At 41.2% G+C, this 57,671-nt stretch carries 51 protein-coding genes and 1 pseudogene (1 of these 52 running past the window's edge); 17 read left to right on the top strand and 35 right to left on the bottom strand.

Features of this window, described 5'->3' with window-relative positions; genetic code table 11:
* Window positions 1-591: the start of a DUF7601 domain-containing protein gene (locus LKE01_RS01155; protein WP_056980941.1), read on the bottom strand. The gene continues 8,238 nt to the left of window position 1, outside the view; the window shows 591 of its 8,829 coding nt (coding positions 1-591); the start codon lies at window positions 589-591; its stop codon lies off the left edge, out of view.
* 178 nt (window positions 592-769) lie between these two features.
* Window positions 770-1,792: a lipoate--protein ligase gene (lplA, locus tag LKE01_RS01150; protein ID WP_056980942.1), complete on the bottom strand. Its 1,023-nt coding sequence runs from the start codon at window positions 1,790-1,792 to the stop codon at window positions 770-772.
* 85 nt (window positions 1,793-1,877) lie between these two features.
* Here lplA and LKE01_RS01145 point away from each other — a divergent pair, with 85 nt between their 5' ends.
* The gene (locus tag LKE01_RS01145; protein WP_056980943.1) at window positions 1,878-2,255 is read left to right on the top strand and encodes a glycine cleavage system H family protein; all 378 of its coding nucleotides are present in this window, start codon (window positions 1,878-1,880) and stop codon (window positions 2,253-2,255) included.
* 87 nt (window positions 2,256-2,342) lie between these two features.
* Window positions 2,343-2,564 (top strand): P8 family protein, encoded by a 222-nt coding sequence (locus LKE01_RS01140; RefSeq protein WP_020281312.1) that lies wholly within the window; start codon window positions 2,343-2,345, stop codon window positions 2,562-2,564.
* 193 nt (window positions 2,565-2,757) lie between these two features.
* On the opposite strand, the gene LKE01_RS01135 is transcribed toward LKE01_RS01140, so the two are convergent.
* Both LKE01_RS01135 and LKE01_RS01130 read right to left on the bottom strand, forming a co-directional pair.
* Window positions 2,758-3,582, bottom strand: coding sequence for a hypothetical protein (locus tag LKE01_RS01135; protein WP_054768849.1), 825 nt, complete (start codon window positions 3,580-3,582; stop codon window positions 2,758-2,760).
* Window positions 3,583-3,599: 17 nt separating this feature from the next.
* Window positions 3,600-3,914 carry a DUF7671 family protein gene (locus tag LKE01_RS01130; RefSeq protein WP_054768850.1) on the bottom strand — a complete coding sequence of 105 codons (315 nt, stop codon included), beginning with the start codon at window positions 3,912-3,914 and terminating at the stop codon, window positions 3,600-3,602.
* A 137-nt stretch (window positions 3,915-4,051) separates the two neighbouring features.
* Here LKE01_RS01130 and LKE01_RS01125 point away from each other — a divergent pair, with 137 nt between their 5' ends.
* On the top strand, window positions 4,052-4,891 hold the full coding sequence (locus LKE01_RS01125; RefSeq protein WP_056980944.1) for a DegV family protein: 840 nt from the start codon (window positions 4,052-4,054) through the stop codon (window positions 4,889-4,891).
* A gap of 47 nt (window positions 4,892-4,938) precedes the next feature.
* Here LKE01_RS01125 and LKE01_RS01120 read toward each other — a convergent pair whose 3' ends face one another.
* Window positions 4,939-5,946 (bottom strand): LacI family DNA-binding transcriptional regulator, encoded by a 1,008-nt coding sequence (locus LKE01_RS01120; protein ID WP_056980945.1) that lies wholly within the window; start codon window positions 5,944-5,946, stop codon window positions 4,939-4,941.
* 200 nt (window positions 5,947-6,146) lie between these two features.
* Between LKE01_RS01120 and LKE01_RS01115 the strand changes: the two genes are divergently transcribed.
* The 4 genes from LKE01_RS01115 (at window position 6,147) to LKE01_RS01100 (ending at window position 10,274) form a co-directional block, all read left to right on the top strand.
* A complete protein-coding gene (locus LKE01_RS01115) occupies window positions 6,147-7,892 on the top strand; it encodes a phospho-sugar mutase (protein ID WP_056980946.1) in 1,746 nt (581 codons plus the stop codon).
* Between the two features lie 286 nt (window positions 7,893-8,178).
* Entirely contained in the window at window positions 8,179-8,523 is a 345-nt protein-coding gene (locus LKE01_RS01110; protein WP_056980947.1) for a hypothetical protein, read from the top strand.
* Between the two features lie 101 nt (window positions 8,524-8,624).
* Complete coding sequence (locus tag LKE01_RS01105) at window positions 8,625-9,434, top strand: hypothetical protein (RefSeq protein ID WP_056980948.1); 810 nt, start codon at window positions 8,625-8,627, stop codon at window positions 9,432-9,434.
* A 12-nt stretch (window positions 9,435-9,446) separates the two neighbouring features.
* The gene (locus tag LKE01_RS01100) at window positions 9,447-10,274 is read left to right on the top strand and encodes a hypothetical protein (RefSeq protein ID WP_056980949.1); all 828 of its coding nucleotides are present in this window, start codon (window positions 9,447-9,449) and stop codon (window positions 10,272-10,274) included.
* A gap of 56 nt (window positions 10,275-10,330) precedes the next feature.
* Here the strand turns inward: LKE01_RS01100 and LKE01_RS01095 are convergent, their stop codons facing one another.
* Window positions 10,331-11,092: an exodeoxyribonuclease III gene (locus LKE01_RS01095; protein WP_056980950.1), complete on the bottom strand. Its 762-nt coding sequence runs from the start codon at window positions 11,090-11,092 to the stop codon at window positions 10,331-10,333.
* Between the two features lie 185 nt (window positions 11,093-11,277).
* Here LKE01_RS01095 and LKE01_RS01090 point away from each other — a divergent pair.
* From LKE01_RS01090 to gap, 4 genes and pseudogenes are all read left to right on the top strand, one after another.
* Window positions 11,278-12,140, top strand: a pseudogene (locus LKE01_RS01090) (DegV family protein).
* A gap of 112 nt (window positions 12,141-12,252) precedes the next feature.
* Complete coding sequence (locus LKE01_RS12305; RefSeq protein ID WP_243538146.1) at window positions 12,253-13,035, top strand: MFS transporter; 783 nt, start codon at window positions 12,253-12,255, stop codon at window positions 13,033-13,035.
* Window positions 13,032-13,652: an MFS transporter gene (locus LKE01_RS12300; RefSeq protein WP_251908390.1), complete on the top strand. Its 621-nt coding sequence runs from the start codon at window positions 13,032-13,034 to the stop codon at window positions 13,650-13,652. Before LKE01_RS12305 ends, LKE01_RS12300 begins: the two co-directional genes overlap by 4 nt.
* A gap of 203 nt (window positions 13,653-13,855) precedes the next feature.
* The gene (gene gap / locus LKE01_RS01080; RefSeq protein WP_054768852.1) at window positions 13,856-14,872 is read left to right on the top strand and encodes a type I glyceraldehyde-3-phosphate dehydrogenase; all 1,017 of its coding nucleotides are present in this window, start codon (window positions 13,856-13,858) and stop codon (window positions 14,870-14,872) included.
* Window positions 14,873-14,940: 68 nt separating this feature from the next.
* Here gap and LKE01_RS01075 read toward each other — a convergent pair whose 3' ends face one another.
* From LKE01_RS01075 to LKE01_RS12010, 10 genes are all read right to left on the bottom strand, one after another.
* On the bottom strand, window positions 14,941-15,339 hold the full coding sequence (locus tag LKE01_RS01075) for a hypothetical protein (protein WP_054768853.1): 399 nt from the start codon (window positions 15,337-15,339) through the stop codon (window positions 14,941-14,943).
* A 131-nt stretch (window positions 15,340-15,470) separates the two neighbouring features.
* Window positions 15,471-18,368 (bottom strand): MucBP domain-containing protein, encoded by a 2,898-nt coding sequence (locus LKE01_RS01070; protein ID WP_056980951.1) that lies wholly within the window; start codon window positions 18,366-18,368, stop codon window positions 15,471-15,473.
* Window positions 18,369-18,676: 308 nt separating this feature from the next.
* Window positions 18,677-20,302, bottom strand: coding sequence for an ABC-F family ATP-binding cassette domain-containing protein (locus LKE01_RS01065; RefSeq protein WP_056980952.1), 1,626 nt, complete (start codon window positions 20,300-20,302; stop codon window positions 18,677-18,679).
* Window positions 20,303-20,525: 223 nt separating this feature from the next.
* Window positions 20,526-21,185, bottom strand: coding sequence for a histidine phosphatase family protein (locus tag LKE01_RS01060; protein WP_056980953.1), 660 nt, complete (start codon window positions 21,183-21,185; stop codon window positions 20,526-20,528).
* A gap of 154 nt (window positions 21,186-21,339) precedes the next feature.
* A complete protein-coding gene (locus LKE01_RS01055) occupies window positions 21,340-22,197 on the bottom strand; it encodes an aldo/keto reductase (RefSeq protein ID WP_054768855.1) in 858 nt (285 codons plus the stop codon).
* A gap of 14 nt (window positions 22,198-22,211) precedes the next feature.
* Window positions 22,212-22,769, bottom strand: coding sequence for a sugar O-acetyltransferase (locus LKE01_RS01050; protein ID WP_056980954.1), 558 nt, complete (start codon window positions 22,767-22,769; stop codon window positions 22,212-22,214).
* A 167-nt stretch (window positions 22,770-22,936) separates the two neighbouring features.
* A complete protein-coding gene (gene araA / locus LKE01_RS01045) occupies window positions 22,937-24,361 on the bottom strand; it encodes an L-arabinose isomerase (protein WP_054768856.1) in 1,425 nt (474 codons plus the stop codon).
* 59 nt (window positions 24,362-24,420) lie between these two features.
* Window positions 24,421-25,794 carry a sugar porter family MFS transporter gene (locus LKE01_RS01040; RefSeq protein WP_056980955.1) on the bottom strand — a complete coding sequence of 458 codons (1,374 nt, stop codon included), beginning with the start codon at window positions 25,792-25,794 and terminating at the stop codon, window positions 24,421-24,423.
* A 241-nt stretch (window positions 25,795-26,035) separates the two neighbouring features.
* On the bottom strand, window positions 26,036-27,118 hold the full coding sequence (locus tag LKE01_RS01035; protein WP_056980956.1) for a GntR family transcriptional regulator: 1,083 nt from the start codon (window positions 27,116-27,118) through the stop codon (window positions 26,036-26,038).
* A gap of 31 nt (window positions 27,119-27,149) precedes the next feature.
* A complete protein-coding gene (locus tag LKE01_RS12010) occupies window positions 27,150-27,326 on the bottom strand; it encodes a hypothetical protein (protein ID WP_169790305.1) in 177 nt (58 codons plus the stop codon).
* Between the two features lie 184 nt (window positions 27,327-27,510).
* Between LKE01_RS12010 and LKE01_RS01030 the strand changes: the two genes are divergently transcribed.
* Window positions 27,511-28,527 carry an aldose epimerase family protein gene (locus tag LKE01_RS01030; RefSeq protein ID WP_054768857.1) on the top strand — a complete coding sequence of 339 codons (1,017 nt, stop codon included), beginning with the start codon at window positions 27,511-27,513 and terminating at the stop codon, window positions 28,525-28,527.
* A gap of 117 nt (window positions 28,528-28,644) precedes the next feature.
* Here LKE01_RS01030 and LKE01_RS12005 read toward each other — a convergent pair whose 3' ends face one another.
* The 7 genes from LKE01_RS12005 to LKE01_RS01000 all read right to left on the bottom strand — a co-directional run bounded on the left by LKE01_RS12005 (window position 28,645) and on the right by LKE01_RS01000 (window position 37,018).
* On the bottom strand, window positions 28,645-28,806 hold the full coding sequence (locus LKE01_RS12005) for a hypothetical protein (RefSeq protein ID WP_169790306.1): 162 nt from the start codon (window positions 28,804-28,806) through the stop codon (window positions 28,645-28,647).
* A gap of 84 nt (window positions 28,807-28,890) precedes the next feature.
* Window positions 28,891-30,060 (bottom strand): acetate/propionate family kinase, encoded by a 1,170-nt coding sequence (locus LKE01_RS01025; RefSeq protein ID WP_056980957.1) that lies wholly within the window; start codon window positions 30,058-30,060, stop codon window positions 28,891-28,893.
* Between the two features lie 219 nt (window positions 30,061-30,279).
* On the bottom strand, window positions 30,280-31,824 hold the full coding sequence (gene gntK, locus LKE01_RS01020; protein WP_054768858.1) for a gluconokinase: 1,545 nt from the start codon (window positions 31,822-31,824) through the stop codon (window positions 30,280-30,282).
* Window positions 31,825-31,989: 165 nt separating this feature from the next.
* Entirely contained in the window at window positions 31,990-32,982 is a 993-nt protein-coding gene (locus LKE01_RS01015; RefSeq protein WP_056980959.1) for a D-isomer specific 2-hydroxyacid dehydrogenase family protein, read from the bottom strand.
* Window positions 32,983-33,052: 70 nt separating this feature from the next.
* Window positions 33,053-33,934, bottom strand: a complete 882-nt coding sequence (locus tag LKE01_RS01010) for an aldose 1-epimerase family protein (RefSeq protein WP_054768859.1) — start codon at window positions 33,932-33,934, stop codon at window positions 33,053-33,055.
* A 20-nt stretch (window positions 33,935-33,954) separates the two neighbouring features.
* Complete coding sequence (gene uxaC / locus LKE01_RS01005; protein WP_056980961.1) at window positions 33,955-35,379, bottom strand: glucuronate isomerase; 1,425 nt, start codon at window positions 35,377-35,379, stop codon at window positions 33,955-33,957.
* A 16-nt stretch (window positions 35,380-35,395) separates the two neighbouring features.
* Window positions 35,396-37,018: a mannitol dehydrogenase family protein gene (locus LKE01_RS01000; protein WP_056980963.1), complete on the bottom strand. Its 1,623-nt coding sequence runs from the start codon at window positions 37,016-37,018 to the stop codon at window positions 35,396-35,398.
* Between the two features lie 210 nt (window positions 37,019-37,228).
* Between LKE01_RS01000 and LKE01_RS00995 the strand changes: the two genes are divergently transcribed.
* Window positions 37,229-37,891 carry a GntR family transcriptional regulator gene (locus tag LKE01_RS00995; RefSeq protein ID WP_056980965.1) on the top strand — a complete coding sequence of 221 codons (663 nt, stop codon included), beginning with the start codon at window positions 37,229-37,231 and terminating at the stop codon, window positions 37,889-37,891.
* A 327-nt stretch (window positions 37,892-38,218) separates the two neighbouring features.
* Window positions 38,219-39,613 carry a substrate-binding domain-containing protein gene (locus LKE01_RS00990; protein ID WP_056980966.1) on the top strand — a complete coding sequence of 465 codons (1,395 nt, stop codon included), beginning with the start codon at window positions 38,219-38,221 and terminating at the stop codon, window positions 39,611-39,613.
* A gap of 131 nt (window positions 39,614-39,744) precedes the next feature.
* Here LKE01_RS00990 and LKE01_RS00985 read toward each other — a convergent pair whose 3' ends face one another.
* The 7 genes from LKE01_RS00985 to LKE01_RS00955 all read right to left on the bottom strand — a co-directional run bounded on the left by LKE01_RS00985 (window position 39,745) and on the right by LKE01_RS00955 (window position 48,048).
* Entirely contained in the window at window positions 39,745-41,133 is a 1,389-nt protein-coding gene (locus tag LKE01_RS00985; RefSeq protein WP_054768860.1) for a sugar porter family MFS transporter, read from the bottom strand.
* 486 nt (window positions 41,134-41,619) lie between these two features.
* Entirely contained in the window at window positions 41,620-42,438 is an 819-nt protein-coding gene (locus LKE01_RS00980) for a sialate O-acetylesterase (RefSeq protein ID WP_056980968.1), read from the bottom strand.
* Between the two features lie 45 nt (window positions 42,439-42,483).
* Window positions 42,484-44,535, bottom strand: coding sequence for a glycosyl hydrolase 115 family protein (locus tag LKE01_RS00975; RefSeq protein ID WP_056980970.1), 2,052 nt, complete (start codon window positions 44,533-44,535; stop codon window positions 42,484-42,486).
* Window positions 44,536-44,561: 26 nt separating this feature from the next.
* Complete coding sequence (locus LKE01_RS00970) at window positions 44,562-44,930, bottom strand: hypothetical protein (RefSeq protein ID WP_056980988.1); 369 nt, start codon at window positions 44,928-44,930, stop codon at window positions 44,562-44,564.
* Window positions 44,931-45,049: 119 nt separating this feature from the next.
* Entirely contained in the window at window positions 45,050-45,412 is a 363-nt protein-coding gene (locus LKE01_RS00965) for a hypothetical protein (protein WP_056980971.1), read from the bottom strand.
* Window positions 45,413-45,452: 40 nt separating this feature from the next.
* A complete protein-coding gene (locus tag LKE01_RS00960) occupies window positions 45,453-47,048 on the bottom strand; it encodes an MFS transporter (protein WP_054768861.1) in 1,596 nt (531 codons plus the stop codon).
* A 325-nt stretch (window positions 47,049-47,373) separates the two neighbouring features.
* Window positions 47,374-48,048, bottom strand: a complete 675-nt coding sequence (locus LKE01_RS00955) for an SGNH/GDSL hydrolase family protein (protein ID WP_054768867.1) — start codon at window positions 48,046-48,048, stop codon at window positions 47,374-47,376.
* Window positions 48,049-48,270: 222 nt separating this feature from the next.
* Here LKE01_RS00955 and LKE01_RS00950 point away from each other — a divergent pair, with 222 nt between their 5' ends.
* The gene (locus LKE01_RS00950) at window positions 48,271-49,113 is read left to right on the top strand and encodes an AraC family transcriptional regulator (protein ID WP_056980973.1); all 843 of its coding nucleotides are present in this window, start codon (window positions 48,271-48,273) and stop codon (window positions 49,111-49,113) included.
* A gap of 106 nt (window positions 49,114-49,219) precedes the next feature.
* On the opposite strand, the gene LKE01_RS00945 is transcribed toward LKE01_RS00950, so the two are convergent.
* From LKE01_RS00945 to LKE01_RS00925, 5 genes are all read right to left on the bottom strand, one after another.
* Entirely contained in the window at window positions 49,220-49,996 is a 777-nt protein-coding gene (locus LKE01_RS00945) for a DUF2705 family protein (protein ID WP_054768862.1), read from the bottom strand.
* Between the two features lies 1 nt (window position 49,997).
* Complete coding sequence (locus LKE01_RS00940; protein ID WP_054768863.1) at window positions 49,998-50,912, bottom strand: ABC transporter ATP-binding protein; 915 nt, start codon at window positions 50,910-50,912, stop codon at window positions 49,998-50,000.
* Between the two features lie 99 nt (window positions 50,913-51,011).
* A complete protein-coding gene (locus LKE01_RS00935) occupies window positions 51,012-51,482 on the bottom strand; it encodes a helix-turn-helix domain-containing protein (RefSeq protein WP_054768864.1) in 471 nt (156 codons plus the stop codon).
* 561 nt (window positions 51,483-52,043) lie between these two features.
* Window positions 52,044-52,946, bottom strand: coding sequence for a phosphogluconate dehydrogenase (NAD(+)-dependent, decarboxylating) (gene gnd / locus LKE01_RS00930; protein WP_056980976.1), 903 nt, complete (start codon window positions 52,944-52,946; stop codon window positions 52,044-52,046).
* A gap of 229 nt (window positions 52,947-53,175) precedes the next feature.
* Window positions 53,176-55,770, bottom strand: a complete 2,595-nt coding sequence (locus LKE01_RS00925) for a YfhO family protein (protein WP_056980978.1) — start codon at window positions 55,768-55,770, stop codon at window positions 53,176-53,178.
* A 405-nt stretch (window positions 55,771-56,175) separates the two neighbouring features.
* On the opposite strand from LKE01_RS00925, the gene LKE01_RS00920 reads away from it, so the two are divergent.
* Together LKE01_RS00920 and LKE01_RS00915 are read left to right on the top strand one after the other, a co-directional pair.
* On the top strand, window positions 56,176-57,075 hold the full coding sequence (locus LKE01_RS00920; RefSeq protein ID WP_056980980.1) for a DUF5776 domain-containing protein: 900 nt from the start codon (window positions 56,176-56,178) through the stop codon (window positions 57,073-57,075).
* 36 nt (window positions 57,076-57,111) lie between these two features.
* Complete coding sequence (locus LKE01_RS00915) at window positions 57,112-57,603, top strand: C40 family peptidase (RefSeq protein ID WP_056980982.1); 492 nt, start codon at window positions 57,112-57,114, stop codon at window positions 57,601-57,603.
* Window positions 57,604-57,671: the final 68 nt, after the last annotated feature.

Genomic DNA, 57,671 nt, shown 5'->3' with positions numbered 1-57,671 from the left:
CTCATCAGAAGCTTTTTCGTCTGCAAGAGCTTCCTTTAAAATATTGTCGTCAGATAAATCACCGTCCGGCTTTTCGACAGTCGGATCTTGCTTAACCTTCTCGTCTTCATCAAGAACAGTTAGTGTTGGCAGCTTGATTTCCTCGTCATCAACCACCAAATCCAGCTCACGATCATTAACTGTCCGGTTAAATTTCACCGGAAGGATCACTTCCAGATCAGTCTTATCAATCGCGTTTGTCCATGAAATTGTGGAGTCTTCGCCATCAATATCCACAACAACTTTGGTATTACCATTTTTAAATTGGAACTTTTTATCTTTAATTTTGAAATAATCCGCATTGTAGTCAAACTTAACGGTTCCTGCCTGTGAGAGGCCACCAACCGTTAAATCAAACGCCAGGTTTGCGTCTTCATTAAGCTTTGATTGCGTCACCAAAGCCCACTTGTCATCAATGGTTTTTGCATTATCCGCAACAACTTCCTTGGTGGAAATCACATCGGCCAATGCCGTTCCTGCGGTAAAAAAGTTTCCAAGCACCAGGGTTAAAACCCCGACTGCTTGGATTAAAAAGCTTATCCGTTTCTTCATAACTTACATCCTCCATATGCTCAAGTTTTAAAGCATCCTCTTCTTATTGATTTGATAAGCATATCGTACAAATGTTCATAAATTTTGAGGAAAGTGTGAAGATAAATGGATTTTTTTCAATAATAAAAAGGCTGAAAGCAAGATTTTACGTCTTGCTCCAGCCCTATCTAACACGGTTTTATTCACTTTTATCAAAGTTATCCACAAGAAAATCAGTTAAAGCTTCATTATCAATATTTTCTATTTCAGCTTTTTTAACTGCCCGTTTAACGTTCCAACGGCTTGGCTTCTTATCAACCAGACCAGCTTCCACATCTTTCAAATGACCGCTGACTTTAAAGAACGGATTGAATTTAAGATGAACTAATTTGCCATCGTCGATTGTCCAATTAATCCCCAACTTACCTGCACTAAATGTTTGATCGGCATAATCATAATAACCGGGATTATGGCCAAAGTTCCATTCATCAGTTCCATAGGTTTCTGCCAGACGTTTATCCACGTTCTGCCAATCTTTTTCAGACATATGATAAGTTTCAATATCATCCAGCGATTTGACGGCAAATATTTCTTTTAACAAGTATTCACGGAAATCATCCATCGTCATGCCATCAGGAAGAAAGTCTTTCAGGTTAATGATTGGGCTTCTTTTAGAGCGAACTCCCAGACCTTTCTGCTTTTCCATTTGGTCCTCGGTCAAAACCTTTTTAGCATTTTCAATATTTAAATCATACATAATCGTACCGCCGGCGGCCAGACCCTGGCCACTTTTGAACATTGTCATTCCCGACCATTTCTTACCATTCAAAATCAGGTCACTGGAATTTTCCTTCATTTTGACATCAATATTAAGCTTGCGAAGGGCTTTTAAAACTGGTTCGGCAAAATGACCGTAATCACCGAAGTCATCGGCATTATCAGTTAATATATTTTCAAAGATAAAGTTGCCCATGTCATGGTATACCGCGCCACCACCGGAAGTTCGTCGGACAAGTTCAATATCATGTTCGTGTAAATAATTAATATCGACTTCGGCCCAAACGTTCTGATTTCGACCAATAATCACGGACGGCTGATTAATATAGAACATAAATCCGTGGCCTGGCAGCTTCAAATCATTTACGAAATAGTTATCCAACGATTGGTTCACCCGGGCATCAAAACTAGGTTGACCATTTCTGGAAATATCGATTAAATACATCTGACAATCCCCCCCTTGTTCAAATTCTAGTACATCTCCAATTATACGGTATAATTGAGGTAAATAATATTGAGGCGGTGTCATTATGGCGAAAAATTCAATTTGGCAGAAAATTATTAATTTTTTTACTGGCAAAAAAGAACCGGCGTTTTCTGACGTCCAGGTTAAGGATGGCATTTGGTATGCCAAGGATGCAGATGGCAACTACCTGTTGGGTATCGACAAGTCTGTCTATGACCTGATGGGAAAAATTACCTTTGCCGACTTTCCCAACCAACTGGATAATATTCAGACCGACGACGATTTGTTGGATATCGAAGGTGACAAATCCGTGGAAACACTCAAATCACCAATTTCCGGTAAAATTATTGACCGAAACAAGGATATTGGCAAAGACATCGAACGCCTGAATACCCCCGATCCACAAGTGAATTGGATTGCTAAAATTGCCCCGGCAAAATAGAATTCTAAATAAATTAAACAAATATTTAACCACTTTTCAAAAAAGAACTATAATGAAAGTAGATCAAATAGAAGGAGGTAATATTTTATGGCAGAAGAACCAGGTGCAGAATCTCCATTATTGAACAAGAAGATGTCTGAAGCATTTGACTGGAGCGATGATAAATTACCAGTCCGTGATGCTATTTGGGATTACTACATGGAAAAGAACGACCACGATACCCTCAAGACCGAAAAAGATGTTGAACCTTACATGAACATGTCAACTGATGATCTTAAGAGCAAAGCTGAAGAATTATTGAAGAAGTAATTCATCAGTGGCCTAAAAATACCCGCACTCGTTTCGTGCTAGGCATTCAAATGATCTTCAAGCTTTTAGCTTGGAGGTTATTTTTTTACTCAAAAAAGGAGACTGAATTTTCAGTCTCCCAATTACATTTAAATATGAAATTCAAAAATAACCATTCATCGCTTATCTGCAAATATCCATATGGTGAAACAAATTAATTGTCTGCTTCTTCCTCACGAATAAAGAAGAATGGATGGCCACCAACTGTGTAAGTGGTCCACCAGACGGTCCACGCTGAATCTTCATTTCCCCATGACTGAGTTTTATTGACACCTTTTTTAATAGACAAACGATAGTACTTTGAAGAAACTTTCTTTTCCACAAGTCCTTTTACCGGCTTCTTGTAATAAACGTATGATGTCTTGCCAACTGTTTTAAAATGATTGATTTTGACACTTGCCGTCGGCTTTATTTGCCAAAGTGGATTTGCATACTGAGAACCGGATTTTGATTCAAAAATATTTTTAACATCGTAATGCTTTAATCGGGCATTGGAATAATACTGAAGGTAGCCATCCATCGTAATATAAAAGATTGGCTTATAATAGGCCGCTTTGGAGTAAACATACCCTTTGCCACTCTGCATCGGGACATCCCTAACCGGCAGCTTCAACTTATATGGCCGAAAATACTTGGTATTGTAGTGCGGTGTGTTATAAGATGCCGGGTGAGTCGGTTTGTACATGCGCTGCATCTTCTGATAGCTGATTAAGTCATAGCTTAGACTGACCGTGGTGCCAGACATTCCCAGCACCTTCATAATGGTTCCCTTGGGGGTGATAACTCGATGGCCCCTATGACCGTTCACCTTTGTATAATAACCGGTGAACATTGGTCGTTTCAATTGAACATAGTCGATATTTAAGTTATCTCCAAGATTTGTGTATGCTTTAGCGACTCTTGGAGATACCATGATTCCGATCACGATGATACCAGCAATAAGCATCGTGTTTTTAATCACTGATCCGATTCTTTTCATGAAGATACCTCCCCATTTTAACTTTTCAGTTTCTTCTTCCCCGCCTCCAACACATCATCAGATACATATTCACTGGTAAATCGCTGAAGGGGTGTATAATCATGCCGATCTTTAAACGCAACTGGAATCGCTTTGATAATTCCGACCATCAAGTTATTTTCGGTAATGAAGATTTGACCGACTTTTTTAAACTTCCCTTTGGTATGCTTACCAGTACGCCAGCTATGTAATTTAAAGTCGCCGGACTCATCCATCTTAATTGGATAATTTCCTGAATCATCCGTTTCCAGGGGCACCCCGATATATTGGTTGACTTCATATTTACCTTTCATGGGTTTCAGTCCTTTCATGAATAAATTGTGAACAAAGTTAGAATTAAAATCTAATCTTTTCATAAACACAACAATTATACTAACGAATACTATACAATAACAGTGTAGACAAATTTCGAGTACCTGGGGTGAATAATATGAGCAAAATTAAAATTGTAACTGATTCCGCTGCCCACGTGGCAAACGCCGACATCCGAGCATACAATATCTATGTATTGAACCCACCTATTTTGATAGATGGCAGAGTGTTCGGTTACGTTAACAAGATAAGCAGCGAGAAGTTTCTCCAACTATTTGATTCCGGAAAAAATAAACCGGTTATTGGAGATATTTCGGTGGCTGATCTAACCGAAACTTACAACAAATTGGGCGAGGACGGCAGCCAAATCTTATCAATTCATTTGAGTGATAAGATGTCTTCCTCTTACAATAACGCTAAAACAGCTGCCAGCAAATCCACAACTGACGTCACCGTCCTGAATAGTCAGGTGACGGCTGCCGGGTTGGCCTATCAAGTGCTTAAAGCTGCCAAAATGATCAAGGAAGGCAAAATAATCAAAGATATATTGCCTGAATTGGCAAAAGTCCGTGATAACACCCGGATCTTTTTCTCAGTCCGCAACAACCAGCAAATCGTCAACAACCGGATTATCACCAAGCTGCAGGGTTTCCTTGGCAAGCATGCAAATACAGCTTACATGTTGGCTTTCAAAGGTAACGACTTTCGTTTGGTGGCGCATGGATCCAAGGACGAGTCCTTAAACGAGTTCTGGAAAACTCAGATTGCGCACATGCACGATGAATGCATTGTCCAACTCAGCATTCTACATTCCGGCACTTCAACAAGAGCTCAGTTCTTACGAAGCATGCTAACCGAAGAATTCCCGTTTGTGCCGATTTCCGTTGTCCCAACGAATCCTGAAATGACGACATTTATTGGCCGGAATTCAACCGGTGTTACCTATTTACTGGGATAATCAAAATAAAAAATCAAAAGGATTGGTACAAAAATGTGCCAGTCCTTTTATTTTGCTTTTCTAACACTTTCCCGTTCAACCATTTTTGTTGCCACAACCACTTTTTCCGGTGTATGAGCGTCACCATCGGTACTGGCGTCAACCATTTCAAGCAGGCGAACAGCAACTTCACCCATTTTACCGGTATTGACTTTAACTGCAGTTAAAGAAGGAATCACATATTTTGCAACAGCCGTGTCATTGAAGCTAACCAAGCTGACATCTTCAGGAACCTTAACCCCATTTTCATGAAGGGCCTTTAAAGCACCAATCGCCATCGCATCATTGGAAACAAATAATGCATTAGGGAAACTTTCCTTGGAACTTTTCAGTGCCTGGTCAACCAACTGATAACTCGACTGCATTGTATAATCGCCGACAAAGACATTGGCCGGATCATACAATGCGTGCTTCTCCAAATAATGTTTGAAAACGTCAAAGCGATGATCGGTAATTTTCAATTGGTGATCACTACTATATTCAACACCGGAAATCATTCCGATACGCTTCAGCCCGTTTTCGATGAAATAGTTCAATACTGATTTGGTGGAATTATCAAAATCGGTCACAACGCAATCGTGACCCCTTGCCAAAGTATCAAAGTCGACAAAAACAACATTGTCGGTGACCTTGCTCATCTCATCAATCTGTTCGGCACTAAACTTACCGATTGCGACTATGCCTTTTACATCGTCAATTTTTGACAGCGAGTCGTCGGCAAAATACCGTTTAACTTTATAATGGAACCGTTCTGCCTGCTTTTCCACACCCATCCTGATTGATAAATAGTACAAATCGTCCAGTTCCTGCTGCTCGGTATACCACTCAACAACGGCAATGCTGTCCCGAGTCGTACTGGAACGTTTCTTCTTTGTATAATCCAATGCTTCTGCAGCCTGAAAAATCTTCTTGCGAGTCAGGTCACTAACGGATAATGACTTATCATAATTTAATACCCGTGAAACTGTTGTGATCGAAACCCCGGCCTTATGTGCAATATCCTTAATTGTTGCCATGATCTCACCCCTTCGTAAAATAAATCCGTTTTTTATGTATCAAATCGTTTTAGTTAATTTACTAAAATAAATATATGTTCTTTACCTTGATATGTCAAGGATATTCCGTTATATTAACGTTTTTGGCTAGTAAAATTATTGACGGATGCCTAATAAATTTCTATAATTAAGTTGATTTTAAATATAAGGAGGGTCATGTCGTGGACGACAAAATTAAAGACGCTTACCAACAATGGGTCAAACAACCCAATTTACCAGAAAATCTCGTACTTGATTTAAATAAAATGAAAAATGATTCAGATAAAATTACAGATGCATTTGGAACGATCCTTTCATTTGGAACTGCCGGAATGCGTGGTGTGCTTGGTGCTGGAACCAACCGGATGAACATTTACACTGTTCGCCAAGCTGCCGAAGGATTAGCTTCATTTATGGATACTCTCGATGAAGCAACCAGAAAACGTGGAGTCGCAATTAGTTTTGATTCTCGTTACCATTCAAAGGAATTTGCTCATGAGTCCGCAAAGGTATTGGGTTATCACCACATTCCCACCTTTGTCTTCGACGACATTCGACCAACTCCTGAATTATCATTCGCTGTTCGTCACTTAAATACTTATGCCGGCATCATGATTACCGCCAGCCATAATCCAAAGCAATATAACGGATTTAAGATTTATGGCCAAGACGGTGGCCAGATGCCACCAAAGGAATCTGATTTAATCACTTCCTACATTCGTAAAAACAGTGACTTGTTCGCAATCCATGTTACCCCTGAACAAGACTTGCGTGAAGCTAAAATCATGAATCTGATTGGTGAAGCGGTTGATCAAGCCTACCTTGCCAAGGTTAAGACGGTTAACATCGACTTGGACTTAATCAAAAATGTCGGTGCCAACATGAAGTTTGTTTACTCACCACTCCATGGTACCGGTAAAGTGATTGCTCGTCGTGCTTTGGAAGAAGCCGGCTTCAAGAACTACGTTGTTGTTCCGGAACAAACCATTGCTGATCCTGAATTTCCAACTACGCCATTTCCAAATCCAGAGTTTCCACAAGCATTTGATTTGGCAACTAAGCTGGGCAAGAAGATTTCAGCCGATGTCTTAATCGCTTCGGATCCTGATGCCGATCGGCTTGGCTGTGCCGTTCGTCAACCCGACGGCAGTTACCAATTATTAAGCGGTAACCAAATTGCCAGCGTTCTGTTGAACTACATCTTGGCAGCCAAGAAGAAAGCCGGCGACCTGCCAGCTGATGGTACAATTGTTAAGTCAATTGTCTCCACCGATTTAGCTCCTAAGATTGCCGCTTCATACGGTGTTGCCACCAACAATGTTTTGACTGGATTCAAGTTTATCGCTGAAGCCATCCATCATTACGAAACTCAACATGATCACACCTTCCTGTTTGGCTTTGAAGAGAGTTTTGGTTACCTGATCAAGCCATTTGTTCGTGACAAAGATGCCATTCAAACTGTTCTGTTGCTGGCAGAAGTTGCCGCTTACTACAAGAGTCAGAACAAGACGTTGTACGATGGCGTCCAGGAAATGTTCCAGAAGTACGGTTACTACGCTGAAAAGACCATTGCCAAAGAATTTGATGGTCTGGATGGTAAAGACAAAATGGCGCACATCATGTCAGAACTCCGTGACAACCCATTGACTGAATTTAACGGTCACAAGGTATTGAGTCACGCTGACTATCAGTCATCAGAATTAACTGATAAGGATGGCAAGAAGACCGCTATTGATTTGCCTAAGTCCAACGTATTGAAGTACTGGTTGGATGACGAAACCTGGCTGGCCGTTCGTCCTTCAGGAACCGAGCCTAAAGTGAAGTTCTACTTGGAAGTTGACGATAAGAGCCAAGACGCAGCCGACAAGAAGCTAGCCAGTTACGTGGATGCTGTTGATAAAATGATTGATAAATTGATTAATAACTAGATTTTGTTGGAACGAGGCTGAGACAAAAGTGTATGCTTTTGCCTCAACCTCTTTCGTAATACCATATTATTTTTTGAAACGTGCAACAATCGGCTGATCCCGGCCATTTAAGAGCATCAATCAATCATTCCAACACCAGGAATAATCTGATTGATGCTCTTAAATTCCGGGATCAAAACGCCTTTAGTCCCACTCTTTTTTTAAATAAAAGCCGGAAACATATGTACAAAGTCTGATTGACGGAGTACTCTATTGGCAACAAGTCACATCACGTGGAGGATTTGCATTGAAAAAATTTCAGTTAGCAATCAGAACAACCTATCTAATTGTTTTCATCGTTTCTTTCATCCTTTTCTTACTTGCCCCGACAACAATTGCCCTACACTTCAATGGATTTGGACTTAACGGCGCTTTAGTTAACAGTAGAGGCAATCGAATCGCACTCTTTTTTAACCCGATCCTTCTTTTGGTACTTGGTGAATTATTTATCGGAATTGAAAAATTTACCCGTAAGAGACAAGGTACCAGCGATCTGCCTTTAATAACGTTTCCGGAATGGTCATTTATCGCAGGGACAGCCTTCATAAGCATTGTAATGGTTGTTCTCATGTGGCAGCAAATTCACAACTAAATAATTTATCCGCCAGATATTCTTGAAAATTTGGCGGATTTTTTTATCTGCCAATGTTCTCCTACTCTGCTACAATTAAGCTATGTAAGGGGGAGACACACATGCGACTAACATCAAAAATTATGATCGGCACGCTGGCATTATTTGGGGGAGCCTTGCTTCAAGTTCAGCCAGCCCATGCCACGGTCATCAAAAACAGTTTTTTAAAAACCCAACGCAGCATCACTACATATAACAGTAAAAAGCAGGTTAAAGTCACCATACCCAAGGGAACCACGGTTCAAGTGGGCGGCATCAAACACGTCCACGGCAATAAGTACGTTGCCATTAATCTGGAACGTTTAAGCTACAACATCCGAAAGCCACTGCTCAGCCAGAAAAAGCCTGGTGTTTATACCCATTGGCTTCGCGCAAAAGGTTATAACTTTAAGCAAATCCACAAACCGGTTTACCTGAGCTACTTTGCCGTGCAGTCAGATGGAAAGAAATCACGCAATAAAATTAAGACCGAAACCGGCAATCTTTGGAAAGGCGATCGCTTGCCAGCCAACTACACCACCGCTTCCGGTACCCGATTCCGAGTCACCAGCAATGGGTACTTGGAATATTACGCAAAATCTCCGTTTACTTTCAAGGTTTCTCCAAAACCGACTGCCAGCTTAAAGGTTGTGAAAGCCAGCCATCCACTTGCCAGCGGTGAAACCATTTTGGCTTTTAAATCAAAGATCAGCGGTCTGTCCTTCGTCAAAAAATCCCATCATGATTATCATTTGACAATTAATAGTACCGGCAACGGCACCATCACGGTTATTCCAAGCACCACCAACGTCAAAAAGATTCTGACCAACTGGGTTTATAGAATTGGCAAGGTTGACTGGTACGAAAATAACAGCGTCACAAATTTTAAATAGGGAGGATTTACAATGACTTTAACCAGAATTAAGAAGGCATTCATCCTTGTGACTATGGCTTTCCTGACGCTTGTAATCCTTACTGTCACGGCGAATGCCAGCAGTAAGTATCTGACCAAGCTCGCCAAGAACCAGTATTTGGAAACCAGGCGGACCATTCATACCACTAACAGTCACTATAAGAACGTGAAGATTACGATCCCCAAAGGCACCGTGTTTAAATCCGGCAGTCTTGGTAAAAGCGCCAAGTCACATAAGACATACATCACCATTAATATGAACAATTTAAGTTGGCATTTGCGGAAAGGGATCGTTCAATCCAAACATAACGTCACCGTCACCAAAGGTATCTGGGCGAAGACTTCATACTTTAAAAAGGTCCATGCACCAAAATACCAGTCATACTTCAAGCAGCCATATACTGGTAATCTTGGCGGTCTGGTTTGGCAAGGCAATAAGTCTTTCCCACTCCGACAACAATTCAAAATTGAGAACTGCTTTCGGGTAACCGAGGACGGTTATTTGGAATATTTCACCGGTTACAACTACTGGGTTACCAAAATGCCACGTCCCTATTCTTACGCCAAAATTCATAAGACCATCAAGAAAGGCAGCTCCTTGTATGTCTACACCAAATCCAAAGTATGTGGATTTCCCATGTATCACGTCCACAAAAAGGGCAATGACCGATACCGCTTAAAGATCAGGAAAACAAATCAGCATCTCGCAACAATCAATCCTGACCAAAATAAAAAGTACGATGATAGTGTCACCATTTCCATCCGATATTATGTCGGCGGAAAGAAATTCTACGTGAATAGTCAGCGAATTTATCCATAACATTAAAAATGAAAGCCACCAAATTAAATTGGTGACTTTCATTTTTGAATATTCAGTTACGATATTTCTCCTGTATCCAACTCAACCAGGCAATGATCCGATCCAAATACATCGGTCAATATTTTGGAATCTTTAATGTTATCAGCCAAGCGATCACTGGCCACAAAATAATCAATCCGCCAACCGGCATTCCGATCACGAGAGTGGAATCGATAACTCCACCATGAATAGATGTCCTTTTGATCGGGATAAAAATGTCTGAACGTATCCATGAAGCCTTCGCTTAACAACTTGGTGAACGATTCTCGTTCTTCGTCCGTAAAGCCGGCGTTGTGATGATTGGATTGAGGATTTTTCAAATCAATTTCCTTGTGAGCAACGTTTAAGTCACCACATAAAATAACCGGCTTTTTCTCATCCAGCTTATTTAAGTACTGGTGAAAAGCTTTATCCCAGCCCATCCGGAAATCCAACCGTTTCAAACCTGCCCCAGAATTAGGCACATAGCTGGTCACCAGATAGTAGTTGGGGTATTCAAGGGTAATTGCCCGTCCTTCATGATCAAATTCATCGCTTTCGATGCCATACATCACATTGAGTGGCTCGTGCTTGGTAAAGATCGCCGTTCCAGAATAACCCTTTCGCTCAGCGTAATTAAAATATTGGTGATAGCCGGGCAATTCCAGCTTCAACTGGCCTTCCTGCATTTTGGTTTCCTGCACACAGAAAAAGTCGGCATTTAATTGCTTGAATGTGTCTTCAAACCCATGTTTAACAACTGCTCGAAGACCATTCACATTCCAAGAGATGAATTTCATGTAATCCCATCCTTTTGTTTGTTTACGTCAATTATAACGTAAATAATCCTTTTGCAATCACTTGGAGATGCCCGAAACGCAGAGAATCCTAATATATTGATCTCGTTTATTCTTATATACATCCTTTGTTTTAACTCAAAATAAGGGTTAAAATACACTTACAACCCCGAAAAGAGGATATTAAAATGAAAACAGCCGTAATTACCGATAGTGCCAGTTACCTTGATCCAGTGGTGGCTGCTAAATACAACATCACCGTGTTGCCGATTACCGTTATCTTTGGCAGCCAGGAATACCATGATGGTGTTGACATCAGCTCACAGGAATTTCTGAAAAAATTGGCAGAAACCGAAAAATTACCAACTACCGCCCAAGTCACCATGGGCCAGATGCAGGAAGCTTTTGATACCTTGAGTGACAAAGGTTATGATGAAGCAATTTGTGTCAATTTGTCATCAGGAATTACCACTTTCTACCAAAATTTGGTGGCATACAGTCATGAAGTAACAAACATTAAAGTCTATCCATTCGACTCAAAAATTGCCAGCGCCGGCGAAGCTGACTTATGTCTGTTAGCAGCAAAGATGGCTGAAAATGGTGCCAATGCCGATACCATCATCCCCAAGCTTGAACAACTCCGTGATTCAATTCATGTTTCACTGGTTGTTGACAGCTTGGATCATCTGCAGCGAACCGGACGAATTTCCAACACATCGGCATTCTTTGGCAACCTGTTGAAGATCAAACCGATCCTAACTTTTGATAAGAATGGTAAGATCGTTCCTGAAGCCAAAGAAAGAACCATGAAGCAGGCCCTTCAACATATTACCGACAACATTAATAAGACTAAATTCGACCAACCAATGAGAATTTCAGTCGTTGATGCCAATAATCCGGAACTCAGTCAGTCATGGGTGATTGCCTTCCGCGAACATTTCCCACAAGCAAGCATTAGTACTTACCAAATCAGCCCGGCAATCACCGTTCACACTGGTGATAAAGCCATGGGCGTCTTTGGGATTTGGACTGGGATCAATTTAGCAAGTAGCTTGAACAAGAGTGAGTGAATTGCCACTCGCTTTTTTGTTGCAATCAGATATGTAAAATTCAATCAAAGATTTTGCCATTATTAAATAATCAAAAACGAAAGAGATGGGATTATGTCACAAACTAACCAAAAAATCACCCGGCAGACTTATCTGGGCCTGTTGGCCGCTGCGCTGCTCTCATTCACCGGAATTCTTACAGAAACATCAATGAACGTCACCTTTCCAGAATTAACCAAGGTCTTTAACGTCACCTTGGATACGGTTCAGTGGATTACCACCGGCTACCTGCTGATGGTCACCATTGTTATGGCAACCACTGCTTTTCTGCTTAAAAAATTTAAGTCTCAAACAATTCATTTATTTGCCGCGATCGCCTTTGTGGTTGGCGACGTTATGTGTGCTCTTTCACCAAGCTTTCCAATTCTCATGAGCGGTCGGCTGATTCAAGCCATTGCGACCGGGCTCTCGACTCCACTCATGTTTCATATTATCTTCAGCCGAATTCCGGCTGATCGGATTGGTTCAATGACTGGCCTTGCCGGCATGGTTATTTCATTAGCACCAGCTTTGGGGTCGACTTATGGTGGCACAATTTCTTCAACCATGTCCTGGCGAATGATTTTCTGGTTAATCCTCCCAATCATCGTTGTCAGCTGGTGGCTTGGCTCCCACTATATCCGCATTGATCCGGTAGGTACCGGTTCCTTTGATGTTTTAAGCCTCGGCTTGCTGGCTGCCACATTATTCTCGTTTGTCTTTGCAGTTAGTAAAGCCGGCAAATATGCGGTCTTGAGTTCACAGGTTCTCATCCCATTTGTGGTTGGTTTAATTGCTCTGGGCTTATTTATTCCGACACCCATGGTCATTCGCAATTGTTGGACATCAAAGTCTTGAAGTGGCTTTCAACTTCGCTATCGGCTTTTACCTACTTTGTCCTTCAATTTGTTAATATTGGCGTTTCATTTCTAATTCCAGTCTATTGCCAGTATGTTCTGCACAATTCGCCATTTATCGCCGGATTGGTCTTACTTCCCGGTTCACTGGTTGGGGCTGCAGTTTCCCCATTTGCCGGTCATCTTGCCGATCTTAAAGGCTATGCGCTTCCCATTTACATTGGGTTGTGCTCAATGACCCTTGGTGGATTAATCTTCTTTGGCATTCAGGAGTTCTTGACTGCCCTGATCATTTTATTTGTCTATTCCTTCCTACGATTCGGCTTCAACATGGGCTTCTCAAATTCCATCTCCAATGCGATGTTGAACGTTCCCCAGAAATTTCGAACCGACATCAACTCTCTGTTTAGCATGCTCCAACAATTTGCGGGGTCAATTGGAGTTGGAATTATGGCTGCCGTCATGGCAATTAACCAGAACAACGGAACTGGCAATTTAGCCGCCCGTTCGTTTGTGGGTGGTCGATACGACTTTCTTCTGGCAACGTGTCTGAGTGCAGCTGCTTTGATTGCAGCAATCATTAATTTTAGAATTCAAAAACAAAAAAATAGTCATTAATCTCTATGGATAATCACTTTCCGCAGGATCATCAAAATTTTGGTGATCCTGTTTTTTGCCCAATCGGAGCCTCATTCCATGAAGTCGTTTTAATTGAAATTCCATTAAAATGCGCATAAAATGACTGCGATGGTTGAGAATGATTGTACACAACTTAGCCGTCATGCTTACTGTTACCCAGAATTCAAAGGGGGATTCCACTTATGGTAAAGATTGGAATTAATGGTTTTGGTAGAATTGGTCGTTTACTTTTACGTCGAATTTTGGAAGTGAAGGATCCTGAGTTGGAAGTTGTCGCAATTAATGATTTGACGAGCCCATCAATGCTGGCTTACCTTTTCAAATACGATTCAACTCACGGAATATTGCCCCACGAAGTTTCTTCGACCGACGACTCATTAGTTGTGGACGGCAAAAGCTACCGTGTATATGCCGAAAAAGACGCCAGTAAGATTCCTTGGGTAAAGGAAAATGGCGTAGATTTGGTTCTCGAATGTACCGGATTTTACACCTCAAAGGAAAAGTCTCAAGCACATCTGGATGCGGGCGTTAAGAAAGTTTTAATCTCAGCTCCTGCCGGTGCGATGAAGACGATTGTGTTTAATGTAAATGACGACACTTTAGATGCCGATGACCAGATCATTTCTGCTGGATCATGCACGACCAACGCATTGGCACCAATGGCTTACTTCCTGAACAAAGAGTTTGGCGTTGAAGTTGGTACCATGACTGCAATTCATGCATTTACCAGTTCTCAAATGATTCTTGATGGCCCTAAAGGCAAGAAGTTCCGTCCAAACCGTACCGCTTCAGCTAACACCATTCCTCACTCAACCGGTGCTGCCAAAGCAATTGGTCTGGTTATTCCCGAGTTGGATGGCCATCTTCAGGGACATGCTCAAAGAGTACCTGTCGTTGATGGTTCTGTCTGTGAATTAGTATCAGCCCTCAAAACCAAGGTAACTGCAGATCAGGTAAACGAAGCAATCAAGCCTCACACGGTTGATAACCCGGCATTTGGTTGGAATGAAGACCAAATCGTTTCATCTGACATTATCGGTGATACCCACGGGGCGGTTTTCGACCCAACTTTGACTGAGGTTACCACCAACGGTGATTTCCAGACTGTTAAGACCGCAACTTGGTTCGACAACGAATACGGCTTTGTTTCCAACATGGTTCGAACCGCTAAGAAATTTGCCCAAGTATCCAACCTGTAATATAACGGATTTATAAAACAAATAATCGCCACTTTTCGATCTTAACGATGATCAAAAGTGACGATTTTTTATTTTGCTCTGGTTAAACTAACGGTCAGCACATTATCTTTAGTGGTATTGTAACTGGCTAGAATGCCGTTCACCGCATCAGACGCCGGTCCATGGCTGGCAGTCGACCGATGATACGTATTGATCCATGTTCCAAGGGCTTCCATTCCAAACTCAAACCCTTCAAATACCCGCATGTAGGCCAATGACTGTGGCTTAGGCGTCACAATCGTAATTTTCTCAACCCGTTGATCTTTGATATCCATTGTTAAGTGAATTTCTGCAGTATCGAAGAATACTTGGTTGCCATCGTTAGTGTTCGTTGGCAGTTTATATTCCGGCAATTGAATATTAGCATTGTACACCCGCGATACATATTCATAAGTCCCCAAATCATCTTTGCCAAGTTCGCGTGTCAAATTAGTCCCCTCCTGAATGTGACCAGTAACTTAATAGTTCATAAGATGATTATATATTGATTTAGCCAGACGTGGTGGAAATTAGCTTTCAAAAAAGACGACTCTCAAATAGAGAATCGTCTTAATTCATTTTAATATTTAACAACTTTAACGAACTTGTTATTAGCGGTAATGTAGCCGCCTTTTACGACGTAACGTTTGGTACCAGATTTGGTAATTGACCCTTCATGGCTGAAAGTATAACGTTTGATGGTTAACTTCTGCCCTTTCTTGAAGTGGCCGTTCCGCTGGGTCAGGTTGGCAGTCTTGTATCGGTTGATGTGCTTTTTGACAACCAATTGTTTTGCCTGCTTGTGTTTGCCCATCTGAACCAACTTCCGGTTACCGGTAATGTAGTGACCGTTACTTAATAGATAACGAGTGGTTAAATTATGGGTCACAAACCCTTTCACTTTGAGAATCGTGCCTTGCTTATAGTTCTTCACTTTGCCGGTCAGGTTAACCTTCGTGTACTCATTGACACCTCGTGGATTAATCACCGTCAAAGTTGAATGCTTGCTTTGGTAGTAAACTGGACGGACATATTCATAATTTGTCGTAATGTAACCTGTCCAACCATCGGTTTTACTCAAATGGTTGACGTCACGAACTTTATAACGCAGTCGTCCTTCATCGGAACGGGCGTAATCCGTAACCACAAACATTGGTCTGAACACCCGCGGCTTCTTAACATAACCGGATTTCCGTTCAGCTTTCTTGAAGGTTGGATTCTGATACAGATAAATCTTCTTCAAGGAGTATACGGCCATCCCTTTTTTGGCAATTTTACCTGGTTCCACGTCGGTTCCATCAGGTTCCGGAGTTGGAGTGACCGGCGTAACTGGTGTCACTGGGGTTACCGGAGTGACTGGAACGACAGGAACAACTGGAATGACTGGGGTTGTCTTCTTGTTGTAGTAGTAATTAACGGGATCGTTTTTAGCCGCAAACGTGCCTTTGGTATTAGCCGGGAGACGACCTTTGTTTAGCTGATAAGTCACCCCATCAACAGTAATTGTCTCCAAGTGATACTTGGCACCAACTTCATACGGATCACCGATTTTCCCATCAATTGAATCGGTTTTAAGGGTCTTGCCGCCATCTTCGTTAATATAGTTAATCGGCAAGGAGGCTTTTTCAATCGGTGTGCTTGACTTCTTGTAGTAATAATTGACTGGTTCGTTGGTCTTGCTGAAAGTTCCTTTGGTATTAGTTGGCAGCTTATCTTTAATCAAATCATAGGTAACGCCATCAACAGTCAGTGTATCAAGTTGGTATTTGGCATCCACCTGGTATTCATCGCCAACATTTCCCTTAATGGCATCAGTTTTGAGGACTTGCTGATTTTCCTCATTAATATACTTGATGGGAACTGACGCTTCCTCAACTGGTGCTGCTTTCTTCTTGTAGTAATATTTCACATCTTCATTGGTTTTGGCAAATTTGCCGGTCGCATTCTTTGGCAGGTTGGTCTTATTCAACTCATAGGTGACACCATCTTCGGTGATCGTGTCCAGTTGATACTTGCCGCCTGCGTCATAGTCTTCGCCAACTTTTCCTTCGACTTTGTCTGTCTTAATCGTCTTTTGACTGTCTTCATCAATATATTGGATGTTAACCAAAGCATCTTCAACCGGTGGAACATCCTTTTTAGAATAATAAACACTAATGGTTGAATCGGCATTTAAAACACCTTTCACCGTTGGTTTATCAGCGTTATATCCGGAAATAACAGGAGAATCAATTTCATAAGTTCCGGCCCCATCAGCTTTATATGGGTCGGCCATTACTTTGTCAGTTCCTTGCTCCAGATAATTAATCGTCAAGTGATATTCGGTAATCGGTTCGTAAACAAAGACCAGCGGATTTCCAACTGGAGTAGGCATTGAGGCTGTCGAGTATGCTTGAGCTATCCCTGATGTAAAGTCAGCTGCAATCATGCCGCCCTGAGTCGCCTTAACTGTCACAACATCACTCTTCTTTGTGCCTGACATTCCAGCACCGGTGATCTTGCTATAATCAAATACCATATACATTTGTCGGGTATTATTAGTATCAATCACTTTTTGATAAAGGGTTGTATACCGATTGATCTGTGAGGAAGTCCACTTATCCGAAGGAGTTGTAGCAGTCGTATTATTAATTAAAAATTTGTGCTCATTGTTCATATATGGCACTCTAATAATCCGATATCCTGAAATAGTTGGGTAGTCCACTTCTACATACGTGCCGGAATGCCCAGAAATTGTTTGTGATGGTGCCAGTTCATTTCCTTTGGCATCCACAAATTTTGCAGGAACCCCCGTCAGAAATTCCAAGGAACCTGCGGTGCTTGAAAATTGGGAAGAGCCCCGATTGTAGGATAATTGGATTTTGTCTCCCAACCAGGAGAAAGTCATGCCACCAGCATGATATTCCCAGTTGGCATTAAATTCCGTGGACCCTGGAGCGGGAACCGAGACTGTGTTGATTAATTTCCGGGATTCATCCACTTGATGAATATAGGCAGTCTGATTGTCTTTGGACCAGCCGACCATAAAGGCAGTGCTCCCACTGTAATAGCCGTAATTGATGACCTCACCTGGAACTTGTGGGTCAATAAAGTCATTCTCATTAATACTCCCTGAGACACTAGAAATTGTTTGGGAGCCAACTTTTGCGTTTTTTCCCATTGGATTAGCTAATTTTCCATCAACATAAATTGGTGCCTGATGGTAGGTGCTTCCGCTATAGAAGTTTGTGTTTGCCGCATCCGTGTGCTGTTTAGGATCAATTGTCGGATTATTGGTCTTGTCGGCAGGGTCGGGTGCCTTAACAATTTTGGTTGGTGTAACAATTGTGCCATCAGCGTCGGCGGTAACATCATTAGTAGACGCAGCTTGAACCACAGATGTCACCATTTGAACATTCCTGCTTTGGTTCATCGTCATTATTCCCATTATGGATGTCATCCCCAAAACGAACATCCCCAAGTATTTAGCGATTTTCAACTAATCTCCCCCTTTTGGATGATATTTCATCCGTCAAACACGTGACATATTAATAGCTTGTTTTTATTGATGATTGCGCTTACATTTTTTAAAATGGCAATAATTTGGATTTATCATTGAACCACCTCTGTTAGAATAAGTCCCAATTAATTAGTGGAACAGTTATAGAAACTATTACCTATTCCTACATCTTTATTTTACAGGAATTGACAACATTTGTGGGGTATTTTGACTCGGTTCTTACCTGTTAATTTCGATCAAAAAAAGTCCGCTCTCAAAATTTTGAGAGTGGACTTTATAACTGCTGATTAACTATAAAGATCACTTAACTTTTTCTGAACATCCGGATGATTAATGAACTCATCATAACTGATATCAGCCTTATCGATAACGCCGTTATTGGACACTTCGATAATGTGATTGGCAATTGTCTGAATGAACTCATGATCATGGGAAGTGAAAATGATGGAGCCTGGGAATCCAACCAAAGCTTCGTTCAAAGCAGTGATTGATTCCAAATCCAAATGGTTGGTTGGATCATCCATGAGTAATGTATTACCCTTTTGGAGCATCATCTTGGATAACACACACCGAACTTTTTCGCCACCGGATAAGACGTTAACCTCTTTGTTCACGTCATCCCCAGAGAATAACATTCTCCCAAGAAATCCGCGCAGGAAGGCATCATCGTCGCTCCCCTTTTCGGCAAATTGGCGCAGCCAGTCAATAATCCGCTGGTCGTTATGATTGAACTCCGAAGCAAAGTCTTTCATCAATGAAGATATTTCAACAGTTTGGCCCCATTTAATTTCACCTGTATCAGGCTTAATTACCCCAGCCAAAATCTGCATCAAAGTTGTGGTTGCCAAGTCATTTCGGCTGACCAAAGCAGTTTTATCTCCTGGTCTTAACGTAAATGTGACGTTGTCTAAAATCTTAACCCCGTCAATTGATTTGGAAACATTATCCACCCGCAACAAGTCGTTCCCCAAAGGCCGGTTCTCTTCAAATTTAATGAATGGATACTTTCTTGAAGATGGCTTAATGTCATCCAGTGAAATCTTTTCGAGTTGCTTCTTACGGGAAGTGGCCTGCTTTGACTTGGAAGCGTTGGCGCTGAATCGATCCACAAAGGCTTGGAGTTCTTTAATCTTGTCTTCCTTCTTGGCGTTTGAATCTGCCTTCATTTTGGCAGCCAATTGGCTGGACTGAAGCCAGAAATCATAGTTTCCAACGTACATCCGAATTTCACCAAAGTCGACATCACACATCATCGTACAAGTCTGGTTCAGGAAATGACGGTCATGAGAGACAATAATCGTAATCTTGGAATAGTCAGCCAGAAAGTTTTCCAGCCATTCAATACTATAAACATCAAGTCCGTTGGTTGGCTCATCCAACAACAAAATGTCGGGTTCACCAAACAAAGCTCGGGCCAAAAGTACTTTAACTTTTTGGCCTTCGGTTAATTCGCTCATCAGCTCTTGATGTAGTTCTTCTGGAATATCCAGTGACTGTAATAACTGCGACGCATCGGATTCGGCGTTCCAGCCATCCAGTTCAGCAAATTCCGCTTCCAAATTGGCAGCTTGAATGCCATCTTCATCAGAAAAGTCAGCCTTGGCATACAAGGCATCCTTTGCTTCCATGACATCGGCCAAATGTTTATAGCCTTGAATCACGGTCTGCATGACGGTCTGATCTTCAAAGCCATAATGGTCCTGGCTCAAGCTTGAGATCCGCTCGTTCTTATCTACGTGAATTTCACCCGTTGAAGGGGCCAAATCACCTCGAAGCAACTTCAAGAAAGTTGATTTACCGGCACCATTTGCGCCGATTACGCCATAACAGTTGCCTTGGGTGAACTTTAAATTCACATCGTCATAAAGTTTTTTACCTGAGAGTTGTAATCCCATGTTTTGAATTGTAATCATTAAATGTATTCCTCACTGTTCTGCTGAAACGTGTTCACCAAGCCAGCTTCTTCCGCTTAGTCCAATAACGGTCTTCAACGCAAACCCGGCGTTAAAAACCGTTATTACACTAATGCTCGGAAGCTAAACGGCTTGATTCACACTCTACCAAAAAAGCCAGGGCTTCTTTCGTCCTGACCAACACAAGTCTCATAAATATATCATATTAAGGGACTATAAACAACTAGACTTCGCCCAGATTGTTGAAATATTCAACCTTAATATCATCATCAGTAATAATGAGTTTGGTGACACTGCCGTTTTTGGTTGCAACACCCAGATCCAGCTTAGGCGCATATCGATCAACAATTGAACGGATCGTCATACCATGTGACACAATTAAGATATCTTCACCATCATGGGTATTTTGACGAATCTTATCAAAGCCATGATCCAAGCGCTCCCAAAACATTGCGTTATTTTCAGCATTATTATACAGATCGGCGCGGTGAATTAAATCACGGGCACGTTCAAGGCCAAAGTTCTGTAAAACTTCTTTTTCAGTCGTTTCTTGAACCTGGGCACCAACAAACTGCCACATTTGATTAAGATCGTTTCCTTCAAAATAACCGTGAAATTGTTCTCGTAATTCGGGATATTGGTAACTGACTATGTTCATGTTGTGCGGATTGGCCTTCATAATAATCTTGCCGGTATCAATTGCCCGACCTGAATCACTGGTAAATGAAGCAGCAAAGTTAATCTTGGAGAGTCGTTCCCCAGCACTTTTGGCATCTTGAATTCCCTTTTCAGTGAGTGGAGAATCAATCCATCCCTGAACTTTATTATATAAATTCAAGTAAGTTTGTCCGTGCCGAACCATGTAAGCAGTAACCTTTGTCAAAAAATCATCCCATTTCTCAAAAATTTGCTTTCACATACCCTCAGTATAGCGGATCGAGTATCGTTTAGCATTAAAAGAAACTTCGAATTTAAAAAGGCCTCGTAATGAACTCATACTCCTGTAAGTCCACCAACGAAACCTTTTAATTTATATATTAATGATGCGGATACTGATGCCCAATCTCATACACCATTTCAGGTTCCTGGCTGATCCGGGTATTCCGGTTCAAACCATCGACCTGCTTCATTTCATCTGCACTCAACTCAAAGTCATAAATGTCAGCGTTCTGCTTAATCCGTTCTGGATGCACTGACTTGGGAATAAAGGCATCCCCACGTTGGAAGTGCCATCTCAAAATGACTTGAGCGGCTGACTTGCCATGTTTGGCAGCAATCCCGGTAATCACGGGATCATCAAAGATCCGACCGCGACCAAGTGGTGCCCAAGCCTGAGTAACTATGTGATTTTCACGGTCAAAGTCAATCATGGCTTTCTGTGACAAGTACGGGTGAACTTCCAATTGGTTAACAACCGGCATTTCATTCGCTTTGGTGGCCAAATACTGCAGGTGCAGCATGCCATAGTTGCTGGTTGCAATCGACTTGACCAAGCCCTGTTCTTTGAGGCTCTCAAATGCCCGCCAAGTTTCAAAGAAATGGGTGTGGATTGGCCAGTGGACCATTAACATGTCAACGTAGTCCAACTGTAATTTCTTCAATGATTCTTCAAATGAAGACATAACCTTGTCATATCCTTGGTTGTCTTCGGCAATCTTAGTGGTAATAAAGACATCATCACGAGGAACATCAAGCTCTTTGATTGCTTTACCAACCGCTGCTTCATTACCATACATCTGAGCGGTGTCAAACAGCCGATAGCCATCAGAATAAGCTGATTTGACCGACTTAATCAACTCATCTTCATCGGTCATCCGGTAAACACCAAGACCTTCTTGGGGCATTGTATGGCCATCTGCTAATTTAATTCTGCTGCTAATATTTTCTTTACTCATCAAAATCCTCCACGTTATTTTAAATTTTTAATGACTCTGGCAGGATTTCCGCCAATCAAAACGTTATCACCAAAAGACTTGGTGACAACAGCGCCTGCTGCAATTATAACATTATCTCCTAAAGTGACGCCGGGCACAATAATGGCACCGCCACCGGCCCAAAAGTTATCGCCAATTGTCACGTCCGCAGGATACTCGTACCCCGCCTTGCGATCATCCACATCAAGCGGATGATTAACTGAGAAGATTTGAACATTTGGCCCCAGCAAAGCGTTGTCACCAATCGTAATCTTACCAACATCAATGAAGGTACAGCCATAATTGGCAAAAAAGTTCTCACCAACAGAAACCGTATAACCATAATCACACTGAAACGGAGATTGGATATCAACTTTTTTACCGGTGTGTTTAAACATCTTTTTAATAATCTGACTGCCTTGCTTCGGATCCTCTCGAGCAACCCGGTTAAATTGATCCACAAGCAATCGATTGGTTCGACGATCCTCAGCCAGTTCATCACTAATGTTCAGGTACTTCTCCCCAGCCAACATTTTCTCTTTTTCAGTGCGCATTATCGATTTTCCTCCTATATAAACAGCTATGTACAAAATGAGGTCGAGGCAAAAGCAAATTTGTCTCAACCTCATTTTAATTTTGATTAAGTTCCATTATAACTCTCTCGGAACTTGATTATTGGAACTTTGTGGTGAGTAATCTCTCAGGGTTACTCGAACATCAATTACTTGATGTCGTTAAATGTCAATCCAAACATAGTAGCTAAGTCTTGGATTTGAGTTTCGTTAGCAGCAAATGTCAAGACAGTGTGGTGTCCACCACCATCATGAATCCATTGAGTAGCACCATGCTTCAAGCCCATCTTTGGAGTCCACATTTGTTTTGCAACTGGAAGATGTGGAGTTGGCTTTGGAGCTTTGTGTCCTTCAACAGCATATCCGATCATACGGTATTCAGTACCGAAGTCAGAAATGGTGATGTCCATTGCGTCGCCTTCACGACCAGTAAATACCAGACGTGCAGGATCAGCTTTACCACCGATGTCCAATGGGTGAACTTCAACACGAGGCTTGTCACTGGCAATACCAGGGTCAACTTCAAGCATGTGTGATCCAAGGATAGCTTCCTTACCCTTTTGTAATTCAAGAGTGTAGTCTTCCATGAATGCAGTAGCTTGATTATGAGTCAAGATCTTAACTAAGCGGTCAAGAGCGGCTGTCTTCCAGTCACCTTCGGCACCGAAACCATAACCTTCGTCCATAAGCAATTGAGCTGCAAGACCAGGTAATTGTTCCAAACCATAAAGGTCTTCGAAGTTGGTAGTGAATGCTGAGTAGTTACCTTTGTCCAAGAAGTTCTTGATTCCGAAGTATTCACGGATTTGGTAACGAACTGAATGTTCGTACTTGTCTTTGTCATTGTCGCCTTGTACAAATTCATACTTGTCTTGTAATTCTTTGTACTTCTTGTCAATGTCACTTTCAGAAACAGCGTTAACTGATTCTACCAAGTCACCAAGTGCGAAGTAATCAACGGTCCAGCCAAATTGGATTTGAGCTTCAACTTTGTCACCTTCAGTAACAGCAACGTTACGCATGTTATCACCGAAACGAGCAACCTTGATCTTGAAGCTTTCGTCATAAGCAACTGCGACATCTTCCCAGTCAGCAATTTCGTCTTGGACTTCTGGATCTCCCCACCAGCCGTAAACGATCTTGTTGTGTTTTTGAAGACGAGCATTGATAAAGCCGTATTCACGGTCACCATGAGCACTTTGGTTAAGGTTCATGTAGTCAAAGTCGATAGTGTCATATGGAATGTGATCCAAGTATTGAGTTGCCAAGTGAAGTAATGGCTTTTGCAATAACTTAGTACCACGGATCCAGTTTTTAGCTGGTGAGAATGTGTGCATCCAAGTAATAACACCGGCTACTTTATCATTGTAGTTAACATCTTTCATTAACTGAGTGATGCTGTCAGCAGTGGTGGCAACCATCTTGAACACGATTGGGTAAGGAAGCTTCTTTGAAGCATTCAACTTATCAACCATGTCTCGGGCATCTTTTTCAACGGACTTTAATTGTTCTTCTCCGTAAAGATGTTGACTACCAGTAACAAACCAAAATTCATAATCAGGTACTTGTAACATAGTTTTCTCTCCTCTTGATGATTTATTAATTTTTAGACGAATGGTCTAAAATTGGTTAACTATTTTGTAGCATCTGTCGAAACACTTTCTCCAGAAGCTTTGTGCAAGTCAAGTTCGATCTCTTCAAGTGATTTACCACGAGTTTCAAGGAACTTGCTGTGGCATACCCAAATGGCAATTCCACAGATTACTGCGTAGAACAGGAAGGCATTGTCCAATCCCCATGAGCTAAGCATCATTGGGAATGTTAATGAAACAACCATGTCGGCCAACCAGTTGGTTGCTGAACAAAGTGATGTTCCCAACCCACGAATGTTCAATGGGAAGACTTCACCAATCAGAACCCAGGTAACTGGTGCCCAAGTTGTTGCATAGAAGGCAATGTAAACAGTAAGTGCAAGAGCACTCACGATAGCGGCAGTGTGTGATCCGTTATCAAACTTAAGAACGGTGTACATAACGATCAATGAAAGACCCATTCCTGCAGCACCAAACTCAAGCATCTTCTTACGATCAACTTTATCCATAAGCAGCATAGCAACAACAGTAACAGCAACGTTAACAACACCAATTCCGATATGGGCAAGTAATGCGGCGATAACTCCCCAGCCAACATCGGTAAAGATTGTTGGTGCATAGAAGATAACACTGTTACTACCAATAACTTGCTGGAAGATGGCAACGCCAAGTCCGGTAATCAATGCTGGACGAACGCCCTTACCAAATAATTCTTTCCAGCCGCCAACTGGTGCCTTGGCAGTTTCTTCAATTTCGCTAAGTGCAGTGTCAACAGCTTTGGTATCATGTTTGTTGGTGTCCATCAGAACTTCGCGGGCTTCATCAGTATGACCAATCTTAACTAAGAATCGAGGACTTTCCGGAAGGAAAAGGGCTCCGACGAAAAGAATGAAAGCAGGTAAAGCAGCGAATCCTAACATCCAACGCCAGCCAGTGTACATATGAGCAAATGAGTAGTTCAAAATGTAGGCTAACAAAATACCAATCATGATCATCAACTGAAACATTGTTGCAACGGCACCATGCATGCTCTTAGGAGCAAGTTCGTGCAGATAAGCAGGAATCAATGCTGATGTAATACCAACACCAATACCTAAGACAACACGCGTTCCAACTAAGATTTCAAAGTTAGGCGCAAATCCTGAAGTGATAGCTCCAATAAAGAAGATAATTGAAGCCCAAATCAACAACTTACGACGTCCGTAAGTATCCAAAAACTTACTAGTTGCCAGCGCACCAATAATCGCACCGATTAAAACTGAACTAACAACCCAACCTTGTTCCCATGGTCCTAAGTGAAGTTGTTTTTCAATAAACAGAATTGCACCAGAAACTGACGCAATATCGTAACCAAAAAGCAAACCACCTAAGGCACCAAATGTATAGATAAAGCCATTATTTGTGACCTTTTTCAAAACGAGCACCCCATTCGTAAATTTTATATTAAAAAATGTATTGCAAAAACTCCGTGCGCACTGTAAACGGTTTCTGACATCGCTTACAAAAAGAGCATAAAATATTTATACGCATAAATCAAGATATATTTGATTTGTTAGCACAAAATTTTTACGGAAAATAAAACACGGATGGGATAGTCCGCGGTGTGTCACCCCCTTTCATGGGAAATGAACATACTAAATTATTGTGTGACGTATGTTAAATACTTTTTGTTGATCCTCTGACAACCAATTTGGAGTCCAAAATTTTTGAACCGCCATCCTTGCCGTCAAGCATATCCAAGAGTAGTTGAGCAGCAGTATGACCCATTTTACGTTTGGGATGAATCATCGTTGTCAATGTCGGATCTATATACTGTGAAATTTGATAATCATCAAATCCGGCAACTGAAATCTGATCGGGAACTGCAATGCCTTCCTTACTTAACATGCCAATCACTTCAATGGCAAGCTGATCGTTATAACAAACGATCGCAGTTGGCAATGCGTTCATCTCTACTTTAACCCGGGTCTTAATCTTCTCCAGCACATCATTAATGTCGTCGCTGGAACGATACATCATAATGTCGCCGGAAGTTGAAACGTTCGGATGCGTTTGATAAGACTTGATAAATCCGTTCATTCGGTGAACACCTTGAAGATCATCAACTTGGAAGACACCTAAAACTCGTTCGTGTCCGTGATCCAGTAAGTAGTCAACCAGTGTCTTTTCAGCTTCGGTATCATTGGTCTCCACATATGGGAAACTCAACTGCGGATAATGCGCGTTGATAAAGACGGCCGGTTTCCCCGAATCAACGATCATTTGATAGACGTCCAGGTTCGGGTTGTCCAACGTACTTCTGGTTGGTTCTATAATAAATCCTACGACGTCATTATCCAACATATTTAATAAATTATGACGTTCTTTTTCATATTCATCATGGGTATTACCAATCAAGATCGAGAGTCCCTCGTCGGAAATGACCTGATCAATCCCACTAATGATGCTTGGAAAAATATAATTTGCAATGTGGGTCGTGACAACGCCTACATTTTGGTTCGAGCGATCAGACGAAACTTTCTTGTTAATCCAATCATTGACGTACATCCCACCGCCTTGAACCCGGTAAATATATCCTTCATGTTCCAAATCGCCAACGGCTCGGCGAATGGTGTATCGGCTGACTTTGTACTTTGCCATCAATTCGGACTCGGTAGGGATCTTATCGTTAATTTTATATTTGCCGTTGATAATGTTCGACTTAATATTCTTTTTAACCATCACATACTTCGTTTCCATGACACTAATCCCCCTCGCTCAAATTTTGGTACTATTCAGTCAACATTAACAATCCATATGTAATGAACACGCATACAATTGCCCAGACAATAAAATGATGGTTAGGCTTTGATTGATCTTTACGGGCAAATTCATACATTCCCATGAAAATAAAAACAATAATCAATAAATCTGTAATTCCTGATAAAACATACAATAAAGTTTTCATTAGAGACCCTTTCGCAATTCGATAAACAACTCCAGTAATAAAAATATCATACTTTGCTGAAAATTAATATAGAATTATACGGATAAATTAAATAATTGGTATTGCATCACCGTACAAAAACATATTATAATACATATAAAAGCGGTTTCAAACCACAATTTATTTTTACGAGGAGATTTAATATATGAATACCAAGAAAGAATTGTTCGATAAATTAGATGGACAAGACATTGAAAAGTTCACGATTACCAATGATCACAACGTTTCTGTTTCAGCAATCACCTACGGTGCAACCTTGGAAGAATTCAACATTCCAGGTCCCGACGGCAAGCCAACAAATATTTTGGTCAGTGCCCCAAGCAGTAAAGAATTACAGGATAACCAATACTTCTGCCAAGCTATTGGAAGAACTGCCGGCCGAATTACTAATGGAACTTTCAAGATCAAAGGCAAAGAATATCACGTTGATTCAAACGAAGGAACAACCACATTGCATGGTGGCCCTCACGGATTCAACACCCAGATTTGGGATGGATCATTCGACGGTGACACAATTGTCTTCACCAAACACATCGACTCTTCTGAGGATTCATTCCCCGGCAACATTGACGTTAAGATTACATTCTCACTTAACAATGACAATGAATTAACCGCAACTTACAGCGCCAAGAGTGACGCCGACACCTTGTTCAACCCAACTCAACACACATACTTCAACTTAAGTGAAGGAAACAGTATCAACGGCCAATCACTTCAAATCAATGCGGATCACTATTTGGAATTGAACAAAGACAAGACCCCCACTGGCAAGAAAGTTGCTGTTGACGATACACCGTACGACTTCCGTGACAACGAGAACTTGAAGGTTGGAATTGCCGACATGAAGGCTGAAGTTGGTCACAGTTACGATGAAGTCTTTGAAATCAATGATCATAAAGAAGACGAACCAATTGCCAAATTGTCAGATCCAGAAACCGGCCGCAGCGTTGCGATCAGCTCAGCACGAAATGCACTGGTTGTCTTCACTCCTGATGATTTAACCGGTACCAACTATCTCCGTGGCCAAGGCGGTCCTTACATGGCAGTTGCTTTGGAAGCTCAAAACCTTCCGGACACTCCTAACCATGAAGGCTTTGGTGATGTAACATTGCCAGCTGGTGAAGAGAAGACTTATTCAATTAAATACAAAGTCGAATTTTAATTAATTCGTTCGCATAAGATAAACCAAAAGAACCTAATAATGAGCAATACCCCCAAAGTTAAAGTAACAGCTTCGGGGGTATTGCTCATTTTGCATAAAAAGTGTTTTTACTTTTATCTAGGCATCGTCGATCTGTCTTTGAAGACTTGCTTCTTGTCGATGTAAATCTTTAATGGTATCTTGGATCTCTTCCAAAGTTTCGCCACTATTGCTGTATCCTTTGTACATTGCCGTCATGTAATCGACGTCCTCATACTGCTCAGAAGTCCATCTCTTCACAACTCATGAACATATTTCTCGATAATTTTGCCGAAAAAATGGCCGATCAACTCAAAAAGTCGACCGGCCATTTTCAAATCAAAATTAAAGTTCTTTTGCCACATCCCGTACCATTGCCAATTCCTCATTAGCTGGAATCAACAAGATCCGTGCGGATGAATCTTTCATGCCCAGATCACCGGGCTTTTCTGCTTCATTTAACTTGCCATCCAACTTGATTCCAAAGATCTCAAGTTTCTGGCAGACCTGCTCACGAACCCACTGGTCATGCTCACCAATACCACCAGAGAAGACAATGGCATCAACGCCACCCAATTCGGTGATGTAGCTGGCAGCATACTTTACAGTGCGGTTAACGAACATATCCAGGGCTAATTTAGCCCGATCAGCATCCGAATCCTCCAAATCACGCATATCAGAGGAGACCCCGGAAACGCCCAGCATGCCTGAACGCTTGTTGAACATGTCAATGACTTCATCAGCGCTGGCACCCATCTCTTTCATAAAGAATGGTACCAGGGCTGGATCGATATCTCCCGAACGTGTCCCCATAACGAGCCCGTTCATCGGTGTAAAGCCCATTGAGGTATCGTAACACTTGCCAGCCTTTTCAGCAGCCACAGAAGCTCCTGAGCCCAAATGCAGGGTGACTAATTTGGCTTTTTTGTTGCCAAGGATTTCCTGTGCTCGCTGGGTGAGAAAGCCATGATTAATACCGTGTTCACCATAACGGCGGATATTAAATTTCTCTGTCAATTCATATGGAATTCCATAAATTGCATTAACTTCCGGAACATCCTTAAAGAAGGCACTGTCAAAGATTGCATACTGATCTGTGTCAGGAAGAATTCGACGAAGAATCTCGATATACTCAGCTTCTACCGGATTGTGAATTGGGGCAATGTCACCCAACTCAACGATTTTTGATAAGCTGTCATCATCAATCTTGGCAACTTTATCAAAGATATTACTTCCGGCAACGACTCGATTACCGATCGCATCGATATCTCTTAAACGATCAATGATACCTAAATCTTTCAGGCTATTCCGCATAATTCCTGCCGAATGTTCATAATTAATCTTGTCTTCTTCACGTTTGTATACCTTGCCATCACCATACTTGATTTTTACCTTTGATCCTGCCATGTTCAGACGCTCAACTTCACCGTCTGCAAGCACCTCTTCCGCCGGCATTTCAAATAACTTAAACTTCAGTGATGAACTTCCTGCATTTACAATCAGAACTTTGGACATTATCAGTACCTCCGTTGTTTTAATTGGATATTTTTCATCAAAATGAAAACGTAACCACAACTAAAAGTATACTATTTGTTTGGAGTTTGTGACAACTTTAGCTATTTTAATTACCAAAAGTTAATCCAATCAAAATGACGCCAGTGGCTTTTATTCCAAATAAAAAAGTTCCAACCTGCATTGCCCCAATTGACATCACAGGTTGAAACTCCTTTTTAGTTATTTATCAATATCCGTAAATTCACGTTGATAGTCCGCAATCCCTTCATATTCCTTTGAAAGGTCACGACTCAACCGCAGATAAATCGGCATTAAGGTTCGGTACCGTTTGAAAACTTCTTCATTTGGCTTATAAACAGTTTCTTTACCCATGTATTTCTTAATGTCTTCAAGGTTGTCTTCCATCCCCAAAGCCATCTTGGCAAGAAACATTGCGGCCAAACTACCGCTTTCATATGATTCGGGAATCACGATATTGTGTTCGAAAATATCTGCCATCATCTGTGTCCAAAGAGTTGACCGGGCAAAACCACCGGCAGCCAAAACCGCCTTGGGTTCGCCGGTAACTTCTTTAAGGGCCAATGTAACAGAATACAGATTGTACATGATCCCTTCCATGACGGCACGAATCATGTGGGCCCGGGTATGCTTGCGGTTAAGGCCAAAGAATGACCCCCGCGCATTGGCATCCCATAATGGTGCCCGTTCACCGCCAAGATATGGATGGAAAATCAAGCCATCTGATCCAGCCGGAACAGTGGCAGCAATCTTCGAAAGCATATCGTACGAATCAATGTTAAGCAGTTTAGCTGCTTCAACTTCACCGCCAAATAATGAGTCATGTGCCCAGTTCAAGACAATTCCACCATTATTGATAGGACCGCCGACCAGGTACTTGCCCTTCATAACCGGGTAGCAGTACAAACGCCCTTTGGGATCAACCCGCGGCTTGTCAACAAAGGTTCTGACAGCTGCTGACGTTCCGATATTAATTGCCAGGACACCAGTTTGAATAGCGCCGACACCAATGGTTGATAAGGCACCATCGGTGGCACCCATGACAAAGTAAACGTCTTTATCAATTCCGATGACTTTGGCATATTCTGATTTGATTCCTTGAAATTTATCAGTCGTTTCGACTAATTCAGGAAGTTGCTTTTCGTTTACGCCGGTTTCTTTGAGGGCTTCTTCATCCCACTGACGAGTTTTCATATTCAGCAAGCCAGTTGCGGCAGCCATTGAAATCTCTTCCTTCAAGACGCCAGTATACTTCCAGATAATATATTCCTTGATTCCAACCCAGTAAGCGGCTTGATCAAAGATCTTTGACTGTTCATTCTTGAAATAAAGCAGCTTGTAGAATGGACCCATTGGATGAACCGGTAACCCGGTCCGTTTGTACATTTCCATTCCACGACCGTTTTGCTTGTACTCAGCAGCGTACTTTTGTGAACGGTTATCTGCCCATGTAAGTGAGCGGGTAAGCGGCTTAAAGTCTTTGTCCAGTGCAATTAAACTGTGTTGCTGTGCCGACCAGGAAATCGCAATTACTTTACCGTCGGTAATATTGGCTTTGGCGACGACTTCCTGCATTGCAGAAACTGTCGCGTTAAAGATCTCATCCGGATCTTCTTCAGCCATGTCAGGTGTGTCCTGATAGAGCGGATAACCTTTATTGGCCTTGCCGTATATTTTTCCATCGGTATCGTAAATCAACGCCTTTGTACTGGTGGTACCAACGTCAATTCCAATAATATAATCCATCATTCATTCTCCGTTTCAGGTTCGTTTCGGACTTGCATATTGCCTAACCGAAACATTTTCGACGGGCCAAACGCCAAACATTCAAGCCCAAAATGATTGAAACCCAAGTTCTGGATTCCAATCATTTTTGACTTACGCAACGTGTTACCCGAGTTTCATTACAATTTAGTCTTCCAAATCGTGAGTTAATTCACGGCCAGGACGTTTGCCGGCAACAATTGCCTTAACATCGCTGACACATTTTTCACCCATGCCGTGAAGGCATTCGTATGTGTAAGCTGAAGTATGTGGTGTTACCAAGATACGGTCGTTCTTCAAGAATGGATGGTCGGCCTTAACAGGTTCAACTTCCATTGCATCGGCTGCGTAACCTGATAATTGACCAGATTTGATAGCAGCACTGATAGCATCTTCTTCAACCAGAGCACCACGGGCGTTATTACAGATGTAAGCACCCTTCTTAAGGTTCTTGATCGTCTTTGAATTGATCATATGAAGACTGGTGTCATCAAGTGATGCATTCAATGAAATGTAGTCACAACGGCTTAACAAAGTTTCCAAGTCAACGCGTTCAACGTTGTGGTTGGTAAACCATTCTGGTTCAGTTGCAGGATGTGGATCGTTAACCAAAACTGGACCGCCAAAAATGCTGAACAATTCAGCTACTCGGCTACCAATGTTTCCACAGCCGATAACACCAAATGTCTTACCACTGAGTTGGTTACCCATGAATTGGGCACGGTCTTCATAACGGCCGGCACGTTCACGTTCTGATGAAGGAACAACCTGACGAACCAATGCCATTAAGTTGGCAAGTTCATTTTCAGCAACTGAGTTTCTTTCAACCTTTTGTGGAACGATTGCAACTTGAGTGCCATGCTTCTTGGCAGCTTCAAGGTCAACGTTGTTAAAACCAATTCCGTGACGTGAGATTAATAAAAGATCATCTTTGTTATCAAAGAATTCTTTGTTAAAGAATGGGGTAACACTGGCAATGATGACGTTAAAGCCATGAAGCTTTTCAGCTAATGACTTACCATCAATATCGGTAGGAAGCATGAAACGTTTAACAGTTCCAATCTTTTCCAATTCTTTCCAATGTTCAGTGAAGACCTGTCCAAAACTATTTGAGTTAACAACTGCAATATTGTATTCCATGATATGTTCTCCTTAATGTTTTTATATTATTAATATGCTGATATATCAGTTAAATGGTCCATCAATCTGATTAACGCAAATTGATATTGCACTGGTAAGCCTTAGACTCCCCAGCACCAACATGCTGATTTCCTTCTTTGTTACTTAATTCAACCAGGCTGCCATAGACATCAGGCAGACCGTTGAATGGTTCGATGCATAGGAACGGCGCATCCGCACCTTCTTTAGTCCACAGTGTGACGTGGTCGAAATCAGACACATCAACCGTCACCGAATGTTGGCTATCTGCTGAATACAGCTTAACGGTTTGGATACCCTTGTTCTTAATGATGATCAAGCCTTTTTCAAACATGTTGTGGTCAAGTTCAACAATGCCATTTTGATAGTTAACCAGCTTGGCCATCTTACCTGAACGGTATGGATTTGGCTTCTTGACGATTTCATACGTGTCCAAAGATTCTTCTTTTGGTTCGAGATCCAACCGGTAATCATTAAACTGCCCTTCACCATTGATTGGAACGTTGAAGGCTGGATGATAACCAAGTGAATATGAAAGATCACTGGTACTTTGATTTTCAACTTTGAAAGAGACGTTGAGGCCATTGTCATTCACAGTAAAAGTAACGGTGAACTCAAAGTCAAACGGATAACACTGCTTGGTTGAGTCATCGGATTTCATCAACAGCTTAACTGAATCGTCCTTGTGGCTGACAACTTCAAAGTCGTAGTCACCGGCAAACCCATGTTGCGGCATCTCGTATCGCTTTCCGTTGACAAGATAGGCATCTTCATTTGACCTGCCAATAGCCGGAAATAGAATGGGTGCATGCTTTGGCCATAAATCATTATTCCAAATATAGTCAAAACCAGCCGCCCGATTATAAAGATGAGTTAACTGGGCACCGTGCTCATCTATTTCAGCCTTAAAATCTTTGTTCTGAATTGTTTGCATTTGACCACACCCCTGGTTGCTTAGTCTTTGTCAAAGAAGTGGAACTGATCATGAGCATTGTTGTACGAAATATCTTCGACAATCTTGCCCAGATAATCCTCGTCATCAGGTGCCTGACCACGTTCAGCCCATTCACCAATAACGTTGCACAATACTCTTCTGAAGTACTCGTGACGCGGATATGAAAGGAAGCTTCGTGAATCAGTCAGCATGCCGACAAAGTTAGGCAGCAGGCTTTGTTCAGCCATGATTGTCAACTGACGCTTCATGCCGTCAAAGGTATCATTGAACCACCAAGCAGCACCTAATTGAAGCTTTTGAACACCATCTTGTTGGAAGTCACCCATTCCGGTAGCGAGTTGCATCCAGTCATTTGGATTCAATGAATAGATGATCATCTTTGGAATTTGGTCCTGCTCTTGGGAATCCATCAATAACTTCATAAATTCTTGTGCCAAATCAGGTTGAGTTCCCATTGAATCAAATCCACCATCGGGACCAAAGCTCTTAAACATTGGCTTGTTGGCGTTTCTGATAACATTCATGTGGAACTGCATGGTCCAGTTAAATTCTTTGTTCAAATGCATCAAGGCTTCAACCAACATTGTCTGATATTGGTCAATTTTAGTCTTGGTGAGCTTCTTATTGTTACGAGCTTTGTCGATAATATCGTTCATTTCATCGTCTGAAGCTTTAACAAAGTGGAAGAAGTTCAAGCCGTGGTCGGAAAGCCGGCCACCCAAGCTTGCAAAATATTCGAACCGTTGACGAAGAGCGCCAACCAGGCTCTTAAATGATGTAATCTTCTTGCCGGAAACTTTGGCAAGTTGGTCAAGGTAATCGCCGTAGCTGTCTGCAGTTAGGTTGAATGCCTTATCTGGACGCATAGCAGGCAATACTTTGAAGCCGTTTTGGTCTTCTTCTTTTTTGAGTAACTTATGATATTTCAAGTCGGATGCCGGATCATCTGTCGTGCAGACAACCTGAACATTTGAACGCTTGATTAAGTTGCGTGGCTTGAAATCATCAGTTGCTAATAATTTGTTGGCCTTTTCCCAGATAGCCGGAGCTGTCTTGGTGTTGAAAACATCATTGATGCCAAAGAAGCGGCGTAGTTCAAGGTGAGTCCACTCAAACAGCGGATTCCCCAAAGCCTTTTCAATGGTACCAGCCCATGCGAGGAACTTTTTATAATCATCACCGTCACCGGTAATCAGGTCTTCCGGAACACCGTTGGCCCGCATTAAGCGCCACTTGTAGTGGTCACCAAAGTTGCCTTCGTTAATCCAGATTCGGGTGAGATTTTTATAATTCTTATTTTCGTAAATTTCCTTTGGATCCAAGTGACAATGGAAATCGATGATCGGCATTTTTTCAGCATGATCATGGAACAATTTTTTGGCCATTGGGGTGGTCAAAAGGAAATCATCATTAAGTAATGACATGTGTCTGTCTCCTTAGTTAAATTTGTTTAGCATACTTTGATAAGGTATCTTCAAGCGTCTTGCGAACAGCACCAACGCCACTGATTTGTGATGCAAAGTATCCTTCAACAACGTCACCAAGGCCAATTTCATATAAGTCATAGCCAAAGATCTTCTTGTTGGACAAGATGTCTTTCAGATGTGCATGAACATCAGTCTTTTCACCGAGTTTAATGTCGGCAACTTTTGGCTGAAGTTCTGACAACATTGGATCTCTGCTTGGTTCAAATGGCTTGCCTTGATCATCAATTGCCATAAGGTAACGGCACCAAGTTGCAAGAACCAATGGAATGAAGTGAAGATCTTTAGGGTCACGTTTAGGATCATCAATGTAATGTTGAATTGTGACGCCGTAACGAACTGACAGCTTCTGAGAAGTATCGGCAGCAATTCGCTGTGGCATATCTGGGCTGTATGGGTTTGGAAGACGTTTGTTAACCAATTGGTCGATAAACTTCTTTGGATTGATAACCTTAGGGTCGGTTACAACCGGCAAGCCTTCAACATAGCCGATTTGTTTGATGAGGTTAAGCATATCAGGATCACTAACCTCTTTAGCAATTGAATTAAATCCAAGCAGGCTTCCGTTAACAGCCAAAGCCGTGTGAAGTGGATTCAAGCAGGTTGTTACTTTCATTTCATCGGCATCATTAACCGTATCGCGGTTGGTTAAGATAACCCCTGCTTTATCCAATGCTGGTCGGCCGTTTGGAAAGTCGTCTTCAACAACCAGGTAATGCACTTCTTCAGTATTGGTGAATGCAGCGATGTTGGTGTGACCTGGTGTGTGGAAGATTTGATAATCTTCAAAGCCATCTGCCTTAAGCTTGTCAGATACAGTCTCTGAAGGATTTGGCGTAATTCGGTCAATCATTGAGAGTGGGAAGCTGACCTTCTTGTCATCTTGTAAGTAATCAACAAATTCTGAAGGAACCAGGCCATTCTTCTCCCAGCCTTTGGCAATGGTCAAAACGCTCTTTTCCAACTTCTCACCATTTTGTGAAAAGTTATCGGTACTGAGCAAAGCCATTGGATACTTGCCGGCTTTGAAACGGGCAAACATCAATGAAGTAAGAGAAGCCATGTTATTCTTAGGTGCTTCAGGGCCATTCTTAATATCATCTTCAATAGCTGGCAGCAAGTTTCCTTGACTGTCCCAAAGGTTATAACCTTTTTCGGTAATTGAGAAAGTGGCTAATTGAAGGGCTGGATTCTCAAATATTTTGAATAATTTCTTCCAACCGTCGGGATTACTTTGATCAAAGTACAAAGCATCTGAAACGGAAGCAAATAATTCTTTTTCAAAGTTACCATCTTCATGGGTGATAACTCGTAATATTCTATCGTTAAATTTTTTGTAGGCATCGGTTACGACGTCTTTATCATGAGTTTCGGCAACAACAATACCGGCGTCCAAGTCGCCTGATTCAAGCAGACGATCAGCAATTGCGGCATGAAAAGCTCGGAACAAGTTTCCGCCACCAAAGTGAACCCATTTTGTGGCACCATTTTTCTTCTTGATATCATAGGTTGGAACTTTGATTCCGGCATCCGTGAATTCTTTCTTGTTGTTCAGGTAATCATCAGTAATTTTTACCATTAATTAAACCTCCCGTATTGCACTAATTAAGCCAAACATGAAGGTGTGCCCATCAAATTGGTTCAAACTGATACACCAGTCTTCTGGATACGCTTTCGTTTTCATTATATTCTGATATATCAGATTGTCAATACCCCAGTTTTTTCAAGGGTCTACGTTAACTTTTTCACCAAATTATGCTAATATGATGTTATCTAAAGGAGAACGATTATGCTAGATAATATGCGCAGTGATGCTTACAACGAAATTAAATATCGAATCATCCACTTTGACTATATTCCGGGCCAAAAGATTTCCGAAAAGCTGATCTCACAAGAGTTAAGCCTCGGTCGAACACCAGTTAGAGAAGCCATTATCCGGATTGAACGTGAAGGCTTAATCGAAGTCATCCCCCAAAGTGGGACCTACATTACCAAAATTGATATGGCAGATGCTAAGAACGCCCGCTTTGTCCGCAATTGCATTGAACCAAAAATTATGGTCGATGCGGCGGTGAACATTTCTAGCGATGATATTGCAAAGATCCAGAAAAATTTGGACCAGCAACAGCAAACCGCTTCAAGAAGCGAACCTGATAACTTTTTCGATTTGGATCAGGATTTCCACCACGCCTTTTATTCAGTCGTTGGCAAAGATACGGTTTGGAACTGGCTGCAGATAAACAATACCCAATTGAATCGTTTTCGTCGCTTACGATTGAAAGAATCTGAACTTGATTGGGACACGCTGACCAATCAGCATGAAGCTATTTTTAGGGCAGTCAAAAGCAAAGATATTGATGATCTCAGCTTCTTGGTTACTCAACATTTGCACCTGATGCTTTTGGAAAAGCAAAAAGTTGTGAATGCTTATCCGGATTATTTTGAGAATTAAAATATAAATCCTATAAACGTTAAAGGATCTCCACCAACAAGAATATGGATTGTTGGTGGAGATCTTTTATTGTGTCGCCATTGAGATTTGCTAAAGCAGAAGTAGCAATCAGTTATAATTGGTTAGTTATCAAATTGATTCCTTAATATATTTTTAATGATTCCATATTGTCGTCCTATGCTTGAGTTTCCAGGTATTAAGCCTATGGCCACAACTAAACATGCCCTATTATTACTATCACATAATCGATAGAATGAATATGCTTAAAATTTTATATTTTATGGGGGATGCTTTATTATCGCAAAAGACAAATCGTATCGTAAGAAAATGAAATGGCTCTTATTCCGCTGCTTGGTTGTTTCACCACTCATTGTGGGTTCAGCCGGAGCTTTTGGGCTTGGTTGGTGGTGGGCAATGATCCCGGCTTTATTGTTGAACTGCCTTTATTGGTATCGCTACAACAGTAATTTCGCCATTTCTGATTTTTCAACGGAAATTCGAGCTCTTATCATTGGTTTCATCTATTACTTTGGTATTTTTTCGATTATTTTGATCGTAAACCGCTATAATCTTTATCAGATTTCGATCTACTACCCATTTTTGATTATTCCTTATAACATTTCAACGATCGCTGCTGGTGGCTTTATGATGTACCACAATTTAGGCTGGATGTTCATTGCAACGTTTTGGTCATCAATCATGGGGATGGTGATCTATCAGATTAAAACGCACAGGCTGCCCAAATTAGACAAGAGAAAAAGTGGTGGCTTACTCATTTTAGTTCTCGTAAGTTTGTTACCCTTCTATCAGCATTTTGCGACAAACCTGCGATTTACTCAGGATTATGGGATGTCCAGTGAACTTAGTCTTCGACAATATCGGCCATTTATGAAAAATAAGGCTCTGGCTCGATTAAAGACGCCTGCCACGCTTCGGATTACCCACAACTACCCACGGTTAAACGGTGCGACTGCACTTTATCCAATCTATTCTGCAGCTGCCCAGGCAACGTATTCTGGAATGAATGCCAAGCAGGCTGCTAAGATGATTCGGGTAGATACAACCCCAAAGGCATTTAACAGTTTGATTCAGCACAAATCAGATATTACCTTTATGGCGCAACCTTCGCCTGCTCAATATAAGGCTGCCAAAAAAGCCCATATTCACTTACGACTGACTAAACTTGGTACCGAAGCTTTTGTTTTCTTCGTGAACAAGAAAAATCCAGTCAATAATTTAACGATTTCTCAGATTCAATCGATCTACCAACGAAAAACCATCTTTTGGTCAAATGTTGGTGGTAAATTCAGCCCTATTCAACCTTTCCAAAGAGCAGAAGGATCTGGAAGCCAGACTGCAATGGAACAACTAGTCATGAAAGATAAAAAGCTAGTGAAGCCTTTGAGATATCAAGCGACGGATGGCATGGGATTTTTAATTGACGAAATTGCCGGTTATAATAATCATTCAAATGCAATTGGTTACTCATTCAGATTTTACGCAACTCAAATGAAGCATAACAAAAAGATTAAGCTCATCAAGATTAATGGGGTTACCCCAACTGCCGCAAATATCCGCAACGGAAAATATCCACTGGTTGGCCACTTTTACGCGATTACACGGGACAATCCAAGTCAAAACAGTACTAAATTGATTCACTGGCTACAAACCAATCAGGGACAAAGATTGATTGATAAGACTGGCTATGTGGGATTAAAGTAAGTGGTAATTGGCTGAGATGCTGAATACTTAAAATTATGAAGCACTAAAATTGATCGTTCCAAAGCAAATTAAAAGGATGCCTAATTCAAAAGGCATCCTTTTTGTTGTGTTCATATTTAATGAAATCGTCGTTAATTTTGAGAATCTTCTTGAATTTGTTCCAATGATTTTCCAGCAGTTTCCTTGAAGAATATTTGAATGAACAGTCCCATGGCTACACAGAACAGGCCAAAGATAAAGAATGTCCAAACACTGCCAAGTCCATCCAACATCATTGGGAAGAATTGAGTTACGGCATAGGTAGCAGCCCACAATGCACATGAAGCAATGGATGAAGCACGGCCACGGATTTTATTTGGAAACATTTCGGAAATAAGGATCCAAGTACCGCCACCCCAAGAGATTTCAAATAAACTTGTGTGAGAAATAATCAAAATGATAATTAGGATATTAAAGCCAAGTGTAATTGGATCTTGGTTGAAACTGAATGACAGTAGGAACATGCAGGCAGCCATTCCATAACCGCCCCATTTTAGGAGGCGTTTTCGACCCAATTTATCAACCAGTCCCATGAAGAAGGCAACGAAGATTACTTTGACCAAGCCAATGAGAATCGTTTCAATCATTGCGGCATCTGTTCCGGCACCCGCATTCTTAAAGATAAACGGTGCGTAGTATCCAACGGCATTAACACCGGTTAATTGTTGGAATACGGAACACATAATGGCGATGAATAATGCCATTCGAGTACCCTTTTTTAAAAGCTCACCTATGAAGCCTTTACCGTTATTTTCCTCTTTAACAGTTTTTTGAATGGTGCCGATTTCATCATCAATTGCGTCAGCATCACTAAAAGTGACTTTTTTAAGAATTTTGCTGCCTTTGTCTGCCTGTCCATGACTGATCAAATAACGGGGACTTTCAGGAATAACGAATAGGAGTACGAAGAAAAGGAGTCCCGGAATAATTCCAGCCAAGAACATCATTCTCCAGCCAACGTCTTGATTCCATTCAAGCGTATGCGTATTGGCAATCAACGCATTGATGATATAAACAACAAAGATTCCAATAGCAACGGCCAACTGATATCCACCAACCATTTTTCCACGGACCTGTTTAGGTGAAATTTCAGCTATATAAAGTGGTACCAAAGTTGAAACCATTCCGATTCCCAGTCCGCCGAGAAGCCGTGCTGTAATCAGGATCCCTACGGAAGGTGCAACCGCACATCCAAGGCTTGAAAGCGCAAACAAAATTGCCGATACAAACATCATGATTTTTCGTCCGATACGATCCGCAAGCCATCCGGCAACCAAGCATCCAACCATGGCTCCTAATGGAATACAACCCGAAATAAAACCTAAAAGGCCACTCGACATTTTAAACGTATGGCCGATGAAATTAATCGCCCCAGCCATTACACCTTGATCATATCCAAACAGCAATCCTCCAAGGGCAGCAATTACAACTACAATCAATAAAAAGCGGGGGTATTCCTGCTTCTTAACTTTCTTCTCCATGGTAATCTCTCCTTATTCATAACTTGAAAACCCCAAGTGATACTTTTGGGAATATCAAGCTACGTAATATATATCAGTTCATGAATAATTAGCCCTTTATTCACCTCTAAAGGAATATTTATAAGTAATAATAATTGCGGAAAATATGCTTAATCAATCAACAAACGCCTATTCAACAGCGTTCAGACAAATACATATATTCACAATAGAGGGAAAGTAAGGGTAAAAAGTTGAACAATCTGATATATCACTGTCAATATACTACCACCACAGGTTTGCATTTGCAATCGTTTTCAAGAATTTTGACTGGATATTGCACTTTTTTCACAAATAATGAACATCCCCTTCTTCTTTACAATCACTTGATCAGGGCCTTCTGATCTGCTCAAAAAATTCATTTCATTGCATACATCCAAAAATGAACCAAAAAAGGATGCCGCAGTTGGCATCCTTTTAATACATAAGTCAAACATTTTTAATTGTCAATTAATATACTCGATACTCACCAATATCAACACGTGGTCCTTCAATCACATGCTTATCGATCATTGCATCATAAATGGCTTTTCCAAAGTACATGCTGGACTTAGGATCAAAATGGAATTGGTCAAGCAATGTGCCTTTTTGCATATCGATAACATGGACATTTGGATCTTCCTTGGCAATCTTGAGCAATCCGGCTTCAACTTTTGGATCGTATTGCTCGGAATTGTGACTTACTGTTCCACAGAAAATTGGCAAATCAGGCTTATTGACGTAGCCTCTGCATGTTTCAAATACTGCCTTAAGGTTCTGGTAGTAGTTATCAGCTGCTTCTTGTGAGAAGGAAGCTCGGTCGCCTTCACCTTGATGCCAAACCATGGCTTGAACATCGAGATTGTGCTTAGCGTTTTTCTCGCAGGCTTCAATAATTTGCTTGAATTGAAGCAGTAGTGAGTTGCTTGGACTATCCAATTTGTCGATTTCAGTGGTCCAGTGGTTGTGGCCTTGGTGGCCGCCTTCACCGGTAGGAGCAACTGAAGTTCCACCCTCAGAACACTTCATCACATACAAATCATATTTTGCTAAATGAGTCAGGTAATAGTAGGTTACTAAGTCAAATCCCCAGCGATTATCAGACAAGTCACTGACTTTAATGGAATCTTGAAAGACTCCATCCTCATGATTTGGTGTGTAATTACTGCAGTAATGGCAGTTAGCTAATGGTAATGAAATTGGCTTTGGCAGTTCCGCAATTGGAACTCGACCATCAATATTCGATTGACCAGCTGAAATGATTGTTAGTGGTTTCCGTTCAGTTTCCATTTTCTTCTCCTCTCTCATTTTGACAGTTTATCGTGATTCAACACGTTAAAGCTTGTCAATTAAACGTTCACGTAATTTCTTTGCAAGATCATCATCCGATAATTCTCGTGCGGTTGTCCACAGTGTCATGACACGAGCCTCACCGGGTGCTTTAATAAAGCGACGCTCCCAGTCATCCTCATCGGCAGTGTCACCAAGGGTTCTTAAGTAATGACGTAAGAATCGAAGCTTGATTGCCGTAAGAGGCATGTCATCATAACCATCATTCTTGTAGAAGTCGTACCACTTCGTTGACTTGTGATGACTTTGAGCAAAGTTAATTTCATCCATTGTGTGATAGGCTTCATCAGCAAGCAGGAATGGCTTCAAATAGTCGTCATCCTTCTTGGCAGCCATTGATAATTCATAAGCTTGAATAACCAGGTGTAAGGCTTTGAGGCCATCAGCCTGATAAAGGGTGCTCAGATACAAATCACCATAGAGTGTCTTGGCATCTTGTTGATTGAGATTCAGCATCAATTTCTTAAGATTGAGCACTAATTCTTCCCAACCAGGAAGCTTTGGTGTGATCATCCCATCAATCTTTTTAACACCGTCAGCCAATGAATCATCGCCAACAATCCAACCTGCATCAGGGAGCTTGTCCTTGCCGCCCAACCAGGTCTTGATAATTCTTCTAATCAAGAATGGTGAAAGTTCATCACCGGCAGTTTCATCTGAATGGGTACCGTATTGAACAACGGATTTCCAATAATCTTCGTACAATGAAACAATCTCTTTTTGATGTTCGGAATAGTAATTATTAACGTAGTCATCAAGGATCTCATCGTTACTACGAGCAGTGTATCCCTTGACCCAAGTTTTGGCAACTTCACGCAAATAAAGAACGTGTGGCTTGATGTTTCCGGTATTAACCAATTCAAGCGTATCAAGCCCTTTACTTCGAGCCTTCATTAATTCTGATGAGACAAATTCTGGGCTGTTTGAAAGTAAACCTAAGAAGTTTGAAGCTTGCAAATCATGGAAGGCAACGTGATAGTAAAGGCCACGCTTACGATGATGTGGATTTGGAATATCCAATAATGGTGAACGTGGATTATCCAAACCTTGTCTTCTTGAAACCATCTTGCCATATCCACTGTCGGCCCAGATTTCAATCAAATCGTCCGGAACATCAACCAAGCCTTTTTTGTAAAGGCCGGCCAATTCGCCATAGACGTTGAGGGCCATAGGAGCACCCGGATCCAATTCTTTAATCATGTCATACTGTTCTTTGATGACACCGTTGACGACATCGGCAATTGCCTTGTCATCCCATGTTCTGCTGGTATCATCTTCCCAGAACGGCTTGTCTCCTTGGCCACGGAATCCCAAGCTGTAAATGGTTGGAGTTCCTTTTTGTTCGTTGATTGCGTCACGCCAAAGTTTTCTGAATAAATCAGGATACTTTAAGAATGATGCTTCAAGTTCAGGATATTCACGGGCAAACATCTTGGCACCAAGTGGTTCCGCATGATGTTGGGCAATCATTAAGCCAAACTCTTTAGCTGGATTACGGTTAATCTGTGATTGAACATCGGTACCGGGAACAATCACATTGCATCCCACACGCAAGGCGGTTTCAAAGACTCGCTGCCAAATAAAACGTTGAGAATCATGATCTTTCCAACCACGAATAAGCAACTCATCATTGACAAACCAGCCACGATATTCGGTTTGATAATTCGGAATATGCATGTCAAAGTTGGTCATCTGAATCGTCTTTTGAACGGTTGGAACAGTGTCCATCCAGTACCAAAAGTCATCAATTTTAAGGACATCTCGAGAAATCGCCAATGCACCATACATGACACCAAGCGAAGTCCTTGAGGAAACAGTTACTTTATCAGGAGACGAAAGTGTGATTTGATAATCATCACCGTCGACAGGTGCTTGAGGATCAACAGTTAAATAAATTGTATTGTCGGCATCTTTTTCAGTGGTAACTCGGTTAATATCGCGTTGCAGAATCTCGCAGGCATACTTCAAAACCGTGTTACGAAAATCTTGGGCATCAACTTTTGTCCCCTGTGAAATTGTAAATTCTTTATTAGACAATGTTTTCTTCCTTTCCTGGCAGCTGGTTATTTAGAATTATCATCGTTGGTGCTTTGAACTCCGGCAACTGTTTGAAAGACATCTGCCAATGACATATTCTGATCGGCAAACTTCTTGTTCAAAATCAGTGTTCGGAAATCTTCAATCGTCATCTTTTCCTTTTCCTTCATTGGAAGTGGGATCGATACGTTGTCACCTGATTGATTCATTCCGGTCGTTAAAGTAATGATGAGCTTCTCATGTTTATCCAACTTAACAACATAATGTTCATAATATGATGGGATATCATAAGATCCAGTCAATTCTTGATGTTCCTTAAAATAATTAATAATGAAATCATGAAATGTCTCTTTTGATTTCAAAGCTTTTTTCCAATCACTATTTGTATCTGCCATCATTTCAACTTCTTTCATATTTAACAAATGTTTCAAAAACAACAAGGCGGCTATGCAAGGTATTTGCCTCGTTATAGCCGCCTCGCCGAGCTATGAATCAGTTTTCATAACACGATAATTTATTTGCTGTCTGAATCTGGAACTCCTGCCACCGTCTGGAATACATCAGCAAGTGACATATTCTGATCGGCAAACTTTTTGTGGAGAATCAAGTTTCGGAAGTCTTCAATGCTCATCGTTTCCTTTTGCTTAAATGGAAGCGCAGAAGCAGCACTCTCGCCTACTTGATTGACTCCGGTAACAAGTGTGATGACAATGCCATCATGACTGTCCAGATGAACAGTATAATGCTCGTAATATGATGGAATATCATATGAATCCGTTAATTCTTTGTTCTTTTTAAAGTAATCAGTGATAAAGTCGGCAAAGGCATCTTTTGATTTAAGTGCCTCTTTCCAGCTTGAGTCATTATTATCAGCCATACTAATATCTCCCCTCTAATAGAAGCTTAATCATTCAAAATTAGTTTTTAACACTTGGTTTTGCTTGATCATTCTTCTTCCAGAAATCAATTGAATCATATTTCACACCAGTTAAGTCTTCACAAACGGCCTTAGTGTGTGGGTCAACATCTTTCATGCTGCCACCCTTTTGGAGACGACCCAATTCTTGGGCAAGAACTTTAAATGTCTTCTTGCTTAAGTGGAAACGTGCGGCGAAGAACATAGCCAATAAGATCATGAATCCAACACCACCGGAAACAATGAAGATAATCATGTTGGTAGCACTGGCAGGCTGTGATACGGCACCACTAGCTGATTGACGGAAGTGTGCAAAGTCAAGTAAGTATCCGGCAACAACTGATGCCAAACCTTGACTGATTTGGTTGATAAAGGTCATAACTGAGGCGAATAATCCGGCACGGTTTTTACCCGTAACCAAAGTATCCAAATCAGGAATGAATGGGAAGACGTTCCATGGAGCGAAGTACAAGATGTACAGACCAACTTCATAGAATGACATACCAACAATTAACCAAACCATCATGTGGGCTGGACGAGTTAAGGCAACGAATGCCCAGTTGGCGGCACTAATCAAGATCAATGAGTAGCCGAACAGGTAAAGTGAACGGTAAGTGAACTTGGTAACCGCGAACCCAGCGATAATGGTAACTGGGATAGATACAATACTCAATGATTGTAAGAATCCTGAAGTACTAGTTGACATCTTTAATACATAAACAATGTAGTAAACAAACACAGTTGAGAAAAGAATTGTTGCGAAGTATGAACTTAAGTAAATACCCATGTGAAGACGGAATGTCTTGATCTTGAAGGTTGAGAAGTAATTCTTTAACTCTGACTTCAAGTTTGGTTTTTGACCATTGTTATCTGCAAGGGCTTCTGCTTCAAGCTTCTTAGCTTCTGCTTTGGTAACAAAATGTTCCCAAGTTGTATGGTAAGTAACTAATACTAAGAAGAATGTGGCAACAGAGAAGATAACCTGCATTAAAATATATGGTTCTGGTGAAGTCTTAGGGAAGAACTTGAATAATTGTGCTGGAACGAATTGGGTTAACATTCCACCTAATCCGGCAAGAACCATTTGAGTAGTTGACATCTTGGTACGTTCGTTAAAGTCTTTAGTCATTTCGTTTGGAAGAGTTTCCCAAGGAATTTGAAGTGTTGACATCAAGACAGTAACGATAAGGTAAGTAACCAAGTAGTACCAGAAGCTCATCCCGGCAACCCACATTGTGATCGCAACTAATACTGATGGAGCCGCAATCAAAATGAAGATGTGTCGACGACCAAACATCCGGCCAAGCTTGTACTTGTAAATGTTATCCGAAATATTACCCATGACCAGTGAAACAATGGCATCAGCCACACGACCGATCAGGAAGATAGTAGCACCTTGTCCAGCTGTTAAGCCGGCAAATGTGGTGTAGAAGAACATCAACCAAGCACCAACTAAACCTTGCATTGAAATACTAAAGAATGAGAAGACACCGAAACCTAATGATCTCCAAATTCCAATTGGCTCACGACTTTGATAAATTCTCTTGTTGGCATATTCATCCCAACCGTCGTGAACAACTTGCTTTTGATTGTCCATTTTGTAACCTCCCATGATTACGTAAATATTTTGTATCCGTTTACAATTTGGTTCAAAAAGTTAGGACAGACACAACAGTATCCATCCACCAAATGTTGTGCAGGTAATCGTCCTTTGATCCTCGGAACTCAAATTCCAAGTATCGAAACAATAATTGCTAAAACTGGACAAATCACTTGTACAACATTCAACCTTGACCACAACTTAAATTGTAAACGCTTTATAAAGCATATTCTTTGCAAATTTTGACATAAACATTGCAAAAACGTAGGTAGTATATCAGAAACAACTTTCATAACTGATCTTGTGGCGTTCCAATTTGACTCTAAATTAAGTACCTGAACAGCTCGCCCACGATACGATGAGCTAACTTTTCGTATCCCAGCGGACTGTAATGGGTGCCATCCGGCATATAACGTTCACTATTCGCCAAGAATGGTGAAATCCCACTTATATTAAACAAATCAATTACCGGAATACTATAGTGATGACAAATCTCAATCATCGCGGAGGCATAATCACCCTGGGTATGGCCGGCTTGATTTTTCTGAAACGAATTGGGATAAGGTTCCTTCGAATGGGCAAAGGAAGTCTTGGTAGGTGTCATAAAGACTAATGTCGCGTTTGGATACTGATCGTTTAATCCATTAATAATGGTATCAAGTGCCCCAAGGAACGTGTGCGGATCATTTTTATCGATACTTCCCAGCGGGACATTATTGACGAAATCATTAACGCCACCAAACACAACAATATAGTCGGCGTCTTTATCCATATCCAAATACCGTTCAACAAAACTATCCTCACGGTCCGAACAGACAGCAATCCGGGAACCTTTTTTGCCAAAGTTGTTAACCTTTTTGAACGGAATCAGTTCCTGTAAATGAGACGTCCAGGAAATACCGTTTCCGCCGCCTCCTGTGCTGTCATCGCCCCAAGTGGTTGAATCACTAAAACAATTAATCACTTTGTCACTAAAGTAATCATTATCAAACAACATGCAGTTTCCCCCTTTGACTTTTATCTGGTTAGTCAAAACAGCAGTATCGATTCCATCATATTTCATCCACTATCTTGACAAATAGCCAAATCTCCTGCCAGCAAACAGCGCATTCCGTTTACTTAGCTTCAATATTTCTGTACAATTGGAATTGTAAACGCTTAATAAAGCACATTCTTTGCGTAGTTTGACATAAACATTGCAAAAAGGCAGGTGCGCTAAATGATTATTGATTTACCATTGGACGGAACGCTTCCAACAGATATTGTTTGTTCCCATAATCGAAGCCGTCATCACGACAGTCCCTTTCATCAACATACAAACCATATTGAACTCATTTTATTCATCTCAGGTGATGTAACTTTCTACACCCCTCATAAAGCATTCCCCATCAAGCCCGGCTACCTGATCGCAATTCCAAATGGTGTCTGGCATCGGGTGGTTACAAAAAGTTCGGCCCCATACGAAAGAATTTTCTTAAACATCAAAGTCGACTTAATCAACCAACTTTCCACCCCAAAGACCGATTTATTTGACTGTTTTAAAACCCAGGATAATAAAGATGTTAATATTTTGAATCTTAATCAAGATTTCATTGACGACTATATTGCATTTTGCGACCAGCTCATCCCAACCCTTGATAAAACTGAATATGGCAGTGACGTCAGAGCCCGAATTCTACTTTCACAAATTTTACTCATTGCCAACGAAGTTCATCCCGTAAAAGATCAGCCTAAAAATATCATGCCGCCGTTCTTGGAAAAAGTCACTTCCTTCATTGATGACAACTTAGCCGGTGATCTAAGCTTGTCGGCATTTGCGGACGAATTCTTCATGAACCCCAATTACCTGGATCGATCCTTCAAGAAGTACACCGGATTGTCGATTCATCGGTATGTCATCGAGAAGCGGATCGAACTCGCAAAGCAGCTTTTGCGCGAAGGTCACACTGTCACAATGGTTTGCGAAGCTTCCGGATTTGGAATTTATAGTAATTTTATTCGGACGTTTAATACCCTTGTTGGCCTTTCACCTGGTAAATATAAGAAGAAATATCAAAAATAGTTTCAGTTGGGATCATTTAAAAACAACGAGCACTTAACAAATAAAGTCCCACTTGAGTAACGAGGCAACCTTTACGCCAGGTTATTCAAGTGGGACTTTTTGTTTTCTAAACGCTTCTTCGCTTAAAAACGATATAGCTCAATACCAGCGAAATGATCGTATACCCAAGGCATGCGCCGACCATTTCCGGAGTTGATAATAATGTGACCTTGTCGGCATTTGGTTCGGTCAACTGCAATGGCAAATTCAAGATGTTTAACGGATTCCATTTCAGCCATTCCCACCGATTCATGATCTTAATCATCATTCCTTCTATAATGTACAAGCCAAAATACCCCACAATTCCGATGGAAATTGCAGTAGCTGTGCTTCGGAAGACATTTGCCAGTAACAAAACCAAGCTCAGAATCATCCAAAGGACCAGGAACGATCCGATGATGATCAAAATATTCGCATGGATAATGGTCAGCTGGTTATTGTATTGATCGCTTAACTTAAACGTATCGTTGAATAACACAGCTTTGATCACTAACGACCATGCCAAGGAAACAGAAAAGAAATAAACCGAATAAAGGAACATGGTGATCCATTTGCTGATTAAAATTTGGCCGCGATAATATTTACGATACAGTAATTCCTTAATAGTCCCGTATTGAAATTCCATGGCAATAATGGAACTGCAGGCCGCAATCATAAACAATGGAATCCAATAAATCCCTGCAAATAATTGGACAAACTGGATTTCCGGTTTGCCCCAGGAACCTGGGTAATATTTACTTAAAAATCCAAGGGCGGTCATCAATAGTAATAAAGTAGCCGAGGAGATGTAAGTGCTGCTTTTATGAAGTAATTTGAAGCACTCTTGTTTAACTAAAGTTATCATTTTATTTCGACCCCTTTACTTGATCATCCTTAAGCAGATTAAGCAGGATGGTCTCCAAGTCATTGTGAACATGCTGAACATCTTCAATATTGATGCCGTTGCCTGTCAGTAAATTAATCATGTCAGCCATCTGGTTTTGCCCATTTTCGATAACCGAAACGCCACCACTTTTATCAAGCTGATATCCATGTTGAGCTAAAATATGACTTGCCTTTACGTCATCCGAAGTTTTGAAAGCCAACAGCTTTTTACTGCCACTTTCAAGGGTGACCATACTTTGGGTATAAACAATTTGTCCTTGATCAATCACAACGATATCGTCAATTAACTTCTCCAGTTCACTTAAAATATGGCTGGATATCAGAAATGTGGTTCCACTTCTTGCATAACTGAGAATGAGATTGCGCAAATCTTTATTGGATTGAGGATCTAATCCGTTCATGGGTTCATCTAAAATGACAAGTCTGGGATTGTTGACGAGTGCCAAAGCAATGCCCAGCTTTTGTTTCATCCCTAAAGAGTAAGTCTTAGCCTTGCGATTAATATAAGCATCCATCCGCAGTTTGCGGACAATGTCCATTACCTGAGTGTCTGAGGTTGTCTTTTTTGAAAACAGGTGTAGGTGTTGATAACCGGTTAAAAATGGGTATATTCCTGGATATTCAATTAAAGCACCCACCTCATCCATTGATTGATGACTGGTCGGTGAAACCACTTCACCATCAACCATTATTTTTCCTTCAGGATAGTTAAATAAGCCAAGAATTGCCTTCATGATAGTGGATTTACCAGCACCATTAGGACCCACCAAGCCAATAATGTGTCCCGCCTGAACCCCGAATGAAACATCTTTCAAAACCTGCTTGTGACCGAAGCTTTTACTAAGGTGTTCGATATCTAAAATTGAGGTTGTCATATGATCCTCCCGCTGAACTAATCAGCTTTTAAACCAAGCCATTGTTAATCATAGAAAGACAAATTACCGGCAAACAAATGAACAGACTACCAAAACGACTCATTTATCATGGTCATCGGCCTTGGGTTGACTAGCAACATCTGAATATGCCCGTGCTCGATCAAGAAAAGTATCACTTTTTACAAGTGCAATTCCGGGTAGTTCGCCGGTCGTGTCGCCCAAAACAACAAGACTGGTTCCTTTATTAAAGCCAAACACGTCCCGAGCTTTTTTGGGAATGACAATCTGTCCCCGTTCACCAACGGTTACAGTTCCATATAGGGACTTCCCCTTTGGTGGAATTCCCACTTTGTTGGATTCAATGCTGTAATGAATTAAATTATCTAAAGTGATGCCATAAAGATTAGCTAACAAATCGGCATGGGAAATGTCGGGAGCTGACTCACCACTCTCCCATTTAGCAATTGCCTGCCGTGAAACGTGGACTTTTTCAGCAACCTGTTCCAATGTATAGCCGTGATGATTACGTTGATCACGTAAGTTCTGGGCAATATTCGAATTTTCTGTCATGCTGATTTATCCTCCTTATCATTTAATTCATACCTTATGTTACCAGCCTATATGCGCCAAACAACCAACTCCGCCTGACTGATTATGTTACGATTGGTTGCCAAAAGTTGGTGATCATTAGTTGGACGCGAATGATGTTAACCGCTGCGCGCAAAAAAAGCCAACGATGGGCAAACTTACGCCCATCATTGGCTTCCTTCTCTTATAAACCGAACCATGTATTCCTGCTATCTAGCAGAAATGCGTTCCAACGGCCGGCGGGAACGCCTGCCTAGCCTACTGGCGACGACCATGGACCCAGCTTTACTGTTACTTAGCTGAAACGTGCGCTTGCAACCCAACCCCGGTGTATAAGAAAAGAAGACCAACGATGAACAAGTTCATCATTGGTCTTCTTCCCTTATACACCAAATCGCGTATTCCTGCTATCTAGCAGAAATGCGTTCCGACGACCCTGGGCCTTACACGTAAATAAAAAGTGTGTATCAATGGACAAAGCACGTCCATTGATACACACTTTTCACTTACGCACCAGGCCCAAGGCGGGTCTCGTCACGCTCTTTACTTTTTCATATCCATTGCATGGCCACCGAATCCGTGACGCAATGCTGATACAACTTTACCTGTAAATGTATCTTGTTCCATTGAACGGTTACGTGCGAACAATGAATCAGTGATAACTGGAACTGGAATGCCTTGTTTGAGGGCTTCTTGAACAGTCCACTTACCTTCACCTGATGAGAACATCTTGCCTGAAATTTGATCCAAGTTAGCATCGTTAGCAAATGCTTCTTGAGCCAATTCCATGAGCCAGCCACGGATAACTGATCCGTTTACCCAAACTTTGGCAACAGCTTCGTTGTCGTAGTCATATGGGCTGTGGTCCAAAACATCGTAACCTTCACCGATGGCTTCCATCATACCGTATTCAATACCGTTATGAACCATCTTCAAGTAGTGACCTGAACCTGGCTTACCAGTGTAAAGGTAACCATCTTTTTGTGAAATTCCTTCGAATAATGGTTTGATGTGTTCAAATGCTTCGGCACTAGTACCACCAATCATGAAGTTACCACCATTGAGAGCACCGTTCTTACCACCTGAAGTACCACAATCGAAGAAGTTAATATCTTTTTCTTCAGCAATCTTACCATGACGAATTGAGTCTTGATAGAATGAGTTACCACCATCGATCAGGTAGTCACCCTTTGAAAGAAGGCCAACCAGTTCAGTAACAGTTGAGTCAGTTGGCTTGCCTGCTGGAACCATAATCCATACAGTGCGTGGTGCGTCCAACTTGCTTACAAGATCAGCATTGCTTGAAGCGGGAGTTGCACCTGCTTCTTGAGCTAATTTAATGTTTGCTTCGTCCAAATCAAATGCAACAACTTCGTTACCGTTACGGATCATGTTCTTAACAAGATTAAGACCCATTTTTCCGAGACCAATCATACCAATTTGCATAAGTAATGTACCTCTTTCGTCTTATATATTAGTTAGTTTCTTGTCTACGAGAACATTATATATTTTGAAAAGAATTTTCGCAAGGGTTATTGATAATTATTTTCAAAAAAGTTCATCTTTTATGAAAATAATTTAAAATGAGTTCCAGTAACGCTGATATGACGGCATTATTAATAACAAAAGGGTTAACAAAATCTTTCCGCTCTATTTAACGAGGAGTGTAAATGTTTTACACTTTCCGCCTATAATACCGCCAAATGGCTGTACAGCATAGGCTAACCAGCCCCAGAAGGGTTACGCCAACCCCTGCCAACAAGCCTCTAATATGATAGTTAAAGGCAATGTGGTGGCTGCCTTTCGACAATGGAATGCCAACCAACCCGCCGGCAACTCGCTTGACGGCTTGTTGCTGGCCATCTACTTTAACCTGCCAGCCTTGATCAAACGGAATCGTAATCACCAGAGTTCTTGCTTTGTTGCCAACGTTAACGGTTCCTTTAAAGTGCCCACCATGCTCATTCAATCGACTTGGATTCTGCAGCTTGAACAGATGCTTATTTTGATCCTTCACAACTTGTTTGAGATTCCGCATATTTATTCCGCCAATGTCTCGCGGAATTTTGGGCAACTCTTTATTGGAATGAATCGTGACGGTGGAAATCTGGCCTTTTTGCATATAACCCAACGGAACCATTTCCGTCCCCAACCCACTATATAGGTTGGAAAGTTTTTGACCATTGACATAAATTGAAACGCCAATCAGCCGAACTCTTGGAACATAGAGGTATTGTGGCCCCGTCGTATTTGCATAGAACTGGGCTTTATACCCAAAGTAATCTCGGGTGACATAATGGGCATTGCTGACAATCGTCGGCTTAACAATATATTGTTTATGATTACCGGCGACTTTTTGAACAAACCGATTGAGATTGTCGAATACCAGCTCTCTTCTTAATTTTAAATGCTGGATTTGATTATCAGCCGTAAACCCAAGCCCGGCAGTCTGCTTCCTAACCGTTAGCTTGTTGGTATCATTTCCGATAAAGTAATAGTCCTTTAGGCCAAAGAAGTAATTTGTAATGGCGGTTCCACCAAACGAGTCAATCCGCCGAATATTTCTGGAAGAAAATCCCAGGTCGCCCAATACATGATGGGTATGAGTATTCAGAGTCGAACTGTAAGAGCTGATGCCATAGTTTCGGTATAAGAATGAATCATTGTATCCGTTATATGGAACTTTGAACAGGTTTCGAAACGGCTTATTAACAATCACAAATCGATAGAAGCCGCGGTCGGATTGATTTTGTTTTTCAATGGTATCAACCTTTTTGATAGATTGGGCATAGGTGTGCTCGAAGGCTTTCTGGTTACCAAACGGCGCCCCGTCAGTCGCAATCATAAAGTTCAGGCCAAGTTCAGCGGCAAGAATGAATCCTAAAAAGATTTGACTGGAACGGCGCTGTTTGCCAACGCCAATCAAGGCAATCGTCGTCACAATCATAAAGCCGACTACAAACACAAGAACAATGTTCGATACCGAAAGTTGTGGAATATCAAATCTGAATTCCATCATCTTTTGACCGTCAATATTGGCAAACACATAGCCAATCAAAATAGCAACGGTAATTCCCGCTGCACAACGAATCAACAGCTTTTCTTCGGCAAACATCCCCTGAAGATAACCTTCATAGGTAATCATAATAATCGCAAAGCTGAACAAAAAGACCATTCTAAATGGGAACCCGGCCGGCTGCTGCATCATATGCCAAATCGTATTCAACGGTAACAGCCACATGCCGACAAAAATTCCGCCAACCAATATTCCGGCAGCCTGCTTATCCCGTTTAGTAATCATCTTGGAAAGAAAATACACAACGATTCCAACTATAAATAACGACCCGGTAAAGAAACTGGGATTATGGACCAGGCGGCCGGCAAAATCGTTCCCACCAACGCCAAAGTTAACCGGAAAGCTTAATCCAAATGTTCCTTTAAATAAGAAATTGACAACCGATAAATCTTTCTTTCCAGTTGCCATCATGGCAATTGCGGTAGGAATCAGCACAACGGCAGTGGTCAATCCCGACAATAACGAATACCAAATAAACCAGCCAATTTTACGCCAGTTGGCTTTCAAATTCTCAAAGAACGGCAATCTGTAAGGCTGGTTTTTCTTTAACAAAAACGCCATGTACAACACATTAAAGACACAGATAATGTAGCCCATGTAGAAGTTCGTCAAAATAATCGCAACCAGGCTGATAACATAAATCGTCGGCTTGCCATAATAGTAGAGTTTTTCCAGGCCATAGATCATCACCGGCAGCCAAATCAAAGCGTCAAGCCACATCAAATCATAGAAATACATCGACACAAATCCACACAGACCGTATGCAAAGCCACCATAAATGGCCATCAGATCATACATTTGATACTTTTTACCCAAAAAGACACTCATGGAGACTGAGCACAAAATCAGCTTCAGCCAAATGATCAGGTCAATAGCTATGGGTAACTGGGCATTTCCAAAGAATAAAATAATGATATTCAGTGGGCTCAGCAAATAATAAGCATAAATTGGGACAAGGCTGTCCCCAATTGACATTAGAAAGGAATAACTCGAAAAAGAGAAATGAGCCATCTGTCGCTTTAATTCAGCAAAGAACTGCAAATACTGCGTGGAAAGGTCGCTGACCAACAGATTATGGGAGCCAAATGGTGCAATCCCAATCAGCACAAATAAAGCACTGACCAATAACAACGGGATCAGTACTGCAAGGATATAGAAATGACGTTTCGTATGACTACCACGTTGTGACAGCATGTTCATCCACCTCAAATTAGATTTCACATTATAGAAGTTCACAAAGCTTCTAACACCCATCATTATAACTTCCCATTCATTTGGAACATTATATAGAAGAACTTTTTTACCAACTATTAAGGAACTTCGATGTTTTGTTACATTCCACCCCCTTAACTTGTAATAAAGCAGGCATTTAAGGTCAATTTGACCCCATATCCAAGGAAAATAGAAAATATATCGAAAAAATTTCGAATATTTGGATAATTAAATTACTGTGTAAAGCCCTGTCACCATAGGGATCACACAGATATGAAGAAAGTATGAAATCTTTCTTAACATTTATGAAACAATCCTGATACTGGTTGGTAGCATTCATTTCATATAATTGTTCTTGTAAGTTTTTAAAGGAGGACTATTACTAATATGAAATTTCGAAAAATAGCCGGCCTATTAATGGGTGCTGTGGCAGCATTCACATTTGCGATTAACGCATCCGCTGCCAAAACAAAGATTGCTGATGTTTCGCAGTACCAAGGAAACATCAACTGGAGTAAAGCTTCCAAACAATTAAAATTTGCAATTATCCGGGTCCAACATGGTGACACTGGGGACGCAGATTTCAGAATTGATACTCATAAAAATATTAACGCTAACGGCGCATATAAATATAACGTTCCATTCGGCCAATACGGTTACGCAGAGTTCAGCAGCGTGGCTGATGCCAAAAAGGAAGCAAGAGACTTTTATAAACGTGCAAGTTCCAAAGCTCGTTTCTACGTTTTGGATAACGAACACCGAAAGGGTCATGGCTCAGAACAATCTTACGTTAATGCCTGGCTTGCTCAAATGAGAAAGTTAACCAATAAGCCTTTGGTTTACTACTCATACCAGAATTACGTCAATGTTCACAAAATCAACTATTCCAAGTTTGACGGTTCATGGATTGCCAATTATTCCGCTAAGCCAAACGTTACAACAGATCTTTGGCAATATACTTCACACGGTTCATTAAGCGGAATCAGTGGAAGAGTTGATTTAAGTAAAGCGGTAAAGGGTTCGGTTGTTAACTCATGGTTAAAGACATCTTCCAAAGATGCCGCAAAGCCAACCTACTTCACGTCACTTCCTAGTGATAAAAAGATTTCAACTTCAAAAAATGTTTATCAATATAAAGATGTTAATTTCAAAAGTCGGGTTTCAAAGATTACTGCAGGCAAGAAGCTTTCAGTTAAATCAATCACCCGTTCCAATGGTGGAGCTTATCGGTTCCAACTTTCAAACGGAAATTACATCACCGCTAATAAAGCATACGTAACTGACTAATTTAACGAAACTACGCAAAGTAAAGGGGAACTAATCTTGTCACACAGTATTATCAAATCAATCTTAAAACCAGTTTTATTGCTCGCAGCATTATTTGCATTCGCTGTTACTTCATATACTTCAGCAAACAACGCAGACGCCAGCTCATCAAACAAATCATATTCAAAAGTTTTGAAAGTTGCTAAAAAGCATCTTGGTGCAAGTTACGTTTACGGCGCTGTTGGACCTACACATTTTGATTGCTCAGGTTTCACTAAATATGTTTACAAAAAGTCAATCAAGAAGTCAATTCCAAGAACTGCTCAAGCACAATACAACGGAACAAAGAAAGTTTCAAAGAGCAACATCAAAAAGGGTGACTTGGTATACTTCGGTGGAAGCAAACACAGTATTTCACACGTTGGTATGTATATCGGTAATGGTCGCATGATCGATTCACAAAACCGCGGTGTGGTTACTGAAAAAGTTTACTCACCATGGTGGCACGTGGTTGGATTCTCACGCCCAACTACTTTAAGTTACGACTAATCAAACTAAATAAAAAACGTAAAGCACCAGTCACAAGCCTCAAGGGTTTGTGACTGGTGCTTTTTTGG

It is taken from the genome of Lentilactobacillus kefiri, assembly GCF_007989105.1.
GTDB classification, from domain to species: domain Bacteria; phylum Bacillota; class Bacilli; order Lactobacillales; family Lactobacillaceae; genus Lentilactobacillus; species Lentilactobacillus kefiri.
The sequence above is the reverse complement of the archived record's forward strand: the minus strand, read 5'-3'. Positions and strand labels throughout refer to the sequence as shown.

Excerpts from the sequence above, each read along its gene's own strand:
- lplA (WP_056980942.1), bottom strand. The coding sequence starts at position 1,792 with ATGTATTTAATCGATATTTCCAGAAATGGTCAACCTAGTTTTGATGCC.
- LKE01_RS01145 (WP_056980943.1), top strand. The coding sequence starts at position 1,878 with ATGGCGAAAAATTCAATTTGGCAGAAAATTATTAATTTTTTTACTGGC.
- LKE01_RS01140 (WP_020281312.1), top strand. The coding sequence starts at position 2,343 with ATGGCAGAAGAACCAGGTGCAGAATCTCCATTATTGAACAAGAAGATG.
- LKE01_RS01135 (WP_054768849.1), bottom strand. The coding sequence starts at position 3,582 with ATGAAAAGAATCGGATCAGTGATTAAAAACACGATGCTTATTGCTGGT.
- LKE01_RS01130 (WP_054768850.1), bottom strand. The coding sequence starts at position 3,914 with ATGAAAGGTAAATATGAAGTCAACCAATATATCGGGGTGCCCCTGGAA.
- LKE01_RS01125 (WP_056980944.1), top strand. The coding sequence starts at position 4,052 with ATGAGCAAAATTAAAATTGTAACTGATTCCGCTGCCCACGTGGCAAAC.
- LKE01_RS01120 (WP_056980945.1), bottom strand. The coding sequence starts at position 5,946 with ATGGCAACAATTAAGGATATTGCACATAAGGCCGGGGTTTCGATCACA.
- LKE01_RS01105 (WP_056980948.1), top strand. The coding sequence starts at position 8,625 with ATGCGACTAACATCAAAAATTATGATCGGCACGCTGGCATTATTTGGG.
- LKE01_RS01100 (WP_056980949.1), top strand. The coding sequence starts at position 9,447 with ATGACTTTAACCAGAATTAAGAAGGCATTCATCCTTGTGACTATGGCT.
- LKE01_RS01095 (WP_056980950.1), bottom strand. The coding sequence starts at position 11,092 with ATGAAATTCATCTCTTGGAATGTGAATGGTCTTCGAGCAGTTGTTAAA.
- LKE01_RS12305 (WP_243538146.1), top strand. The coding sequence starts at position 12,253 with ATGTCACAAACTAACCAAAAAATCACCCGGCAGACTTATCTGGGCCTG.
- gap (WP_054768852.1), top strand. The coding sequence starts at position 13,856 with ATGGTAAAGATTGGAATTAATGGTTTTGGTAGAATTGGTCGTTTACTT.
- LKE01_RS01065 (WP_056980952.1), bottom strand. The coding sequence starts at position 20,302 with ATGATTACAATTCAAAACATGGGATTACAACTCTCAGGTAAAAAACTT.
- LKE01_RS01055 (WP_054768855.1), bottom strand. The coding sequence starts at position 22,197 with ATGAGTAAAGAAAATATTAGCAGCAGAATTAAATTAGCAGATGGCCAT.
- LKE01_RS01050 (WP_056980954.1), bottom strand. The coding sequence starts at position 22,769 with ATGCGCACTGAAAAAGAGAAAATGTTGGCTGGGGAGAAGTACCTGAAC.
- araA (WP_054768856.1), bottom strand. The coding sequence starts at position 24,361 with ATGTTACAAGTACCTGATTATGAATTTTGGTTTGTTACTGGTAGTCAA.
- LKE01_RS01035 (WP_056980956.1), bottom strand. The coding sequence starts at position 27,118 with ATGGAAACGAAGTATGTGATGGTTAAAAAGAATATTAAGTCGAACATT.
- LKE01_RS12010 (WP_169790305.1), bottom strand. The coding sequence starts at position 27,326 with ATGAAAACTTTATTGTATGTTTTATCAGGAATTACAGATTTATTGATT.
- LKE01_RS01030 (WP_054768857.1), top strand. The coding sequence starts at position 27,511 with ATGAATACCAAGAAAGAATTGTTCGATAAATTAGATGGACAAGACATT.
- LKE01_RS01025 (WP_056980957.1), bottom strand. The coding sequence starts at position 30,060 with ATGTCCAAAGTTCTGATTGTAAATGCAGGAAGTTCATCACTGAAGTTT.
- gntK (WP_054768858.1), bottom strand. The coding sequence starts at position 31,824 with ATGGATTATATTATTGGAATTGACGTTGGTACCACCAGTACAAAGGCG.
- LKE01_RS01015 (WP_056980959.1), bottom strand. The coding sequence starts at position 32,982 with ATGGAATACAATATTGCAGTTGTTAACTCAAATAGTTTTGGACAGGTC.
- LKE01_RS01010 (WP_054768859.1), bottom strand. The coding sequence starts at position 33,934 with ATGCAAACAATTCAGAACAAAGATTTTAAGGCTGAAATAGATGAGCAC.
- uxaC (WP_056980961.1), bottom strand. The coding sequence starts at position 35,379 with ATGTCATTACTTAATGATGATTTCCTTTTGACCACCCCAATGGCCAAA.
- LKE01_RS01000 (WP_056980963.1), bottom strand. The coding sequence starts at position 37,018 with ATGGTAAAAATTACTGATGATTACCTGAACAACAAGAAAGAATTCACG.
- LKE01_RS00995 (WP_056980965.1), top strand. The coding sequence starts at position 37,229 with ATGCTAGATAATATGCGCAGTGATGCTTACAACGAAATTAAATATCGA.
- LKE01_RS00990 (WP_056980966.1), top strand. The coding sequence starts at position 38,219 with ATGAAATGGCTCTTATTCCGCTGCTTGGTTGTTTCACCACTCATTGTG.
- LKE01_RS00985 (WP_054768860.1), bottom strand. The coding sequence starts at position 41,133 with ATGGAGAAGAAAGTTAAGAAGCAGGAATACCCCCGCTTTTTATTGATT.
- LKE01_RS00980 (WP_056980968.1), bottom strand. The coding sequence starts at position 42,438 with ATGGAAACTGAACGGAAACCACTAACAATCATTTCAGCTGGTCAATCG.
- LKE01_RS00970 (WP_056980988.1), bottom strand. The coding sequence starts at position 44,930 with ATGGCAGATACAAATAGTGATTGGAAAAAAGCTTTGAAATCAAAAGAG.
- LKE01_RS00965 (WP_056980971.1), bottom strand. The coding sequence starts at position 45,412 with ATGGCTGATAATAATGACTCAAGCTGGAAAGAGGCACTTAAATCAAAA.
- LKE01_RS00960 (WP_054768861.1), bottom strand. The coding sequence starts at position 47,048 with ATGGACAATCAAAAGCAAGTTGTTCACGACGGTTGGGATGAATATGCC.
- LKE01_RS00955 (WP_054768867.1), bottom strand. The coding sequence starts at position 48,048 with ATGTTGTTTGATAATGATTACTTTAGTGACAAAGTGATTAATTGTTTT.
- LKE01_RS00950 (WP_056980973.1), top strand. The coding sequence starts at position 48,271 with ATGATTATTGATTTACCATTGGACGGAACGCTTCCAACAGATATTGTT.
- LKE01_RS00945 (WP_054768862.1), bottom strand. The coding sequence starts at position 49,996 with ATGATAACTTTAGTTAAACAAGAGTGCTTCAAATTACTTCATAAAAGC.
- LKE01_RS00940 (WP_054768863.1), bottom strand. The coding sequence starts at position 50,912 with ATGACAACCTCAATTTTAGATATCGAACACCTTAGTAAAAGCTTCGGT.
- LKE01_RS00935 (WP_054768864.1), bottom strand. The coding sequence starts at position 51,482 with ATGACAGAAAATTCGAATATTGCCCAGAACTTACGTGATCAACGTAAT.
- gnd (WP_056980976.1), bottom strand. The coding sequence starts at position 52,946 with ATGCAAATTGGTATGATTGGTCTCGGAAAAATGGGTCTTAATCTTGTT.
- LKE01_RS00925 (WP_056980978.1), bottom strand. The coding sequence starts at position 55,770 with ATGCTGTCACAACGTGGTAGTCATACGAAACGTCATTTCTATATCCTT.
- LKE01_RS00920 (WP_056980980.1), top strand. The coding sequence starts at position 56,176 with ATGAAATTTCGAAAAATAGCCGGCCTATTAATGGGTGCTGTGGCAGCA.